Here is a 56,208-nt window from a genome sequence, read left to right on the forward strand (position 1 = left end):
AGATTTCTGGCGATTTGGCAACCCCTTCTTGAGAATGGTGCAAGATCTGAGGTAGCCAACATTGGCGGTAAACCTTCCAAACCAGGCGAAGTGACGATCGTATTTGATCAACCTGTGCAACCTGGCAGCACGGTCACAGTTGCACTCGCAGCACAGCGAAATCCAAGTTGGGCTAATGTTTATCTGTTTGGGGTGACCGCCTATCCAGACGGGGAGAATGGGCTGGGTCAGTTCTTAGGCTATGGACGCATTAACATTTACGGACATTAAAAGTGAGCAGGCGTTGACGTGCAGGTTTATAGGCTAGGAACTATCACCTGCATTTCTTACTTTTTTCTATCCATCAATGCTCCATTTTTACGAGCACTGTTTCAGCGAAAAGTCTTTGACCTATCAGTTTCCATTCATTTCTGAAGACATCAATGTATGTAATGGATGGATAGCCTAAAGGAAAGGGGCTTTGAGTAGATTCATACTCTTATTCAACAATACCGAAAACAACACTAACAAAGGAGAACATAAGCTTATGTCACACCATCTCGATTCCCCAACTGCTAAAGAAGATGGACGAGTAGATATTACAGATGTCTATGTATTTGCAGGCGAATCAGCAAACACCACAGTCTTGATCATGGCAGTGAATCCTTTGGCAGGTGAACTCTCGCCGACAACCTTTCGATCAGGCGCACTCTATGATTTCAAAATCGATACCAATGCTGACATTGTTGAAGACCTGGATTATCGCGTTACCTTTGGAGAACCTGATTCAAATAACATTCAGCAGATCGAGGTGCGTCGCTTAGAGGGCAGTTCTGCGGCAAACTACGATAGTGATGGCAAGCTGATCGCAGCAGGTTACACGAATGAAATCATCCCAATGGGTGACGGTGGACGTATTTGGTCGGGGCTAGTTGCTGACCCTTTCTTTTTTAATCTGGGAGCATTTGGGCAATTTGCCAAACTCATTGAGGAAGACAATCGGTTCGATCCCAGCGTGTTTGATACGGCTGAAAACGCTTTGGCAGGGCATAATGTCACTGCGATCGTTTTAGAACTGCCTAATGCAGCTCTCGGTGCTGAAACGATTCATCTATGGGGCACAACGACCATTCAGCATGAAGGGAAGTGGAAGACGATCAACCGTGCAGCGACTCCTCTGATTCAGCAAGTTTTCATTCAAGACGAACATTTAAAGGATGCTTACAACAAATCTTTACCCCGTAATGATGTTGCTAACTATGGTGAGACGATCGCCGCATTCACAACCAAGGTGACTCAACTTGCGAACACTGCGACTGACCCTCACGCTTACGGACAGCAAGTGGTGCAATTTCTCTTTCCTGATGTTCTTACCTACAATCCACAGTTGCCAGTTTGTTATGGGTTTGCGGGACGAAACGGAAGAGCACTGGCAGACGATGCCCCCGACGTGATTTTGAGCCTACTCGCAAATACCCCGTTTTCAGACCGAGTTGGAAAACCCGATGGATTGCGAACCCATTTTCCCTATTTGGCTATCGCAAACATCAACCAAAAGATTGGAGTCTAAACCCGATCAAACGACGTGAAATCATGGGAGAAAGTTTATGTCACTTAAAGATAAGCAGGTTGTCTTGATTGGGGCAAGTTCCGGCATGGGGCTTGCCACAGCGAAAGCAGCGGCATTGGCAGGTGCAAAGGTTACGTTGGTGGCGCGGAGGCAAAAGACTCTAAACCAAGCCGTCGCAGAAATCGGACAGGGATTACAAGCGATCGTTGCTGATATTGAAGATGAACAGGCAATTCAGTCGCTATTTACCCAACTCGAAACCGTCGATCATCTGATTACGGCTGCTGCCGACTTGACGTTTTCACCGATCGGGCAACTTAGCAGTGAAGCAGCAAAGCACATTGTTACCAGCAAGATTTTGGGACCATTCTATGCTGTTAAACATTCCCTCCCTCATCTCAGCAAAGACGGCTCAATTACTTTCTTTTCGGGCTTTTCAGCCTGGAAGCCCGTTGCCGGAACTGCGCTGATTGCTGCTGTTGATGGAGCACTGGCGGCTTTTTGTCGATCGCTTGCAGTCGAGCTTGCTCCCATTCGAGTCAATGTCATGGCTCCAGGAGTCGTTGAAACCTTGATGTGGCAAGGGGTACCAGAAGAGCAGCGTGAAGCATTTTTTGCAACAGTGCGTGAACAGCTACCTGTTAAGCGCATGGGTTCTTCAGAGGATATGGCAAACGCAGTTCTTTATCTGATGCAGAACAACTTCGTCACGGGAACAGTCCTGCATGTGGATGGGGGACATCGACTCATTTGATTCAACGGATATTTCACTTAGCGAACAACGATTAGCAGGAGTTGTCTCTCTAAATTGACAAATTAGTCCCGCTGATTCTGGAGGAATGCATCACGAAAGTTTTCATTCGATTCATTGTCAGCTTCTTCGTTTTTATTGTAGATGTTGTGTATGGCGATCGCTCCTACGCCCGGTTTTATGTGCTGGAAACGATCGCCCGCGTTCCATACTTCTCTTTTCTGTCGGTGCTGCACCTCTACGAAACGCTTGGTTTCTGGCGCAGAGCCGATCTGTTGAAAGTTCACTTTGCCGAAACCTGGAACGAATTACATCATCTATTGATTATGGAATCACTGGGTGGTAATCGCTACTGGGGCGATCGCTTCATTGCTCAACACATTGCAGTCGCTTACTACTGGATCGTCGTACTGCTCTATATGCTGCTTCCCAAGTACGCCTATTATCTAATGGAGTTGATTGAAGATCACGCCTACCACACCTACGACGACTACTTAAAAACTCATGGGGAGGAACTGAAAACTCAACCCGCTCCTCAAGTGGCGATCGACTCCCAGTTCGCGTTTGAGAATCCGATGAAGCGTATTGAGTGAAAGCCCAGTGCGATCGCTGAGATCTTCCTGTATCAAATGCTTGCCCCAAGTCTCCTCAGACTCTACTTCCTGCTTTGCCATCTAAAACCGCTGCCATCCTTGAGGTAATAGGATGACTCCTCTAACGCGACCAGAAGCCGAGTTGCCTTGCCTAGATTTGTCCGCGTTGAGATCCATCGGCAAAGCAACAGTGATATGGGGTAGGTCGATTCTTCTAGAAGGCATTGCCAACAGAGATCGGCAGTGTACTTCTATGCTTACCAGAAGATTAGCAAATTTTACGAACCCGGCTCGCTTTCCGCCGTGCCTCTGGTCAAAGATCTGTCTTTAGAAATAGAAAGACTAACTTGCTGCCTAACTCAATGAACTTGAGTGTTCTAACTGGAGCGAAAGTTGAACGATGAAGGCAAGGCAAAAGAAAGGTTTTACATTTATTGCAACACAACCTATCCATCCAAGGAGAATGATTCATGGAAACTCTTTTAAAGGGTATCGCTGTTCCATCTGGCGAAGGCAAAGCGCTCCTAGTGCTGCCAGGAGAAACGGTGATTTTGAAAGCGACCAGCGCGGATACAAACGGTGCCTACACCTTAATTGAAGTCATCGACGAGCCGCAAGCGGGGCCGCCTCTGCATCTACATCGGCGCGAAGACGAAGCGTTTTATATTCTGGAGGGCACCTTTGCCTTTCAGGTGGGCGATCGCGCTCTGACGGCAACCGCAGGTTGTTTTATCACCGCGCCCAAAGGCGTTCCGCATTCCTACAAGAATATTGGCACCACACCTGCCAGAATGCTGACCCTCTTCGTCCCGGCAGGCATCGAGAACTTCTTTGAGGATCTGTCAAAGCTCACCCGGGCACATTGGACATCGATAGCATTGTCGCCGTCGCAGCGAAGCAGGAAATAGAAGTGGTGCCCCCACCGCCCGAACATTAATGCTGATCGAGTAACTGTAATAAATCACTCATTCATCGATTAGAGAGAAATAAATGACTTTTACATCCGAGAAGGTTGATCAAAGTTTTACTCACCATACAATTCAGGTGAACGGTGTACGGTTGCACTATGTGATCGGCGGCAAGGGCGATGTCGTAGTGTTGCTACATGGCTATGCTCAAACCTGGTATGAGTGGCGGAAAATCATGCCCGCTTTGGCAGAGCATCATACCGTGATTGCGCCTGACTTGCGGGGTGCGGGTGATTCAGATAAGCCTCTGACAGGCTATGACAAGCGATCGCTAGCAGACGATATCTATCAGTTAGTCAAACAGCTTGGTTTTCAACAGGTTTGTTTGGTGGGGCATGACATTGGGCTGATGGTTGTCTACGCTTATGCCGCCGCTCATCCTGATGATGTGAAGCGGTTAGTAGTCATTGATGCACCGATTCCCGGCGTTGAACCCTGGGAAGAAGTGATCACTAGCCCGATGGTTTGGCACTTTGCCTTTCATGCTGTTCCTAACCTGCCAGAGGCACTGGTGGCTGGACGAGAACGCACCTATCTTTCGACTGGATTTTACAAAGCGTTGTCTTACAACCCGGTTGCTATCACCGAAGCCGATATCGATGAATATGTCCGCTGCTACTCTGCACCCGGTGGAATGCGGGCTGGATTTGAGTATTTTCGCACCTTCGCAGAAGATGTGCAGCACAACAAAGAAAACGCTCAACACAAACTCAAGATGCCTGTGTTGGCACTCGGCGGGGCGCAAAGCTTAGGAGACATTATGGTTAGCCAAATGCAAACGGTGGCAGATGATGTTCAGGGCGGAGCGATCGCCCAGTGGGCAGACATCACCTCTCCTGGTCTTGTCTTCTGGGGCGTGTCGGACCCGGCTTGTCCGGTTGAGTTTGCTGACCGCCTCGGCAAAGATACGAAAGCATCTCGGGTCATCAAGCTTGAGTGTGGACACTGGACACCGATCGAACGTCCAAATGAGATCGCACAGATCTTGCAGGAGCATTGGAAGGGCATCATACCAGCCCCCAGCAGGAAATAATCTCGGCTGGGAAGCGATGTCGGTAGTCGGTGATTGTCATTTCACGGTCATTGCTCATCAATCAATACTGTCGAGACAGCTAACTTGACAGCGCCACTTCAACAGATTGTTCACCATCATCAACGAAAGGAGAACTTATGATTAGTCAAGCAAACTCACAGGCGGTTTTGGAAGTCGCAGATGATCCGCGTCTTTCCAGAGAAGTGAAGGCATTCTTGAAAGTACTGAATTCAGGGGGTATGCCGTTAGAGACATTACCTCCCCTCGCAGCGCGTCAAGTACTTGCAGATGCACAGGCTTCTGTTCAAGTAGACCTTTCAGGAATTGATGAGTCTGAGAAGACGATTACCGCTGACGGTTATTCGATCGCGCTCAATATCGTACGACCTGCGGGTGTCAAAGGCACATTGCCTGTTTTCATGTTTATTCATGGCGGCGGTTGGGTGTTGGGCGATTACCCAACGCATAAGCGTATGGTTCGTGATCTCGTCGTGCTTTCAGGTTTTGCGGCTGTCTTCGTCAACTACACTCCAACTCCAGACGCTCAGTATCCACAAGCGATTAATGAGATCTATGCTGCGACTCAATGGGTTGCTGATCATGGTGAGGAGATTGGGGTTGATGGCAAAAACTTAGCGATCGTTGGCAACAGTGTCGGCGGTAACATGTCTGCTGTCACCACGTTGATGGCGAAAGCAAAAGGTAGTCCGCAGATTAAGTTGCAAATCCTAATGTGGCCGATCGTAGACGCTAATTTTGAAACGAATTCTTATCAACAATTTGGCGAGAAACGTTTCTTGACCACATCTTTGATGAAGTGGATGTATGACATGTATATCCCTGAGACAGAAAGGCGTAAAGACATCTATGCCTCTCCCCTACGGGCTACTGTTGAGCAACTGAAAGGTTTACCTCCAGCGCTAATTCAGATTGCAGAAAGCGATATCTTGCATGATGAAGGCGAAGCATATGGACGCAAGCTAGATGAAGCTGGGGTCAACGTCACAACTGTGCGCTACAACGGTATGATTCATGACTTCGGACTGTTGAATGGTTTAGCTGAGGTTCCGGCAGTTCGTTCTCTTTTTGTCCACGCAGCGGCTGAATTGAAGAAATATCTACAGTAGGCAACGATCGCTTCTTTTACATCCAGTTGCCATTAATTTTCGTTCTTGTCAGGTTTGGCGATCGCGCTTTGTGGACAGCATTAGCGATCGCAAGCTCAAGCACTCTCTGACTTATCCAATTTCTATGGGAGTGGTAGATTCGTTCACCCTAAAAAGGTGAATCAAGTGTTCTCTAGATCAACAAGAGGTTTATGTCATGAAAATTGTTGTTATCGGCGGTAGTGGGCTGATCGGTAAGAAACTCGTAGAAAAGCTGCGTGAGTGCGGACACGAGGTAGTAGCAGCATCCCCTTCATCGGGTGTCAACGCGGTTACTGGTGGGGGACTGGCTGATGTGCTGGTGGGTGCCAAGGTTGTCGTTGATGTGACGAACTCACCGTCCTTTGAAGACGCAGCGGTGTTGGAGTTTTTCGAGAAATCATCCCGAAACCTGCTTGCGGCAGAAGCGATCGCGGGTGTAGGTCATCACGTTGCGCTGTCAGTTGTTAATGCCGATCGCTTGCCCGACAGCGGCTACATGCGGGCAAAGGTTGTCCAGGAGAAGCTAATTAAGGATTCCAAGATTCCCTATACGATCCTCCGCTCAACGCAGTTCTTCGAGTTCCTCAGCGGCATTGCCGAATCGGGCACCGACGGGCAAACAGTTCACTTGTCACCTGCCCTAGTGCAGCCGATCGCGTCGGATGACGTTGCCGCCGCACTGACCGACATCACAGTTGGGGTACCCGTGAACGGCACGATCGAGGTGGCTGGTTCCGAAAAATTCCGTCTTGACGAACTCGTCCAACGATTCTTGAGCGCAAACCAGGACGCACGTAAGGTGATCACAGACATCCACGCCCGCTACTTCGGCGTAGAACTGAACGATCATTCCCTCACCCCCGGTGACAAGCCACGTGTCGGGACAACGAACTTCGATCAGTGGCTCGATCGCCAAGCTAACGCGGCTTAACCGATACTCATTTTCTAACGGCAGGAGAACCCAAATGTTCACTAGATTTCTCTACAGAGTTGCACTCGCGGCTCTCTCCGTCTTTGCAGTTCTCTCTGTATTTGCAGCGCTCCCCGTCTTCGCAGCCTCAGCCGATGACTTGTCTACTGATAAAGTATCGCTGGTCTTTGATCACACCCTTCCCAATGTACCTGGCAAGAGCATGAAAGGCGTGCTGGTCGAATACCAACCGAGTGGCTCATCGCCCGCTCACACCCATCCAGACTCGTCTTTCATCTATGCAACGGTACTAGAGGGCGCAATCCGTAGCAAAGTTAATGACGAGCCGGAAAAGGTGTATCACGCTGGCGAGAGCTTTGCCGAAGTACCTGGCGATCATCATGGTGTCAGCGCAAATGCCAGTGACACTCAACCCGCACGCTTGCTTGCCGTTTTTGTCGTTGATACCGACGAGAAGAATCTGGTTACATCCGACAAGTAAGACGCAAAATCGCATCAAGTTGACTCATTACAGCAGGCATTGACTTGGGTGCAATAACGATCGCCAAGGATTAATAGCCGCGATTCTCTACACGTTCCATTTGGTTTTCACGGGCAGTTTTTTGGAGAGAAATAATCATGTCTAAGAAAAGCGCATTTACAAACCACCCAATTCATGAGTTCCTCGCAGAACGTTGGAGTCCATACGCCTTTCAAGATCGTCTAGTTTCAGAAGCTGATCTCTGTTCATTGTTTGAGGCAGCGCGGTGGTCGGCATCTTCCTACAATGAGCAACCTTGGAGCTATCTCATCGCGACCAAGGATAACCCTGACCAGTTTCAACAACTTCTATCATGCTTAGTCGAAGGGAATCAGATCTGGGCAAAAGATGCTCCAGTACTGGCTCTGGGTATTGTCAGCCTCAAATTCACTCTCAATCATGAAGACAACCGAGCGGCAACTCACGACCTCGGAGCCGCCAGCAGCAATCTTGCAGCAGAAGCGACAGCACGGGGAATTTGTGTCCATCAAATGATCGGCATTCTTCCCGACAAGGCGCGCGATCGCTTTGCCATCCCAGATGGTTTTGAAGCTTTGACAGGGATGGCGATCGGTTATCAGGGTGATCCGATGACGCTCTCTGACGGACTCAAAGAGCGCGATCTAATGCCAAGGCAACGGAAGCCGATCGAGCAATTCGTGTTTAGCGGAAAGTGGGGAAACGCCTCGCCGTTAGTTCTTTAGTTGCAGGGGCAACGGGAGCAATTGTAAAAGCGATGGCATGACACGGGTATGGAGACCGTCTTTTCGACATCCAACGAGATCAACAAACACAAAGGAAACCAAACCATGAACAGGCTGACTCTCAGGAATGGCATCCGCTTGCTTCTAATCGTCATATTTTTTCTAGGAACCACAATCATCACCTCTCTAGAAGGCATCATGAATCCTGCAAGCGCACAAGACAATAAGCCCACCATCGTTCTTATCCACGGCGCATTCGCCGAGTCTTCCAGTTGGAATAACGTGTTGACTCGTCTGATTCCGAAAGGCTATCCGACAATTGCTGTAGCCAATCCCCTACGCGGAGTCAAGAGTGACGCAGATTATGTTGCTAGCATCCTCAAGGGTATCGAGGGTTCTATCGTGCTGGTCGGGCACTCCTACGGAGGCACAGTGATCACCAACGCGGTCAATGACAACAGGAACGTGAAGGCACTGGTCTACATTGCCGGTTTCGCTTCTGATGCAGGCGAAACTGCCGCCGAACTCTCAGGACGTTATCCAGGTAGCACGCTCGGTTCGACACTCGCACCGCCGGTCTTACTGCCCGATGACAGCAAAGACCTCTACATTCAGCAGGACAAGTTTCACGCCCAGTTTGCTGCGGATGTGCCCGTCAACGACGCGCAACTGATGGCTAGCACCCAGCGTCCAATTACGGAAGCCGCGCTGAACGAAGCCTCCGGCGCGCCTGCATGGAAGTCTATCCCGTCCTGGTTCATCTATGGCGATCGCGACTTGAACATTCCGGCAGCGGTGCAATCGTTTATGGCGGAGCGTGCTAACTCAAAGGAGACGATCGTCGTGAAGGGCGCGTCACATGTCGTAATGATTTCTCATCCAGATGCTGTTGCTGAGGTCATTGAGCACGCCGCGATCGCGCAATAGAGCAGTCCCCGTGTCCCTGCATCATTCTCACCCCCGACTGTCGGAGCGAATCACGATCGACGTTTATCCTATCTTTGAGTCATGGCCTTAGTCGATGCTGTAGAACGGTATTGGATTAGAGAACAATTCAAGCCTGATGAACCGCTAGAAACGAAATTGTCACGAGTAGATCTAATCAAGTAGTGTGATTTTGCGTTGTAAAACGGTAGCGTCTAGATTTTCAGTGATCGTCAGTGTTTAAGAGAATACTAACTTAGGAGATTTTGACATGGATAACACATGACTGCAAACAATCCATCTGTTGTAGCACCGCCCGAAGTCACATTGATTCCCAACAATTCACTACTGACTGAGACATCAGAAGAGGGACGGCAACTGGCGGTCAAAGTGGCACGGCTAATTATTAAGTTAACTCAACCAGATGAAGCGAAGCGGTTACAACTGCGAGATGTTTATGGCAATGATGCCATGATGCTGATTGCCGTTGGACAAACAGTAGCGACAGAATTTGCCACGATCGCCGCTGCCAATAACTACTGGCGCAAATAATATGCAGGTTAGGTTTCTGATTTCTCTAAGAAGTCGGAAACCTAACCCCCTGTTTATGAGTTCTGACTTTAAAGGAATGCACCATGAAAGCTTTAATTCGAGTCATTGTCGGTTTTTTCGTATTCGTGGTCGATGTCGTATACGGCAATCGTTCCTATCCCCGCTTTTATGTGCTGGAAACGATCGCCCGTGTGCCTTACTTTTCCTATCTCTCGGTGCTGCATCTCTATGAAACCCTGGGTTTCTGGCGCAGAGCAGATTTGTTAAAAGTTCACTTTGCCGAAACCTGGAACGAATTGCATCATCTGTTAATTATGGAATCACTGGGAGGTAATCGCTATTGGGGCGATCGCTTCATCGCTCAACATATTGCAGTTGCTTACTACTGGATCGTTGTGCTGCTCTATATGCTGTCTCCAAGGTATGCCTACTATTTAATGGAACTGATCGAAGATCATGCCTACCATACCTACGACCACCACTTGAAAACCCATGAAACAGAACTAAAAGCTCAACCTGCTCCCCAGGTTGCCATCAACTACTACCACGACGGCGATCTCTACATGTTTGAAGAAACTCAGTTCACCTCCGATCATCATTTTCGTCGCCCTAAGGTAGACAATCTCTACGACGTGTTTGTGAATATTCGAGATGACGAATGCGAACATGTCAAAACAATGGAAGCACTCCAGAAACCAGAAGCACGACAAACTTTCAAAAGCCCCCACTCCGTGCTTGAACTAATTGCAGATAAGGTCGAGCAAACCAGCGAAGTTTAGGTAATACCGAGACTGCACCTCAAGTAGTGATGATTTCCCATCCAGAAGCCGTTGCCCAGATCATTGAACACGCTGCGATCGCTTGTTACTCGAAAAGATTCCTCTAGCTGGGATTGCCCGTGTCACGCACCTTTCAGAGCGCTGGCTACAGCAGTACATTAACGCCTACTATCAAGCTGTACCTCACCCGGTACAGGTGCAACCGAAGCCAAAGCAGCGTCTGGAGGTGCATCATAGAACCTATAACTGCCTTACAGACGAATTCTAGGTAACTGCCCTCACCGATCACCTTGCGGTATAACGTTCCCATCACCCGCCGCGTTTACTGTCGCGGAAGCAGTTTGCTATCCCAGATGCAATAAGCACGGTTGGAACTGCAACTAATCCGCCACTATTGAATACCCCAGTCACTAAAAATAATGCATCTGCCAAATTAAGGCTTATGTGAGTAAATACACTACTGGACATAATACAAACTGCAATGGATGCTGAAAACAGTCCGTGAATACTGCCTAAATGTCTCATCCAAGCTGCAACGAATCCTGCTACCAACACTTGAATACATACGGATAGAGGAAAGATGAAGACAACGATATTGCCACCTAGTGCAACAAAGATGAACACAAATAAGTAACCAACTAGTCCACCCACCAAACCAACAATTAACGCCAAAGTCGGTTTTAGCTGAACTTGCCGAGATAAGGTTATGGGCTGAGATGGGCCGTCTAAGAAGAGCCATTCTGAAACAGGAAAACGCCCTACCCGCTTGCGCCAGAACCAGGATGACATTGGATATACCCACAAACCAATGAGTGCCAGTGAGATAAACGGATTAAATGCTATGACCAAATGAGCCGAAGATTGAGCATTCCACGATATGAATGTTATAAACATACCGAGGAGCAGGCTAGCGAGTATTCCACCTGCGATCGCAAGCCCCCACCGATAGAAAATGCGGGGTGATTGACTCGTTGCAGCGATTGGTAGCCATGCCATCGCTCCCGCAGCGATCCACTGGAAAAAGATTGTCACACTAATCAGCAGCAACCCACCCCAAAGTAAAAGGACAAGAGGATTAGAGAGGTACTTAGAAGCCCCTACAAACGAAATCTGCTGTCCCACAACCATACCCAACGCTAATCCGATTCCCAGTTTGTTAATCCCATGTACTGGCTTTCCGCAAGCTACGGAAGCAAATGTTGTACGCCAAGTTCCAGCACCGATGACGTAAATGATCAATGTTGCTGAGATCAATGCAGGCACAAAAAAGATGAATAAGCCCAGCATGAAGCCCAATGAAGGTGTGACTGACAGAAGTGTGAAAGCACCAAGGGCAACAAAATTAGCAAATGGAATCATGGTCGCCATGCCTGTGGCAAAGGCATCCCAGAAACCCATCTGTAACAGTGAATTTGGGTTATCTAAAATGCGCTGGCGATCGCCCAAATCTGGATGGGTCAACCATATCCTCTGCCAGAGGCCTAGTTTCTCCGAAGAGCGTTCCGCTGATTCCAAAGCCAGTCGCAGAGCACTCGATTTACTATCCCAGATAGAGGCACGAAGATCGGCATAGAACTCGCGCACCCGTAAAACAGCATTGCGCGTTAGGTAAATCAATAGAAATAAAATTAGGACGCGCCCGCTCATTCCGAGCATCCGTTGCAAGGGGCTGCGTAGTAATGTAATAACAAATGTGGGTAAAGCCGTGATTAAAAAAGCCCACCAAACGGTAAACGACAGGTAAGTTCTATGAACATCGCCGTTATAAATATGTGCAAATTCATGCAAAAGGATTGCCCGAAACTCAGGCAAGCTCTCTTCAAAACAATTGACTAATCCGTCTGGAAGATACACACAAGCGCCCCCATCGTCCAAAGGCATAGCCCTCCTTAGTTTGATCCAACACACCCCAAAAAAAATTGGGTAACCGGGATAAACCAGCTTCTCTATGGAGGTCATCAAGGTAGCGGATCAATTCAGGGCTATTTCTGTCTCTCAGCGATCGCATTCTCTCTTTTTTGAGTTTCCAGTCTGGCAGCCACCAGTAAATCACTACTGCCACAGCTAGAGTCAGAATGCTGCCACCAATCATCCAGAGCGCACAAGTCCCTGGCGAGAAGTCACTTACTTTGTCCCAGATAACTGAATTGTAGAAATCCCCATAAATAAAAAGACTTGCACCTGCTACCGCAACGATCAAAAGGATAAACCGAAACTCCGTATTCCCTGGAAACTCGAAAGGATTAAGACGCGGTGTATCAAGTTTCATAGTCTGTCAAAGTAGTTAATTAGGATTGACAGGCAGATTGGCAACCATTGCATCAACAAGGCTCACGAGCAGAGCATCCGAGAGCTTATATTGGCTAACAAGGGCTTTCACCTCAGGGTCAGCCAGGGTTTCCTGACGCAACTCCTGCTTTTCAGCGATTGTCAGGGGAGGAAGTATAGATAGCTTTGATGGTGTCGATTTCACGGCTCTCCCAAAATCAAGCTTTCTGAAAAGGCTTTTGAGAAAGCGGATGACTGGATTGGCTGGTTCATCTTTTGATAGATCCTCAATCATGAGATTCCACCCACGATCAAGTATCTTATCTGTCACCTTATCGGCGATCTTGCTGCCTAACCACAAAAGAATAGGAATTAGTACAATTTCTCCAATACCCAATCCTGAGCCAGCGGGTCTATCTTTAACCTGCATTCCTTCCAATGCTTTCTGAGGAGATCTAAAATACTCCTCACTGTATATGTCGAACTGCTTCAGTTCCTTTGACTCTGGCTCTATCTGTTCCAGCGTCTTACGTGCTAAATCTTCTACAAGTTGCTTGCGTCCTTCTTCAGTCATGTCACTTTATTCTTGAAAATATCCCGATTGGTTACGTCTGGTCATTAAGCCATCACACGTCGGATTCTATGAAGAGGAGTTTCTTTCCCTACTGGGCTATTTTTTCCCAGAAGCCGCGCTCGTCCTTGATGTTTGGAAAAACGAGCTGTTCTTGGTAGATGGTAAATGGGTGAGATATTATGGTGTTCCCCGCTAGCCGCAGGGTGAGCATCTTGCTTTCTACAGTCCACGTACCGATCGTTGTAGGCGATCGCCCCGAAGCCGTTACTTCCCACGTTGTCGCAGCACCGTCAGTATTTAAGACCAAATGCTCATCCTGCGGATTCTCGAACACAATAGTAGTTTTGCGCCAGTGTCCTACCAAGACGCGTACACTTTCGGCATCAATCGCCGAGGGCGCACTAGCATCTCTACTATCTAATGTTGAAGAAGAGAGAGGCGAAGAGCTTTTGTCTACACCTCTACTGTCTTGTTGACATCCTATCAAGCTGACCAAAGCAAGTACAAGTAATGCACTTTCCTTTGTCATAACCGTATACCTCCACTTATAGCTTCCGAGAATCTAAGTAGGCAGACCTAATTAAATGTAAAACGCCGCAAACCACCCTCACCCTAAATCCCTCTCCCTTGGGAAGAGGGACTTTGACTGAGTACAAACACATATAATACTTAGCTCTTGGATTAGAGCTAAAATACCAGTCCCCAGTAATAGTTCATTAGATAGCGAGATTCGCCTACCTCAGGTTTTGTGTTGGGTTACGCGAGGCTCCACCCAATCTACGATGATGCGATCACACTTTGGTGCCGTGGGCGTGGCTCTATGGTTTTCCTACTCACCGATACCGAATGGCTCGCGTTGGAACCACAGGATGATGTCAGAGATCCGTAATTCTGCATTCGCTTGTGCGGACACAACTCGGAAGAGAAAGTCGTTCTGATTCCCTGCCCGCAGGATGTTTGGATCGATGACCTCGTGGATCGTCTGGACAATGGGAGCGTTAAGCCCGGAGAGGTTTAGTAGTCGTTGAGCGTTCAAATCAATTTCCATATTGACGCTCCCGCCGGGAGTACGAACGAGAAACATCAAAACTGCACTCTGTCGAGTACTCGCAACTGCGATGTCACCGGGGAGAGTAATTGTGAATCTCTGTTCTCCTGGTGTGCCAGTTTGAGGGTTAGGAACGATAGTAACGCTTTCGTCCCGCATTACGAGGTAATCTGCTACGCGTGCCATTGTTCTCACCTTTTCTTATAGTGGGGGTTGCACTTTGCTTCATTAGACCTACCAGCGCACCCCCTGATACCTATAAAGCCTAACTGGGAGACAACCGATCTGTAATGGGTCGTTTAGCGAATCCTTTTGTTAAGTAAAGAGAAGTAAATGCGCTATCCAGAGTTAAAACTGGGAGAATCGCAGTCATCTCCTGAAAGCACTGGTAGTCTCAGCTTCTTTGCGCCCTTCAAGGAGAATTGCGATGACAACACTTTCCGAGCAAGATTATCAGAAAGTTCTGATTTTTTTGCATGAGCTTTATATTCCCGGTAATCTCAAAGACTTTTCGGCTCGTATTTTGGCAGCGATCCCTAAGCTTGTGGCAGCAGATATACCTGGCTATTGTGCGATCGACTTCACACAAGATCAACTTTTAGACGGAACACCGCTTCCCGGAGTTTCTAGTAGTTATGTGAAAGAGGTGGTTAATCAACACTTTCATGAGCATCCGTGGGTAGCGCATTACTTAAAGACTGGTGATCTTGGAGTTTCTAAGTTGTCAGATTTTGTCAGTAAGCAACAACTTTATCGCCTGAAGACGTATCAAACATTTCTCCGCCCTATCAGTATGGAGGAACCAATGGGAGTCATTTTACCTCATGCAAATTCAGTCAATGTTGATGCGGTTGTCCTATTTCGGAGTGAGCGAAGCTTTACGGAACGCGATCGCGCCATCCTCAACTTGTTACAGCCCCATCTAACGCAAGCTCGGCAAACGGCTCACCTGTTTTCTCAAGTGCAGCAAGGGTTTTCTCAAGTGCAGCAAGGGTTTTCTCAAATTCAGCAAGAGAACCAGCAGCTAGAAGATTCCTTGAATGTCGCTGGTGTTGTTGTCCTCTCAAAGGACGGGCACATCCAGTTAATGACTCGCAAAGCGGAGCAGTGGTTACGGCAATATTTCCCATTCATGCAGATGGGACAATCATTACCAGAGAATTTGCAACGATGGGTCAAGTATCAACAGTCCTTGCTTTCACAGAATGGAGCGGTCTCAAAGCCTCGCCTGCCCTTAAAGGTGGAACAGGAGGGTAAACAACTGATTACGAGGTTTGTCACTGACCCTGCCCAAGAGCAATATTTACTACTCCTAGAGGAACAACAACAGCCTAAATTATCAGTTGAGTCTTTTGAGCTATTGGGTTTAAGCAGACGAGAAGCTGAGGTGTTTTACTGGATTGCTAAGGGCAAAGAAAATCTAGAGATCGCTGATATTCTTTGCGTTGGCGTTACAACAGTAAGAAAGCACCTGGAGCATATCTATCAGAAATTAGATGTTAAAACTCGTACATCAGCGGTTGTGGAGGCTTTGAAGCGGCTAGGGATGCTGCACTGTGAGGGGTGACAATCTACGCACTATTAACAACAGCCGTGTTTGATTTCTTGAGTGAGTTGATGAACTACGGTACAAATCATAGGAATTTTGCTTGAAGCAGCGAGGGAGCGATCGTCCAAATTATTTAGGTGAGATTCTCTTATATCGTTTTAGCTAGAAAAGCTTCTGGTTAGCCCTTCAAGCAGGGTCACTTCATTCGTCGATTCAGTTAAATCTCAAACCACAAGGATGCAGCCTAGCTTCTTGTTAGGCTGTCGGCTAACTTATATGTAGCGTGTGCCACTGTGCTGCTTTCTTATCCATTTCTTTGATAAACCCGTCTTTGCCATCCACATACTCATCTACATTCTGTAGGTGCTTTCTTGCTAACTTGTCAGTAGCTCAGAAGGTAAGCCACTGGTTTTACCAGTGCGACTTGAACAGCTTTTAGCGTTTCCGGCGTTCCTGAGCGCGTGTAAAGTAACTCCCACGGTGGCTTGAACCGAACCGTAGGAGGATAAACACATGTCGGAATTGTATCAAAGCCTTTCTCACAGCAAGTGGGATTGCAAGTATCACGTGATTTTCGTGCCCAAGTATCGTCGAAAGACCATGTTTTTGGAGTTGCGGCAATATTTGGGGCCGGTGTTTCATGAGTTGGCGCGTCAAAAAGAATGCCAGATCATCGAAGGACATTTGCTGGTGGATCATGTGCATCTGTGCATTGCGATTCTGCCGAAACATGCCGTGTCGTCCGTGATCGGCTTTCTCAAGGGCAAAAGTGCCATTGCAATTGCCCGTCGATTCAAAGGCAAGCAGCGCAATTTTGAGGGAGAGAATTTCTGGGCACGGGGCTACGCCGTCTCAACCGTTGGATTTGAAGAGGAGGTGGTGCGTCGGTATATCCGAGAGCAAGAAGTGTTTGAGCAAAGTGGACGATTCTAATTGACTCACAGACACCTTCAGCAAGGACACCCGCCCTTGGGGCGGTCACATTCATCAAGCCACCAGCTTTGCTGGGGGTGTCTGACTCGCGCTTTAATTCGCTATATCTCTGTGCGTCTTCAGGATGTGCAACCATGTAATCTCTAAATGCCAAGTGACGCTCTACTTGGTCTGAACCAAGCTTAAAAGTATGAACATGGTGCGTTCTGACACCTTCTTGACTGTTCTTACGGAAGTATCGACGACCAAGAATTCCATACTCACCCATCACTTCGTAACCAAGTGATTCCATTGACGAACTCTGCCCATCCACCTTAACAATGTCTTTGACCTCAACTAACAGATCGATAATGGGCTTGGCATAGATGCCGGGAATAGCTGTGCTGCCAATGTGGTGTATGGCAACAACATTTTCGCCCAGAGCATCAGTGACTCGTTGCGATTCAACCTCAAACGCCTCCCACCAATTAGGGTCATGCGGGACAACTTCTACTTTCTTCATGACTTGAGTATCTCACAGATAACTTATAAGCCACTATCCTCATTGATAACTACTGAAATGCTACTGCTTGGCAGATCCATAGCTCTTCTCAAGATAGTGAACTTCAGGAGCATCTTCACGTTGTCCTAAATCAACCCAGCCGTGCCTGATATAAAATCTCATCGCCACTAGATTCGTAGGACTGACGCTCAAACGTGCTGCCTTATAACCAAGATGCTTGAAAAAGTTGGCTGCGTGTTGATCTAATTGCTTACCAAAACCCTGACCTCGAAACTCTGGAATCAGGTAAAACAAATTTACATAGCCTACGCTTGAATCATGTTTCCAACGTCTCATTTCAATTTGTGCAATTATTTGCTCTCCTTTCCAACCGTGTACGCAACTGTTTGGAATTTCTGTTGTTCGCTGTCTCAGCCACTGCAAATATCCCTTTACCCCACTTCCATCCTGTTTATAGAAGCGATCGGTTGAGCCAAAGCTGCAAATATAGGAGTCTGCCCTAAACTGAACACACAAATCTTGATGCCGCTCCAAGTTGATAGGTTTGAACTCAAGAACAGAAGATTGCAACTGCGCCTCTCCTAACTAAATTTGTGTATTGTTAATCCATTCTCTGGTATTTTCTAGGCAATAATTCGCTGATAGTCATGCTCTCCACCTCCGCAATAATCACTTTGCAACCAGGAGCATAATCGAAAATCAACTCACGACACATACCGCACGGTGGCACAACTCGACCTTTACGATCTACAGCAACTATTGTCTCAAGCTCTGTATCTCCTGCTGCTGCCGCCATTCCGATCGCAATTGCTTCAGCACAAACCGCAATCCGCCCAACATACGCTTCCAAATGGACAGAGGAAAAAACTTTGCCTGACTTTGTTCGCAATGCTGCACCAACATGGTGATAGTCTTCTTTGAAACGCTTAGCGATTATGGAGCGAGCATTTTCAATTAGTTCTTTATCCTTTAACTCCATATGAGACACAGAATTTGGTATATTGTAGTACATCCTTCGATGATGAGCATAGAAAAGTTAACAGAAAGGTGTTGCTGAATGGCACTGAACCCTCTAAAGACTTATTGAAAATTTCAAAGGGTTTAGCGATCGCTCCCTCACTGCTTTAAGCAAATTTCCTACGTTTTGTACCGTAGTCCACCAATTCACTCAGAAATCAAACACGGCTTTAATACAGTTAAAGCCAAGCAGAAGGAAAGCTTCAACATCCCTTCAGTCTTGAAACACTTTTAACAACATGCCGATTTTGGCAGGGAATATGTCTTATGACTCGCCACGGAGCAATGCCTTTGGGAGGCGACAACCCTCCTAGCTCAACCTTTCACGATCAAGGCAAATTTGGACGGCTTTTTCCCACACTGCCTGCCTTTGCTGCCGACAACCCCACCCTACGCGCTGCACTTAAAGAAGTGGGAAAACAAAATGGCATTATGGATGCCAAAGATGATGTGAACGACCCGGTTGGGCTAATCACAAACCCTGCAAAAAGCCTGAACAACCCCAACCATCCCACGCTCACCGCAGGCATGACGTTTCTGGGGCAGTTCATCGATCACGATATGACGTTCGACCCGACTTCTAGCCTGGAACGTCAGCAAGATCCAGAGACGATCGCAAACTTCCGCACTCCGACTTTAGCTTTGGACAATCTGTACGGAGCGGGGCCAACGGCATCACCTCATCTGTACGATCAAAGCGTAGATTTTGGGCTGACGAGCTTTCTAGTCGAGGAGATTCCCGGCTCCGAGATGGTGTCGCGCGATGGCAAACCTCGATTTGATCTGCCGCGCAACAGCCAGAACACCGCCTTGGTGGGCGACCCCCGCAACGATGAAAACCTGATTGTGTCTCAGCTTCATCTAGCGTTTTTGAAGTTCCACAATGCGGTAGTCGCACGGGTCAAGCAAGAAACAGAGTTGACCAGCCCCAACAGCATTTTTGCCGAAGCCCAACGGTTGGTGCGCTGGCACTATCAGTGGATTATTGTGCATGAGTTTTTGCCCAAAACAGTCGGGCAGGAGATGGTGACTAAGATCTTGACTGAAGGGCGGAAGTTCTACAACTGGCGCAATTTGCCCTTCATCCCCGTTGAGTTCTCCGTTGCCGCCTATCGCTTTGGGCATTCCCAAGTGCGTCCGAGCTACCGAGCGAACTTTGGGGCAAAAGCAGACGACAGCGAACAGTTTATTGCGCTGATTTTTGATGACGGTAGACCGACTTCACCCGATCCGGCTGACCCTGACCCGAACGATTTGCGGGGCGGCAAGCGGGCAAAACGACGCTTTATCGACTGGCAAACCTTTTTTGAGTTTGGCGATGGTCGATCGCGCCCCAACAAAGCACTCGACACCACGCTTTCCTCTGCGCTGTTTGATCTGCCCGGAATGCCGGGAGCAGAACCGCAATCGCTCGCGCAGCGAAACCTGCTGCGAAACCTCACTTTTCGTGTGCCTTCAGGTCAAAGTGTTGCCAAAGCGATGGGTGAGAAACTGCTTGAGCCAGCGGATCTAGCCGACCTGAAGCCGTTTGCTTTAGACAAACGCACGCCCCTGTGGTTTTACATTCTGCGGGAAGCGGGCGTGATGGGTCAGGGCAACCATTTAGGGCCAGTCGGTGGTCGCATTGTGGCAGAAGTGCTGATTGGTTTGATGCAAGGCGATTCTTTGTCTTACTTGCAGCAAGATCCAGAATGGGTGCCGACTTTGAGCTTGAATGGCGAATTCAAGATGATTGATTTGCTGCAAATTGCTGGCGTTGTTTCACCACTCTAGCAGGACAATTCTGTTAGGCGATCGCAGCTTTGAAATTGGCTTCAGGCTAGAAGCAAAACCCGATTAAACAAGTTACAAACGTTGACGTTAGCCTGTCAAATACTAACCCCCTTGGGTATTGTAATCGATCAATTGATGGTGCATGATGAATGTATCGAGAAGGCAATCTCAAAGCTAAACTATCTTCAAGCTGCGAGATGCAACACTTCATCAAACTGATATTAAATATTGGGCGCTGTAGCTAATCGCAGTTTGCAACGGTGATTTGCATCGCAACTGTAGTTGGTGTGTTGCAACGGCTTGTAACTCGGAGAAAAACGAGCAGATTGATGAGACGGTGGCGATAGAGAAATTACAGGTCTCTATCTTGGTTGAACTCATACTGTGAAATTGGAGAAACACAATGGAATTTCTACTCATTAAATCACTTACCTGCAACGAGACCGAAGACACCACTGGCGACGATGAATGTATGATGGAGACGTATACTAACGCCGGTCGCAAAACCTACCGACAGAACATGAACAACGGACAGGTCTGGGAGATCAACGACGAACTCCCGTTCACCGTTCGAGCCAAGGTTAAGTTATGGGATCTGGACTTGGGACGCTGGCCCGACCGCCATGACCATCTCGGTACGGTTGTCATTCGTGATACTCCGGTGCAGAACTCCAGCGCCAGCTTCACGCTTGATGGTGCTGACTATGTTCTTACATGTGATGTGAGGGCTTAACACTAGTCTGCGGTTAATCCTGGATTTCTCACTACTATTTTCAAAAGTTGAAAGGCTAGTGAGAAGTCTGGATTAACTGATGCAATGCAACGGATAAACAGAAGTCCTCGTGCTAGGTTCGAGGTTGCTTTTCGTTTCTGATCACAATCATAAGGAGAATAAGTTTATGATTCGTACCAAGCGGATTGGAGCAGGAGATTGGAGCAGGAGATTGGAGAACCGTTGAAAGCTTCTGGAATACCAATGGAACTGCCTTTTTCAAACTTCCTGCCGGTGCCTCTGTCAAAGTTCGTTATGGCGTAGGTTTTGTCGGATTCGATCGCCAGAAACAAACTCTCGACGGCTCAGGCTACAAAAAACTTCCAGTGGGAACTGGCTCGATCTCACGCGCCAGAATGCAAGTCAAAGTGTCTCAAACGACAGACATTACCTATGATATCTACGGCGGCGGTATGGTTTCCCTCAAACTTGGGGGTTAGGAGGGCAGTTCACATCACTATTCAGCAATGCTAAGATTGTTAGTACAAATTTGAGCGATCCTTACAACATTGAAGGTAGGACGATGAAACCTTCAACTGATGAAACGCCCGAACGACAACTGCTCAAACAATACCCAGGTGTTCGTGAATTTGTAGAGTTGCTTCCAGAATACACCCAGTGGCGCTCTAACCTGGCGACCGTTTTTATCGATGCAGAAAAGTTTTTCGTTATGCGTAGCGATCAACTGATGGACGATGACCAAATTCTCGTTGAGTGGATTCGCTTGTTCCGTCCAGAACTTATTGAGGACTGAGTTCATGACAACCCAAAAGATCAGGACTCTGGTTAAGCCACCAGAGGAAGTTGATGATTTTCAGGAAGACCCGCCCAATGAACCGGAGATTAAAACGACGCATAACAGTAGACCCGTCTCTAAGATCCCTGCAAGCAAGGTTCTGATTGATGGTGAAACCTACTCCGCTGTCGAAGGTGATCTCCTATTAGATGACGATGAGCTAGATCTTTACCACCAGCACCAGCAGGCACGAATAGCCCAGCGAGAAGCAGTACGCTTTGCGGAAGCAGTTGGCTTCGGAGAAGCTGCTATCACTACCGGAATCTTAGGAAACAACTCGCTCATTGGGATTGTTCAGGGTGGAAAAATCGTGCGCTGGTCACCTGGTACAGTGCTGACCTACTGCGTTCTCCGTCACACATTTCCGCGTGACGAGTGGTACGAGGAAGTCGTTGACAATATGCGGGCGGCGACGATCGCATGGGAAGAAATCTGCGGAATCACCTTCGCGTACCGCAGTGACCACGACGACAGTGGAATGTTGCGTCCCCCTGGAATCGCCTTTCCTGTTCGCCATATCAGTGCTAACGGCGCATTCATTGCTGCGGCATTCTTCCCTAACGATCCAGTTAACCGCCATCGAGTGTTAATTGATCCATCGTACTTTACGACACGCTTTGACCGAGTTGGGGTGCTCCGTCATGAGTTGGGGCATGTCCTTGGTTTCCGTCATGAGCATATCCGCTCAGGAGCACCCCCTGTCTGTCCTCGTGAAAGTACAACTGGCACGATTGATCTGACTGCTTACGATCCGCAGTCGGTCATGCACTACTTCTGTGGTGGTGTTGGTGGTCGCACCCTCGCTATCACAGATGTTGATCGCGCAGGTGCCCAAAGTGTGTATGGTCCCTCTCTCCGAAGCTTTGAACTTGTAGAACTTTAACTCTAAAGGAGATACTTCAATGATTACGACTGACAAGAACACTGTTGCTTTTTCAGAAAAAGACATTCCGCAAGAGATGGCAACAAGCACTAAAACCAATGGTGCTAGACGCGGGATTACCGATGTTGAGGCTGCTTTACAGGAGCAGATACAGGATGATCGCTATACTGGAATGCGATCTGACATGGGTATGCAGTTCGTAGAGAACCTAGAGATTCCAAACATGGGTGACTTGTGGATTCCTGGATATCGAGTGATCACTGAGAACCTAGCTAAAGAGTATGGACTCCAAGCAGCATTCGAGGATGATCCATTCTCGGATCTTCCCCTCGACGAGCCACAACCTGCATCCGGTGCGATTAACGGTAACATCGTTAACTCTTTCGTGGACGGTGTTACAGGACAACAGAAGAATGATGTTCTTAACTCTTGCTTACTCGCTCAACTTGCTGCTAACGTCAAGTTTGACAAAACACAAGATCCTATCAACTGGACGAAGTTCTACGGTAACGTGCTTGAGAACGTTGGTTGGGTTATTCCCCAGTTTCAATTCCGGGGGTTGAGATCCAACCAAGCACGATTCACGATGGATGCAGTGGTCATTCGGTTGCTCAAGGGTCTTTTGACGCAAGATCAGATGGAAACTGTTCAGGCAACGATCGATGCTGTGAAGGCACTCGAAGAAGGAGATAGGCGACTGCGAATTTTCTCACGGGAGTCAACTAAAAACTCGGCTGGAGACTTCCTAGTCTCAAATGTCGGAGTATCGGCAAACGAAACGCTATCGATGAAGTTGGGAGCATTTGCCTTCAACACCTCCTCAAGCGTAACGAACATCCTCTGGTGGAGCTTTTCCGGAAATGCTACATCAATGCAGGTGATGAGTACCACCTTTGTTCTCAATGAGCAAGTGTATGAACGAGTTCGGGATGCCATCCTAAACAAGCTCGGTAATCGTGCAGTGAATTACATTGGCGGATTGGATATTGGAGATTGAGGAGCCAATTATGAGTGCTTTCTTAAGAGAAACCGTCAGATCCTTAGATGTTGGAAGCTATCCGTCGAGTTCGCTACAGCTTACAGACAGTGCTAGTGGTGCTGTTGTCGCGGGGAGTCTTGTTGCCCTAGATGATACTCTCTCTGAACAACACCAGCGGGATGTTCTGGAGAGTCTTCTACTCGCTCAACTAGCCGCTAGCGCGAAATCTGATCGGCACAAAGATCCGATGAATTGGTACAAGGTGTATCAGCAAACTCTTGAGACGATCGGTTGGGTTATCCAGACGAGTACAACGATGTTGCGGTACCTACCACCAGGAACCCGCTTCACGATCTCTAAGGTCGTCACTGACCTATTCCAGCGCAAGGTTGCAGAGGAAAATCTCTCACTCGTCACAAGAACGCTCAATGCTTTCAAGCGCGATCCCGGGAACTCTGCTCAATTTGTGTTCGAGTGTCCCAGTCATTCTGGTGGTATTGGCAACTTCCAGTTTGGATTGGCGACTGAGGAGGACGGTGCTGCTAGCTTACAACTTGGGTACTTTGCCTTTAGCACTACAGCCCATGTGACCCGACTTGCCTTTGAGGAGTTTCCAACGGATGCGAAGTTCCAGGTCGGATTTGTTGCTCTGACCCTGAATGAGCAGGTATACCAGAGCGTGCGCTCTACGGTCTCTGCAAAGGTAGCCAGCAGATTCGCTGGTTCAACTGCACAGATTGAATTGGCTCCCTAGTGCGACTTCATCAAACCTGCTGTGCAAGTAATGGGAGCAAGTTATCCTTTACTAGACTCTCTTGCAAAAAAGGTCTTCTGAATATGGACTAGGTTCAATTCAAACCGTCGGTTTGGGAGCAAAACGTTTTTCATACCCCGTCCGCTTGCGGCGGGGTTCTTGATCTCAGGGCGATCTCCAGCAATTGTAAATTCAAAGATTTTTCATCTACAGGCTAATCTCTAATCAGCATCGATGTTCTCTTTTAAGAGGTTCTATTCATGCCATGAAGATAGATGTTACTCGTTTTTTGAAGCACTACTCCGCAAACAGAAATTTCTTTGAATGAAATTGCTAACCGACTCATGAATGAGGTAGCGCGATCAATGAAAGACTTTGATCAATTGTTAAATACGATCGAGCAACAGAGAATCAACTGAAAACGCAACCTTCATTCTTAGTTAGCCGCCGAAACTGACGGCATCTGGAGAGTTCAATGTTATTCCCAGACAGTAGAGTACAACGACTCGCTCCGAAAAGGAAGTTTTGGTTTTATGTAAGAGCGTCTTTGCTAGTCGTTTGCGGTGTAGTTGTGTCGGTGGCTGCTGCTGGTACTGCCTTCCAAGCTATCTCCACAGATCGAGACACGCGGCATCTCGGCGCTGCCGATCGCTTGGTAGATATGACAGGCTATAAGTTGCACATACACTGCACTGGCTTTAACCAGCCCGATGGTCTTACTGTTATTCTTGAATCGGGACTTGGCAGCACAACCTCAACCTGGGCGCGAATTCAAGACGAAGTATCCGAAAGTGCCCGCGTATGCTCATACGATCGCGGTGGAATCGGTTGGAGTGACACAAGCCCTCACCCAAAAGACGGCGCTAGCATTGCCCGTGAACTCAACAAGCTGCTGCAACGTGCAGGCGTTTCAGGAAAACTGCTCCTGGTTGGTCACTCGACTGGAGGGCTTTACACGCGTATCTTTCGGGCCCAATATCCTGAACGAGTCGCGGGGCTGGTGTTACTCGATGCCTCCAACGAGAACCAATTTTCTCAAACGCCGGACGGAGAGACACAATATCGAAGACTCAAGGGTGCATACAGTCTCCTCCCGATGGCTGCAAGGGTAGGGTTAATTCGGCTGAGTTCTACGTGCGATTTGCCCAAAGACTTTCCAAGCACAGCCCGTTCAGACTTCCATGCCATGTGTTCGAGAACGAGTACCTGGAAGTCTCAGCAGCACGAAGTGGACGCGATCGCAGCATCTATGGCGCAGGTCAAATCGCAGCAGCCGTTGGGCGACCTGCCATTAGTCGTTGTCACGGCAGGCAGCGATCCACAACCCCTTGAGGGCTGGTTGAACTTGCAGAAGGAACTTGTTGCCTTGTCAACCAACGCAATACACGTCGTGCGACCCAACGCGACCCATATGGGACTGTTGCTGAATGCTGAAGACGCTCACGCTTGCAGCACAGTGATTCGGAACCTACTGAGGTCAATTCACAGCGAACCATCATCTGCGTCGAACCGGGTCATTAGTCCAAAATGAATCATAAAATGAAAGCGATCGTTCAATCTAAGTATGGTTCAGCAGATGTGTTGAGCTTGAAGGATGTTGACAAGCCCGTTGTGCGAGACAACGGCGTGCTGGTGCGGGTTCGTGCCGCGTCTGTCAATGCTGGTGACTGGCATCTCATGCGAGGGAATCCATTCCCCATCCGCCTCATGTTCGGGGGGCTACTCAAGCCAAAAATCAAGATCCTTGGCTTTGATGTAGCAGGACAGATCGAAGCCATTGGTAAAGACGTTACGCAGTTTAAGCCTGGTGATGAGGTTTTTGGAGACCTGTCCGAGTGTGGTTTCGGTGCGTTTGCCGAGTACGTCTGTGCAACCGAATCAGCCTTAGTGCTGAAGCCCGCCAACCTCTCATTTGAGGAAGCTGCAACCGTTCCTGGTGCCGCCCTTGCCGCACTACAAGGACTGCGAGACTATGGGCAGATTCAGTCGGGGCAGAAGGTATTGATCAATGGTGCGTCTGGTGGTGTAGGATCATTCGCGGTGCAGATTGCGAAAGTATTTGGCGCTGAGGTGACTGCTGTATGCAGCACGAAAAAAATGGACATGGTGCGATCGCTTGGCTCAGACCACATCATTGATTACACGCAAACCGATGTTACCCAAAATGGGCAGCGGTATGACCTGATCCTTGATGCGGCAGCCTACCGTTCAGCATTCGATTATTTGCCAATATTGACTCCTGAGGGAGCCTATGTCCTAGTCGGCGGATCGACTGCTCGATTTTTCCAGGTGATGTTTCTCGGCTCTTGGATTTCGCGTATCAGTCACCGTCGGGTGAAATGCCTAGCTTCAAAACCCAATCAAAAGGATCTCATCACGTTGAAGGATTTGCTTAAAGCTGGAAAAATTGCACCCTTCATCGATCAATACTACAATCTGAGCGAAGTTCCTATGGCAATTCGCCACCTCGAACAGCGACAGGTGCAGGGGAAAGTCGCCATCTATGTTTGGTAAGCAGCAGCTTATCAGCCCATGACCTAGAACTCTACGGTGAAGTCTCGCTACTGCCTATGAACTTAATAGATGATCTTGTAAGGGCTGAAGAGATTTTGGCAACCCTATCAATGATGGAAATCTTTTCAGATGAGATTGCCAGCCAACTTGTAAACGAGGAAATAGCGCGATCGTTCAAAGCCTTTAATCAATTGTTAAATGCGATCGGACAAAAGAGAAGCGAGTGAGAACCAAGCGCGATCTTTCTCATTACGGCACTCTCTAAATCGTCAACGATAAATTGCATCATCGATCGTGGCTCGGAAGAACTCGCCCTCCAACTCAAACCGCTCAGTGCCGAAGTACTATCCAATCAGTAGACGGGTTGGAATCGTGTAGCCACAGAATCTAGTCCCTTCCTCTACAATTCCACTTGAGAGAAATTTGTTTAATCATAATTGACTCCAGTATTTTGATATTTCTTGCGATCGCTATCCCTCACGATGCAAACTCATAGTTAATCTCTGTAATTCTTCCTTTAAAGTAGAGCCGAATGCCTTCTGGATACTCCCATCCCACCTCGCCTTCTAAGGGAATCAGCATCCCGTTGCGAACTGAATATTCCCAAAATCTTCCGCTCCAAGGCATTGCAGTCAGCTTGTCACGATAACGAGCTTCAGCCCGCATCGTCGCGATCGCTCCGTCAGCATTAAACTGAAACACAAGGGAAACCGTTGTTGCGCCATCCGTTAAAGTCGCGCGAGCGGAGGTGTCATTGACCGCTTCCCAGCGCACACCCTGACTCGGTAGTAGTGCAGTAGGATACCAAGTAGCTTCAGCAAAGAACCGCAGTAGTTCACCTTGGTCACCTTCGGGAGTACCGCGCACATCCGCAACGGTGAAAAGACCGAGTAATGATGCGTGTAAGCTGCCTTCTCCTAATAGATATGCATCGTGAACAAAGGCATTCAGTCCTGGAGCCATCTGGATACGTGCATCCCAATCAAAACCCAGGCGTTGAGTCATCACAAGTTGAGTGGCAGTAAACGGACTCCACTTATCTTCCGTTTCACTCATGTTGAACTGTCCCTGTTGAGAGAGCTTGACCGCAGCGACGATTGCTTGTCCATCCTCAAGTACTGTCCGAAAAAATCGCTGCACTGGGGCTGGCAAGCCTTCAAGCTCTTTTGGATCATAGATTTCTGGCTCACTGGTTCGCCGTCCATTTGTTAATTTGGTTCGTAGGCGATCGGTATCTGATTGCCAGCGATAGCTACCATAAATGGCAGCAACTCCCAAGCTGACTACGATCAAAAAAACAACAATTGCAATCCATTTAATCCACATGATACTGACCTATATTTGTTGGTTTAGAATTTGATAGAGGGTGATGATGATAACGATCGCAAAAATGGTTGTGTAAATTAACTTCGTATACTTAGCTAACCAACTTGGAAGATAGATATCAAAGTTGTCCTTTGTGGAATTGGTGTATTTTCGAGCAAGTAGATTTAACGGGCAATGAGAGTTAAAGACAAGTAGGATTAGCCCTTCTAGAAATACAAATCCATACCCGATCCAGAGCCAGATATTCAGCTTGTTAGAGACTGCGGCATAAAGCATATAGAAAATCACAACGTTGAAGAATAGCCAGATCAACGTGTGAGTGGTTTTAATCAGTATCAATTTGCTTCCACTTTTCATGTTGTGCCAATTCTAAATACTTCGATCGTCAATGAACTTTCATTAGCTTTAGTGTGCGGCTTGCTTTGACAGAAGCTATCGTTTCTTGACAGTCCCCAAGCCTAGCCCAGATCTCCGGACTTGGGGAGAACCCACATATTCTATTGACCCCACACCAGATAGATCAGCGTTCAACTGCTCACTCACATTAACCACAGCGCTCCCCACGCCACTATTTCGGACTGTCGCCTGTTTAGTCTGAAACGCCTCGCCTTGGTAGCTTCCGACCCCGGAGAGGCTGAGATCCAGCGTATCGGCGCTTCCTGAGATCGTGACTTCCCCCACACCATCCATCACAACTGCCAATCGTTTGCCCTGGATACCCTGTGCCTCAATAATGCCAACCCCGTCAGTGTTCAAGCTCTCTAGACTCTTGACCTCTACAACAAACTTGATGGGCTTGCTCGGATTCATATCGCCATCTTTCGCGATGGTGAGATACAAAGTGTTGTCAGCGACACGGCTTTCTAGGAGAGGCAGGATGTTATCGTCGGCAGTGATCGTGAGGGATTCTTTCCCGGTCTGCTGCACCGTGACTTTGCCCACGGATTTAAAGGAAATCGATGAAAATCCACTCACCGATCGGGACTCAGTTTTAACAATGCCTGATCCCCTAACACCGCTGCTTAGATTGACAACACAGCCTGTGAATAAAACCAGAAAGACCGCCATCAAACCATATAACAGCGATCGGCGGCGGGATGGACGTTGACGAAGGAAGAATATTTTACGCATCGGATGACCTCTATTAAAAACAAATTTTCAGGTGTCTACAGATTCCATAAACCAACTTGTTCTAAATTGCGCTGGGTCAGCGTGTAACAACAGTAGCAATGCCCAAAAGTGAAGTAATCAAACACAGAACTGAGTAAGCCAAACACCAACATAAAGTTGCGGATGAAGCGCATGTCCCAACGGTGGGGTTGGCTGACCTGCTCTTTGTCTACCCGATCTGTAGCGATCGTCAATTCTGGAAAATCTGTCAGGAGGTTCGTCAGCAAAATCTGGCTGGGCAGCAGCGGCAAAAAGGGCAGAACTAGAGAGATTCCCGCCATGCTAAACATATTGCCAAAATTAGCGCTCGTTGCCATAAAAACATACTTCAGCGTATTGGCAAAGGTAATCCGTCCTTCTTTTACGCCTTCGATGAGAACATTCAAATCCTTCTGCATCAACACAATGTCAGCAGCTTCTTTAGCGACATCAACCGCGCTCTCGCCGGAGATGCCCACATCGGCAGCATGAAGCGCGGAGGCATCGTTAATGCCGTCTCCCAGATATCCCACGACGGTTAAAGTATTTCGGTTCCTACTGACTGCTAACTCCGTCAGTCGTGCGTCCGCTCATTTCGCTCGGATGAACGCGGTAGATCGCGATCGCTTCTGACCGTCCTTGAGCATCAATCCAGGTTCGATTGATCGCAGGAGATAGCGTTGGATTACGGTCTTTGATCAAGTGCATGGCTCGATCGATCTCCGGTTGTTCGGTAAGGCGATCGGCTCGACCATTCACAATCACGCTGCGCCAATGTGGTGGATTGTGGATATCCTCAACCTGTAGGCAAACTTCTGGATTCGCATCAATGTCATGCGTCTTCATGCCTTCGGTTGTAAACAGGTAGATGTCCGCATCTTCGAGATAATACTGCATGGGCATCACGTAAGGTTTGCCTTCATGGATGCAGCCCAGATGCCCGTACCCTACTTGGTGTAGCAGTTCGTGTATTTCTTTTGAACTCATTTCGTCAATATCTAACATTGCTATCCTCCTAAAATCAGTAGTACTTGAGTGAACCTGCCAAATTTGTTTTTACTAAGCGCGATTTTTTGTTAATTCAATTGATACGGTATGATTGTGCCAAATTCGTGTTTGATTTGTTGAGTGAGTTGATGCACTACGTTACAAAACGTGGGAATTTTGCTCGAATCCTTGAATCTGGGAAGTTTCATCAAATATTTTCAGCGTGACCAGCGTTTGATTTCGCTATCAGTGACGCGACCCCTTGCGGGTAACTCGAAGAGATCGCAAGATTTATTTTCAAACTTTGTATAACTTCAACCCTAGAGAGAGACATTAGCAAAGGAAAAGCTCTATTGTTTCGATCTGTAGTAATGTTTGATTTCCTGAATTTTAGATCTGGAGATCTGTTTTATGGTCAAGAGATCGCTTCAAGCATCACCTCCTGGGATTCAACAGGCGAAACGAGCGTTTGCTCTCAAGGGATGGACTCAGGACAATCTAGCAGGCGAAGTGAACCTCAAGACACGCCAACCGATTTGGCGGTTTTTCACTGGGCAATCCGTTGACCGCCAGATCTTTTTAGGAATTTGTTCTGTGCTGGACTTAGATTGGCGTGAGATCGCGGTTGATCCGCCAACAGACTTTCCTGAATTGGGCGGCGTAAGTCGCGTTCTCCTCCCCAAGCTTGATGATCTAGTCGGTCAAATGCGATCGCAGCGCCGAGACAAAATTCAAGACCAGTGTGGCACCCTGCAATTGTTAGACGTTGGGCATCCCGTTAGCCTTGACGATATGTATATTGATATCAACGTTTTACAGTCCATTGTCAGCCTTCAATGGTCAGAAGTTTCTGACCCACAGACGCTCGAACCCGAAGCATTTGAGCGCTTTGGCTTAGGGGAGGTCGATCAGAAGCAGGTATTGGGTGTAACCGCTGTGGAGGATTACTCTAAGGTCAGGATGCTGGGCAGACCAGGGTCAGGAAAAACGACGTTCTTGCAGTATCTCGCTGTTCAGTGTAATCAGGGACAGTGGGAATCAGAGCGGATACCCATCTTCATCACGCTGCGGCATTTTGTCGAAGAGTCGAAAGCCACGGGTAAGGTTAGTTTGCTTGACTACATTCGCCAAGAGTTTCTCGCTTCTGGCGTGATGGATCAATCTGCGATCGAAACCGTGCTTCAGGCAGGCAGAGGATTATTGTTGCTGGACGGCATGGATGAAGTGCTGAATCATGAGAATGCAGCAGTGTTGAAGGAAATTCGGCGCTTTTCGGACAAATATCACAAAAATCTGTTTGTCGTCACCTGTCGGACAGCCGCTCAAAAATTTAGCTTGCGAGGCTTTACTGATGTAGAGGTTGCTCCATTTACACAAGCGCAAATTACTGCATTCGCTCAAAAATGGTTTGTCGCTTTTACCAAAACGACGGCTCAAGCAGGAGAGGCACAATCGTCTCAGTTTATGCAAAGGCTGGACGAGCCGACAAACTGGCAATTTCGCCAAATGGTCGTTACGCCGCTGTTTTTGCACATGGCTTGCTGGGTGTTTCAGGGGCAAGGAAGATTTCCGACCAAGCGGACGGAGTTTTATAAAGAAGGACTGGATTTGCTGCTGGGCAAATGGGATGAAGCCAGAGGAATCGAACGAGATGAGGTGTATCAAGGGTTTCGCTTGCCCCAAAAGCTAAAGTTGCTGAGTCAACTCGCAGCAGCGACGTTTGAGCAGGGTCAGTATTTCTTTGAACAACGAGTGGTCGAACAGCACATCGAAGAGTATCTGCGCCATTTGCCTAATGCTTCAACCGATGCCGAAGAACTGCAACTCGAAAGTGGAGCGGTACTCAATGCGATCGGGGCGCAGCATGGATTATTAACGGAGCGATCGCGGGGGATTTTTTCTTTCTCTTATCTGGCGTTTCAAGAATACTTTACGGCGCGAAATATTGTTGCGAGTCACAACCTCCAGGGGCTAGAACAATCGCTAAACGGTCTGGTAAGCCACATCAGCGATCCCTACTGGCGCGAAATCTTTTTGTTAACGGCGACGATGCTGCGGAGTGCAGATTCACTGGTGCAGTTGATGAAGCAACAGATTGATGCGCTAGTTGCCAAAGATCCGTATTTGCAAGAGTTTTTGCTATGGGCAAGCCAAAAGTCGCAAGCTGTCCCAGCCGAAACAGAAGATGCAATGGTTCGAGCTTTTTACTTAGCGATCGCTCGCACGCCTCACATTGCCTCTGATTTCGCGCTGGCTTGCACACTCGATCAGGGAATGTTTTTTGATGTGGCGCTGGATGATTTGATGCAATCTTGTGTGATCGATCAAAGCTCAGACTTCGCCCATGCTCATCTTTGCAGCAATGCCCTGAGTAATATTTTGAGCATTGCTTTAGATGTTGGCTTCCAAAAATCGCTGCATCAACTTCAGAGTGAATTCCCAAATTCTAATCAGACTCAGGAACGGTTTCAAACTTGGTGGCAAGCAAATCATACTGCCTGGTCGAAACAGTTAAGGCAGGCGATCGACGATTATCGCCAGATTCATCACCACTGGCAATTTAGCCCAGCGCAAGAACAAACGCTACAACGCTACTACACAGCGAATCAACTGCTGCTCGATTGCCTGCGGAGCAACTGCACGGTGACGGCGGCAATTCGGCAAGAGATTGAAGCGACTCTATTACTGCCTCAGCAAGAACTGGAAGCGAGAGAATGGCAATAAATCCAATATGACAAGCAGCTTTGTAACGAATTCTAAAAAACTCATTCAAATCAAACAATTCAAACAGTCAGACAGACACGATCTCAATCCTCTCTATGTCATGTTTAAGGAGTGTAAAGGACAATTTCATCTTTGAGATAACTCTATTTTAGCCGCGAACCTCTTCTAACTCTTATCTCCCTCAATTGAGAGATTTCAAGATCGCTTCATCTTATTAGTGTAATCGAGTGATTCGGTCGCTCTCTTCATGATTTCGCTCACAATCAATATAGCCTGGTCAGTAAAGTCGATTGCTCGTCAAAGCCTATTCAACATTTATTCTTTGACGATTCGCTCTGATCACCATCCCTACATTTTTTGATCAATCTAATTCAAGAGCAGGAAGCCTCAATCTTTTTAGCTCAATCTGACTAACCGCACCTACTCAACCTCATTTCTTATAAAACAATGGTTTCACAGCAATCGTGGCAGATGATCGACATCTTTCAGCCCCTGTTCCGCCTATTTCATGACTTGAAGCAGACTGCCTACATATCTACCCTCTGGGTCTGCGATCAGGGACTTTCTCAACCTTTCAGCCTTGAATTGCAAGAGACAAAAACGCTGCTGATTTTGCAGATCCAATTTCAGCATTCTAGAGATGTCCTTGATCTGCAAATTACGCCCGAAACGGTCTTGGTCACAGGCGATCGACTTGATCCCCTCGACTCACAAAATTACTCAGTGCCAGACTTTCCCCTGTCTCATTTTCAGAGTCTCATCCCATTACCTCGCTCGATTCAACCTCAAACTGCGATCGCCCAACTCACCGGGACAATGCTGACATTAACCCTGATGAAGTCACATGAATCTCAGCGAACCGCTAAAATCTCGGTCGGCGATCGAGGGCAACCCCTGCCCTATGTCATGGCAACCAGTGCAGCACTAGTCCCCACCCTCGCTGAACTGAATTAAATAGAGTAGAAGCTTATGTCACAGTGTCCTTGTTGCTCCGATGTCCTTCTGCGCCACGTTAATGGTGCCTCTCTCTATTGGTTCTGTCGAAGTTGCTGGCAAGAAATGCCCGTCTTTGAATCAAAAGCAGAACCCTCAGAGAGCGCTTTTAGACTCCTCAAATCACAAAATACCTTTAACTCCAGACACTATCCAAAACACAGTCACTTGAGAACACATCTATGAAATTTGCAATTAATTCGCAGTCTGCTCACACGCAGATGCCTCTAGAGAGAGACGTAACTGCCTCATATTCAACTCGTTCTATTTTTGCCCACGCTGCGATCGCTTTCAATCGCTGGCTCACCACGACAGGTGCAGAAGCCTACATCAACGGTCTAGAGATTCCTGATGCCGCTCTAGAATTATTGCTGAATGCCTCTGCTCGAACAAATTACCGATACTTTCCTGAGCTACTAGCACCCTATGAATGGCTATCGCAAGAAAGCGATCGTCTCGCTGAAGACCCGCAGCACCTGATGCAGATTCAGTACAATTTGCCCAAACCGTTATTTCAACTCATGCTGGGAGAAACAGCACTGATGTACCCTAAATACACAATGGCATTGTGGAATAAAGGAGCCATCACTCTAGAGCAAGCTCAAATCCATATGCTGGAGGATGTGATTGAAAAACTTGGCATCGAAGATGGTGACGAGGTATTGGATCTAGGCTGTGGTTGGGGTGCCGCCGCAAATTACATTCTGGCCCGATTTCCCCATGTTAGAGTGACGGCTGTAAATTTGAGCCATGAGCAATGTCGATATATTCGTCAGAAAATGCAGGTTGATAAAAGCGATTTGAGTTCTGAGCGCTTCAGCGTCTACGAAGCAGATTTTAATGAAGTCCAGTTTGAGACAAAATTCGACAAAATTATTGCGATCGGGCTATTTGAGCATATCGGCAACTTGACGAGATCTTGCCAGAAACTGGCAGCTTATCTCAACCCTCGCGGGAAGGTATTCATTCATATCATTAGCACCCAACTGCCCTGCAACATTACTCATCCGTTCATCAATCAATACATCTTTCCAAATATGCGGGTGTGGAATTGTGATGTGCTGCCACAGACCCATCAAGACCTCAGAACCATTCACCAGTGGTATATCAATGGCAACAACTATGCGAGGACGCTCAAGGTCTGGCTCAAAAACTTTGATGATCATCAAACTCAACTTCAAAGCCTAGATTACGGCATGAGCTACAGTAAGTTCCGACGAATGTGGAGGTTGTACTTGCTATTGTGTATCCAACATTTTGAAAGTGGTGCAGGTGAAGTGCTGGGCAATGCTCAATATTTATTAGTTCACGCTTAAATTTTGCGATCTCTTCGAGTTACCCGCAAGGGGTCGCACTTTGAGCCGCTCTAAACCAGGTTTAACTCGCAACAGGTACTTTAATGAATTCATATTTACTACATCTTCCAGACTTGTCTTGGTGGGTAGAAGTCTACACTTCTGCTCCTCCACAAACTTATCATCTCGGCCCTTTTGAAAGTCGAGAAGCGGCGAAAGTCTCTAGAGGCGTTCATGTTGAAGCGTTGTATCTTACCGAAGCGAGAGACATTGTTGCTTTGATCAAGCAGCGCTAACCCCCATCCTTTTAATTAGAGAATCGTCATGGTGAACTCAAAGAAACGCGACATCACACCCATCAATAGCTGTCCGATCTCTTCGAGTTACCCGCTAGGGGTCGCGTTCTTGCAGCAAGGCTCGATCGGAGCAGAGGTCAGCAACTTACAGGATAGTTTGCAGCAGCGGGGATTTGACCCAGGAGCCATCGATGGCAGCTTTGGTGTCCGCACTCATACCGCAGTGTACAGATTCCAGTCTTCCCAAGAACTATCGCTCACGGGCAGCGTTGATTTAGAAACTTGGCTTGCTTTAGGAAATAGCAGCTAATTCGATAATCTCTCCATTTAGGAATATCTACTTCAGACCAGAACAATCCCCTCATGACACTTCTCATGGATCTATTTCAAACTGCTCCCCTCGATCGTACAGCCCAACTCACGCTAATCGTCAATGCCCAGCCGCTCGGTTTGATTGAGTCACACCCCAATAATCAATGGGTCTTGAGTTTTTCGACAGAACCCGCGCTTGCCTTTCATGCTCCCGAAAAACTGCTCACATTTCTCGATCAGGTCTATGACACAGGTGGGTGGCAGATCGGCATTGACTTTACCACTGCTCAAGAAACTGAGTTCGGTCTTCAGCACGATCGCGGCGCGGAGAGCTAAAGCGATCACATTTCCGATTTTTGTCAGAATCATGTATGTCTGCGCTTGGCGATGCTCACGTAACTTAACGATCGCTTGACACTTCTAGCGATAAGATTAGATTAACCAAAAAGACGTGACAAATAAATAATATTTATCTTTTGTGTAAGAGAAGCTTTACAACAGGAGCCTAAATGATTATCAGTGGTGACTATAATCTCGGTGTTGATGTTGGCACTCGCAACCACAAAGGCACGTTTGTCCGACATACGGCTTACAAGCTAGTGAGAATTGAGCCATCTGGATGGGCTTTCATTTGTCAAGACAACTCCACTTGCCACTATGTTGATCCAGATTCTTTACGGGAAATGCGTCATCCTGCCAGTCAGCAAAGCTAGCAGCAATCAAGGAGCTTGAGCGGAACCAAAGCCTTGTATCCAAACGCTAATCCTAATCTTTCCTAGAGAAAAGTCAGATTGCTGTGGAGATTTCATAGCAATCTGTTTATTAAAGCATTGTTTTGCTACGGGTGAACTATGTTTAATCAACCAGTAGACAGTCTGCGTGAGCTGCTCGTGAGCTATCACGCAGGCATACGCGAGTTTAAAGGAGCTTCTCTGGAGGGCGCGAATTTACAGGGAGTTTGCTTGCAAAGCGCAAATTTAAGCAAAGCCAGCTTAGTCAGGGCAAACCTCAAAAACGCGGATCTTCAACAAGCGAATTTGACTGAAGCTAACTTGAGTTATGCAAATCTGCAAGGCACTCATCTGGAGGGTGCTAATCTGCGCGGAGCCGATTTAAAGGGCACAAGCTTGAAGCAAGCCATTTTTAGCGGAACAGTTCTGCCGGATGGACGCATCTGCTGGTCTGGACTGACCCGCTGTTAGAGAAGTTCTCTTAGCAGATTCTCACAAATTGTATCGTATTTAACCAAATCAACCCCGAAATCAACCTTCGCTCCGTCATGTTGATAAGTGTCTCTTCAGATTAAGGAGTCTTGAATTATGCCTATCTCATTGCTCAATCAGTTCGATCGCCTTTCCTCGGATCGCCTTTCTCTCGATCGCTTTCCCATTGAACTTTTAAAACCGACTGCTACAGATACTTTTGGAGCAACGGAACCCGACAATAGTGAAATTCGGAAGATTGCCAACGATGTGCTTCAAGCCGTGCAATATTCCTTTGCTTCGGTTGCTGCCAATCCGGATCAAGCCGTCCGTGCCGACACGCTAGAAGAAACCTTTCAGCAGACATTCAAACGGATGGATGCAACTAAGCTAGAGCGAGTGCAGACAAAAGCGGCGCAGTTCGTGAATGCTACGCCAGAATTGCGAACAACGCTATTCGGACGGTATGGACAGCTTGAGAGTAAAGAGTTTGTCGGCATTGGCTTTGACCGCGCCCATGAAGGGCTTACTCCGCTCGCCATTGATCAAAAGCTACTTGGCATCAGAACGTCTCAACTTTCGATTCCTCAAGGCGTTGGGCGAATCGTACCCGAAGGGCTTCTGATTCCGACAGCAAACCTACCTCAAGGGTTTGAAGATTTTGAAGATGCAATGGATATGTCCGCCCACCACGCAGCAGAATCTCAAGTCCATAATGCAGAAAAGCTGCAAGAAATTTGGGGATCAGTCTACTCGTCAGACCCGTTTGCAGGGGCAGGCGGAGATGAGTTTGAGGAGCAAGCTGTTACCGATCGACTAGGATTCTACATCACCCGCATCAAGTGTGTGGATGAGACTAATCCTGAGTTTTGGGGCAGTGACGAAATTGCGATCGCGGGGGTGTCGGTCGATGAAGACGGGGATAGCAAAAAAATTGCTGAAAACTATGTAGGAGGCGGTTTTGATGACGGGGATGAAAGAAACTATTCTCCGAATTGGAACTATCACTGGTTTAGTATGCAGGAAGGCAAATATTGGCCCAAAGCTTACAAAGTTGCGCTGATACTCGCTGAGAAAGACAACGGTGGACTCTCGACTGCCCTCAACACCATCTGGGAAAAAGTTAGCGAAAAAGTGAAAGAAGCGATCGCTAAGGCAGTCTCAGGCGCTCTCGCTCAATATGTTGGTGCTGCCATTTCTAAAGCGATTGGTGAAGCGGTTGCCTGGATCATTGACAAGCTTGTTGGCTGGATCATCAGTGCGTTTCAAGATGACATTTTCCCAGTCTTTACCGCAAGCTGCACTGTACCTAGCTTTAATGCCCGTTGGAACTATCCTAACGGCACTTGGGGAAGTCCAACCTCTAATGTGCGGACTGCTCACTTTTATGGACATGGTGGGCACTACATTGCCGACTACTACTGGAAGCTGTATGCCTAGTCAACCAGCTTGAGCCTGATTAGAAATAGAAAGGGGGAGCAATCTTGCAAACTTTCTTTCTATTTCTGATTTCTCAATCTAAATTCTGGCTAAGTTTAAGCAACAAAGAACTGCCCTTTTATGAGCATTACCCGACTCGCTGTGCCTCAGCTATTGCCAGAGGGCGTTAGTGACCTTCGCAAACTGCTGCGTGACTTTACTGCCGCGACTGAGGGTTCTCAATTGCTTCATTGGGATGTGGCTCTAGACCAAGAGGATGGCTCTGGTGTTCGAGTTGCTCTACTCGACTCTGGCATTTGTTTACGTCATCCTTTGCTGCAAGGTGCCCAGATCTACGCACTTGACTTTATAGGTAGCGGCAGCGTGTCCGATCGCGGCGGACATGGAACCAAAAGTGCTGCATTACTCGTAGGGCAAACCCACTTGCAAGGGCTGGCACCTGCCTGCACCTTACTGTTTGGCAAAGTTCTGGGCGGCGATTCAGGAACTAGCGCCTTTGCGATCGCTCAAGGCATTCGGTGGGCGCTCAGTCAGGGCGCACAAGTGATTGCGCTTCCTTTGGGTCGGCGGCAGAGTTCACGGCTTATCCAGCAAGCCGTACATCAAGCTCTAGCAAAAGGCTGCAAGATCTTTGCGGCGGCTGGTAATTATGGTGCGGATATCTGCTTATTTCCAGCCTGTTTGCCCGGTGTCGTTGCTGTCTCAGCGACCGATTTGGCGGGTGTCCCTCTGGCTTGGTGCTGCCAAACTCAAGTGGATTGCTATGCACCTGGGCAGAATGTTTTTCCTAGCCATCTAGCAGGCGGTACCAGCATTAATGGTTCATCAGCCGCAACAGTTCTAGCAGCAGGAGTCGCAGCGCTACAGATAGCTAAAACGCTCGTCAACCTTGAAACTGAACTTTAACTATGAACAGCACTCCGCCATTCCAACGCATATCACTACAAGAAATTTTATGCTTTGCCTTCAGCCTGAGTCCAGCAGAAGCCCAAGCAGTGATTGAAAAACGAACCGTTGTTTCAGCCAAAACGATCTGCGATCGCACCCATTTTGACCGTGGCACAGTCGATCGTGTGTTGCAAAACCCCTCTACCGTCCGGCAACTCCGCTTAAACCCTAACCGCATCATCTCGACTCAAATTGCTCGGATTCCTCACCTCAAATCCGAACGAGCGAAAATTGTGGCACAAGGGCAACCCTATTACGCGATCGCAGAACTGGAAGCAGCGACTAGACTATCACGCGCACTATTAGACCAGCTATTTGTGATTGCTCCGTTAAGCTATCAGGACAAGCAAGCACACAAAGAAATTACGTTAATACCCGTTCTGGGACGCTACCTAATTCCGGCGAAAACTGATTTAGAGGCAACTGATCCCCTAGAATCAACAGGCTATGTTGAAGTGTTGCCATCTGCCTCAGAGTTTGACTTTCGGATTGTGCAGCCCAGTGAATTTGAAGCCGACCCCGCTCCTCATGAGCTTAAAGCTGCGTTTGCTGGCAATGTTCATCCCGTCCTGCGAGACGCTGAAGGCTTTGAGCGATATCTCGTGCCCGGATCACTCGATTTGTGGTTTCGATCCGACATTGCTGAAGCTCAGTGTCGATCGATTATTCAAACCTTGGGATTTCAAGTCACCAATGCGACTCCTAAAGTGGGATATTACCGGGTCAGGTTGGGTATCTTGCCAGACGATCGAGATGTCGTTCGGGCAGTACTAGCAGCGATTGATCGTGCCCAACAGCGAGACGACATTCTCTTTGCCGAAATCGATCAGGTTGGGTTTGAGGATTTTGGTCTGGATCAATCAGTGATCGCGAACGATGAAGAATTTGAAGACTTCGATCGCTTTTGGAACTACAACGCGATTCATCTTTCGGATGCACACCTCATTACAAAAGGATCACCCAACGTCACGATTATCATTATCGATAGTGGCGCTCGTACTGATCATGAAGCACTACAAACTGCATTTCGTTCCGATTGGCAAACTCTAGATCTCAACTTTGATATAGGCGTTTTAGACAGTGAGCGATCGCCCAATGAATCAGTGATTGCACACGGCACAAAAGTTGCGGGGGTGATTGGTCAGCAAAATGCAGCAGCGTCTGCCGTCGCGCCTAATTGCCGCATTCTCCCGATTAAAATTCCGGGTCAGTTTGCGTCTCCGGCTTACGGGTTACGAGCCGCTGCGATTCGTCAGGCACTTACCTATCTTCAGCCTGGAGAGCGGGCAGTCATCAATCTAAGCTGGCGAACGAATGGTGAACACATTGGGATTCGTGAAGCATTAATCGAGGCACAAAACCGTGGGGTTGCCATCGTTGCTTCGGCGGGTAACTATGCCCTAGGCGCTGCCCAACGACCGGATGAACTTCACTATCCATCGGCTCATACCTACCGATATCCGCAGTTAACCAACCTCTGCACAGTGGCAGCCGTTGGAGTCGGCGATCGCAAAGCCAGCTATTCTTACTATGGACAGCAAAGCATTACCGTCGCCGCACCAGGTGGCGAAAAAGGCAGTGCTGGAGCCGGAATTTACACAACCTCAACGCCAGAAAAATACGCCTACACCTGCGGCACATCGTTTGCCGCTCCTCATGTTGCAGGTCTGATTGCGCTGTTATTTTCGGTTAAACCTGACTTAAGTGCCGCCGAAGCGATCGCACTGCTCAAAGACACCGCAGATCCGATCGATACCCTCAACCCACCGTATGCAGGAATGTTAGGTGCAGGTCGGATCAATGCGCGATCGGCGCTAGAGCGGATCACTCCTTTGCAAAATCAAACTCATACGATCGCAGCAACCGCCGGATCACACGGTCAAATGACTCCAATCGGTTCCGTTGTCGTTCAGCATGGCTTTGATCAAACTTTTGCGATCGTGCCTGACCCCGACTATCAAATCATAGAATTGTTAGTAGACGGTAATTCAGTCACCATTGCTCCATCTTATGTCTTCAAAAACATCACAATGACCCACACGATCGCTGTTCAGTTTTCGCTTCAGCAGACCGAACCTAGCCACTATGACACCGCAGGACGACTCAATATTAATCTAGCTACGCTGGCAGAACTGACGACCTTACCCTCGATCGGGAGTTGGTTAGCCGATCGTATTGTGAAATATCGCACGACTCACGGATCTTTTAGCAGTATTTGGGGACTTTCTTTAGCAGGGGTGAGCGCTTGGAGTATTGGACAGATTAAAACCAAGATTACGGCTTGAAGCTCTATGCTTGTGCCCACGAGATACGCAGCCAGTGCAAAGGTAAATGCTAGAAACAAGACACAGAGGGGATTCTAAAGTTCGCGTTCTGCGCTAGGAAAAGGCATTAAGCCGTACTGCATAGAGGCAGTTCCCGATGTCAGAAAACAACGTTAGCTTTACTGTAGCAGGTTTGTTCCTAGCAAGGCAATTTCCGCCACACACAGGGCTTCAATCTCTTCTTGTCTATCCAGTTGCAACGATTGAATAAATGCTGCGCTGCGATCGTGGCAGGAGCTTTGCTGAGTGTCATACAAGGCGATCCTCTATCTTACTTGCAGCAGGGGTGCAATTCTGCTGAACATTTAAGGGTGAATTCAAAATAGATAATTGATTTGCTCCAAGTTGCTGGAGTTGTACTGCCCCTCTAGAACATTGCGTCCATTTGCAAGGGACAAAGTGAAGCGCTGCTCGAAGGTGTATAAATGAAATACGCCCTAGCCTATTTCTGCTCCAACAGTTCCTCTCCTAACGAAAGCGCTCGGTGTGGCTTATTCATCTTCAGCAGTCCCGTGCCACTACCATCAATTGAGACTTCAATAACTAGCCTTGCCTAATCCAAAGGGTTTCTACTTGATAAAACGCTCCCCGCTGCTCCAGAATGTATTCACCCAGTAACAGCGCCAACCAAGTTTGCACGGAGATCGTTCCTAGTTCCTCCTCTTTCTCCTGACTCCTCTCCTGAATCGCCCTCGCCAGTTCCAGAAACCGCATCGACTGCTCTGGCTGGGAAGCAAAACACTGCTGAATCGCCTCATCCCACGCCTGAACATTCTCACTGTGTGCCAAGGAGATTGCTTGCTCAAAGGTCTGCGGCAAATCAAACTCAACTTCTGCCTCCAACGCTTCCAGAAGTGCAGCTTGATCCAGTTCCACCACCACAGAGCGCCCATCATCAGGAAACTCAGCCTGAGTCACTTCCTGAACCATTCTCGGCGGCACAGACGGGGCTTCGATAAATCGCTCAAAGTTCACCTGCATTGACTGCCGCACAAAGCGATCGAACGCCCCAATCGGCATCACCGGGCCTTCTACATTACCAAGTTGCTCTAGTTCTGAAATAGTCAACCAGGCGCGGTCTTGAACGATTTGAGCCAGACGGGAGATTGCCTCTCCTGCCAGTTTCAGTTGAGCGCGCACACTCAGCACTTCGAGCGCACTGTCCAACGATGTCCAAATCTGCGCCAAATCTGCCTCCTCTGGCACCGCTTCCGCAACGTCGAGAACCTCCCAGAGATCCAGTTGCACGATCGACGCATCACCCTGCCGCTTACGAGTCATCCAACTGCCTCATCAAAGTTTCAACAAACAAGATTGAGGGGACAGTTCCTCCAGCGCAGCAAATTTGCGAACACCATAAAGCTCCGTCAACTTCTGCAACAATCGCTCCACATAGACTTCGACCTGCCGGGGAGTCAGTGTTGCACAAGCAATGGGTGCGATGTCCGCTTCCTTCTGCCTGCCGCGCCAGACTTCTCCCGCGATCGCCACCAAAGGTGCATCCACGGCACGACGATACACTTGCAGCACAGCAGAATAGCCCACATCCGGCAACTGAGTCTCAAACTGAAGCTGCTTGATGCCAGGATGTTCTCGAATCTGGGCGATCGTCCCTTCCTCCAACGGCTGATCCGTTAACTGAACGGTGATGCGTCCTTGTTGTGCCCAGCGTTTCTGATTGCGTTGTTGATTGCGTCTGTCGCGATGTCGGGCATACGATCGCCGATTAGGACAAACTCGTGAATCCCAACAGCGATCTCCTGCCTCGCCGTGTAGCTGCTTTGCCTCGATCGCGGGCAACTTAGCGCACAGACGACACTTTTCCGGCAACGCTTTCGGCATTATGGACTCCGCAGCGGGGCTAACAATTCATCCACCCATTGTTGGTTCTCAACTGAGAGTTTTGGTGGCGGTAACGGCTGACGATAATCGATTCGCAAGTCATAACTGGCTCGGTTATAGACTCCGCTAAACACGTCCTGCAAATTCACCCCTAACTCGTCGTCGCCTAATTTGAGGGGAAGTAGAAAACTTGGAATGGGTTCTTGCAAGGTGAAACCATACAAATCTGCAACAGGGCGACGGGATTCCCGACTGACTAGAACTCGATAATCCAGCTTTCTGTCTACCTCACTCATCAGCATCGGGGGGTGACCGCGTAGTAAGTCAATTTCGACCAGATTCGATAAGCTTCTCAGCACCTTTTGTCGCTTCTTCTCGTACAGTGTTCGTCCTGTTCCGCTTCGTTTGTTCTTGGGAGACAATAGTTCAATTACAGTAATCACGACATCCGTCCCTACTTCCCGGACTTCCAGGTATCGCTCTCTAATTTCTTCAGGCATCGGTAAGCGCACTTGCAGGGGACGAGTTTGAACTGCGCCGGGAGCGAGTTTGAGGGGACTGGTCAAGGGTGTCGTTTGAGTGGGAGAAAGGACTAGAGCATCTGGAATTCCAACGAGTAATTCTTCATCGGTTTCATCGACATACGTGCGCGTTTCGACATCCACATAGTAGTTAGGGCGCAGATTGGGCGTAATCGCATCTGCCATCGCCACCATGAAGCAGGTATGAAAGGATGGCCAGAACACAGGCTGTTCCAGATAGGGATTCATTCCAGGAAACGGCGAGGGCATAAACGGCTCCCAAACATTGAAGTTGCCTTGATTTTACCGTACTTTCCATTTTGTCGATTCTGCATGTCGTATGCTATTTATATTCCAGCTAATGAATCTTATCTGTAATCAAAACAGGAGGGAAATTTGAAACGCCCAACTGAACAACAGCGATCGCAAGGCGCGATACAATCAGATCTTGCCCTTCGCAGTTACGGTCTAAATTCTCACGAGATGGGGAAACGTCAGCTTTATGCCGTCTCCACCGAAAGTAGAGGCACTTCCACCGAAGCCAGATTCCGTTCAATCTTGTCCAACTTAGAAGCCAGATGAGGCTCAGAGCCATGACACAAGCTATCAAACCGCCATTCACCCTTGAGGAATATCTCGACTATGACGACGGCAGCGACCAACGGTATGAATTGGTGGATGGGGAGTTAATTGAATTGCCTAATGAAGATCCGCACAATTTATTAATTGCAAGATTTCTGCTTGTCTACTTTATCCAGATGGGGCTTGCGATCGAGCGGGTTGGAGACAAACAGCAAATTACCGTGGTGTCTTCCGAGGCAACCGTACGAGATCCTGATCTAATGGTTCACTCTGAAGCGTCGGCTGCGGCAATCTTAACCCAGAAACAGGCCTTGCTCGATCTGAATATGCCGAACCCTCTGCTCGTGATCGAAGTTGTCTCACCAGGCAATCCTGGGAGCAAAAACTACGACCGTGATTATGTTCATAAGCCGAAGGAGTATGCAGCACGAGGCATTCCTGAGTTTTGGCAGGTTGATCCAGGTCGAGGGGTCGTAGTTGTGTTGTCCCTTCAAAATGGCGCTTATCGATCCAGCGAGTTTCGAGGCGGCGATGGGGTCATTTCTCCGACATTCCCAGACTTTCAACTGACCGCAGAGCAAATCCTGAAGGGAGGACGCTGATGATATTTCCGAGGTATATCGGTGAAGTTGAATGGCGTAGCCTGACGTTCTGGATACTCAAGGACGAGCCTGTCCATACAGCTTTTATCTGTCGTTCAGAAAGGAGAGAGATTTGAACCCTAGAACTAGCGCTATCCCAGATATCCAGATTATTCCGATCGATCGGGCACTTCCTAAACCAGAACCAGCAAGCCCTACAGATTTAAGGGAAGCGCGGGTGGAGGAGTTTTTGCAGGCACGATCGCTCGCGCCCAGAACTCAGAAAGCTTACCGTCAAGACCTTCAGCAGTTCCTCGATTGGACGGAGCGGAGCTGGGCTGACGTGACACCGCGTCAGGTTGCTCAGTTCAAAACACATCTGCTGCGGGTGGATCTGGAAACCGATCGACGGGTGTTATCGGATGCGACAGTGCGGCGGGTGTTGGGCACGCTGAAAAACTTCCTCGGCTGGATGACTCGCGTTCGTTATCTGACTTTTGATCCCACAATCCAGGTCGATCTGCCCAAGCTGGTGGAACCGGAAGCCCAAAACCTCACGGATGCGGAGGTGGGACTGATTCTTCAGGCGACCCGGCAGCTATCCCTGCCTGAACGCAATCTGGCACTGATGGCCGCCCTGATGCATGGACTGCGGGCGAATGAGGTCTCGAACCTGAATCGAGCGGATTTTGATGGGCGACGACTTTGGGTGCGGGTGGCGAAAGCGGATAGCAAGGGGGCAGTGCCGTTGACATCGGAAGCGATTGAGCAGGTGGAGGCGTATTTGTGCTGGCGACAGGCGCAGGGAGAGCGGGTGCTGCCGACGAGTCCTCTGTTTGTCTCGCATTCTCGACGCAATGCGGGAGAGCGGCTCAGTTATGACGGCATTCGCAAGGTGATGGATGCGATTTCTGCGAAGGCGGGGATTGAATTTCATGCTCATCGCTGTCGCCATACGTTTGCGACGAATCTGGTGCTGAAGGGGATGAATCCCTATCATGTGATGACGCTGACTCGCCATCGCTCTGTTCAGAGTTTTCGGCGCTACACCAAGGCGGCAGACCAGGCGGCGGCGGAAGCGGCCTTCTATGAAACTACCGGAACTTCGCAGATAAAAGAATCTCCTGGGTCGGAGCCTTCACCCTCTATCTGACTTCAGGCTATCCATCCGATGAGATTGATACTTGTGAGCAGAGCGATCGACCGTTGCCATCACCCAACTGGCTAAAAAGCTGATTCAAGAAGGGATACAGCCGTTTGAAAACTTTGTACCTTATCCCGATCGTCATTTGGTTGGTCATAGCGATGAGAAGGCGAAGACGATACCGGAGGAGCTGCAAGCTGAGTTGAGGGAGAGGTTTGACCTGCGAACGACATCCAAGGAAGAACTGTACGAAATTAATGAGGCGATCAGGCAGGAGTTGATTGTGATAGATCTGGGAGAGAAAGGATAAATGGTTGGAGTGACGATCGTTGAACACTTTTGCAATGAGTAAGCAATATCAAACATCCCGCTTCAACTGTTGGCAGTCTCTAGATGTTTAGGGAAAATGAGATCTACACCCTCCTACAAATTGGAAAATCAGCGATCGTTCTAGGGCGATATGCATTAACTAGCGATACTCTGAAGCTTTTGAAGGAAAATTTAGGGATTGGGCGAGATCGGGTTGAAGACGTGAAGGGAAGTCCTAGGGGTAAGGGAGAGACCGTGGCGAATCAAGAACTGTTAAATTCACTGAAGGATCTTAGTTTACTAGAAGGGGGAGTGGAGGCTTGGAATCAGTGTTGGAATCAGTGGCGGCAAGAAAATCTCAGTGTAAAATTTGACTTCAGCAATGTAGACCTTAGCGGTACTGATCTGAGTGGTACAGACCTTAGCAATACAAATCTTAGCGGCGCAAATCTCAGTAACGCAGACCTCAGCGATGTAGACCTTAGCGGTACTGATCTGAGTGGTGCAGACCTTAGCAATACAAATCTTAGCGGCGCAAATCTTAGTAACGCAGACCTTAGCGATGTAGACCTTAGCGGTACTGATCTGAGTGGTGCGAACCTTAATGGAATAGATCTTAGCGGAGACAAACTCAGCAGGATAACTCTCAATATTGACGATCTTCTAGGGGTCAGCCTCAAGGGTGTTAATCTCAGCGGGCTAAACCTCAGATGGATATACTTTGATGGCATAAACCCTGGAGAGATAGACCTCAGTGGCATAGATTTCAGAGGCGTTAATCTTAGCAGAATAGACCTTAACGATGTAGACAATCTAAGAGATATAGACCTCACATCGCTTGACCTTAGTGACGCTAATCTGCGTAATGCAAATCTAAGTGGCATCAACCTAAATGGTCTAAACTTCAGCAACGCTGATCTGAGTGCCGTAGATTTTACTAAAACTCAAGCGCTTGCAACTAATTTTACGGGTGCAATCTTGACTGGAGCCTGTCTAGAAGACTGGAACACCAACAGTAAAACCAATCTAGATGGCGTTATTTGTGATTATGTCTATCTGAAACAGAAGCAGCAAGAACGTCGTCCCAGTAGCGGTACTTTCAAGCCTGGAGAGTTCACCGCTCTATTTCAAAAAGCACTTGAAACCGTTGACCTCATCTTTGCCGATGGCATAGACTGGCAAGCTTTCTTTCAATCTTTTCAAGAATTGCGATCGCAATACAACGATCTCTCCATCCAGGCGATCGAAAAGAAAAGCGGTGGTGCCTTTGTCATTCGGTTAGAGGTGCCACCCGAAGCGAATAAGGCAGCAATTGAAAACAGTGTTTATGAAAAGCAAATTCGACAGCTAGAAGGACGAATTTCAGAGTATCGAGAGGAGGTAGTTTTCTTACGTCAAAATGTGCTGCAAAGTAATACCAATATGGAGAGGATTGCTAAAATAATGGCTGATAATCAACCTAAAAACAACACAACAATTTATGGGGATGTTGGATTTGTCAATAGTGGGGATGGAACTGTTAGCAACTTCTCCCAAAACATCGGTAACAATATCAACGATATTACTAAATTGATTAGTGTTCTTCGTCATACAGCACAAACCTTTCCACAGGCGCAACGTGAAGAGGCTCTCGTGCATTTGGATGATTTGCAGGAAGATCTCAGCCAGCCTGAGAAGCAGAAGCCTCAGAGAATCAAGACTCGCCTTGTTGCTTTATTTGCGATCGCAACCACCGTTTCAGGTCTTGTTGCCGGGGCCGCAGACTTCAGCAACAACGTTCTGGAACTCTCTGAGAAACTGGACATTGAATTGATCCAACCTCACTCGAAATAGTAATCACCATCCTTAAAGTAACCCAGCCAAGACGTATCCGTGTAAGTGTTCCCGCAGCAATTAGACCAAGGACTCACAACAAGACTTGAAGCGTTGCATGAATCGTTTGTAGTCGTTCTTTCTGGGATTGCTCCAGGTTTAATCCGCTGACCTCTTTTACAAGGCGCTCGATTTGAGCTAACTTCTTATCGACAGTACTTTCGAGCGACCCTACTTCAGGCGGCTTTTCATACTGGCTAATCGCTTTTCGCAATTGACTAAACGAGGTTTCATAAACGGGTAGGTAAGCTTCTGACGATAAAGGCAACTGGCCCGCCAATAAACCAGAAAACGCGATCGGTCTTGGAAGACGACAAACCTGCTCTAACTTACTCACTCCTAACTCTAAAACTCCAGCAATGCCATCGACATAAGAAGCCAAAAAGCTTTCTACAACATCATGTTGCAGGCGTTCTCCCATTTGCTTTACTTGGATTTGAATCTCTTCAGAAATCTCGCTGCCGTTTCTCAACTCCTCCACAAGCTCAAGAAACTCGTCTAATCCTTTAGTGACCCGTCGGTATGACCAAACCTGCCGAGCCGTGATTGAGTCCCCATTCGATCGCTTGATCTCACCCCCATTAATAAAGTCAGTTAAATTGCGATAGCCCAACTTTTCATAAAGCTGATGCTGATCGATGAAGTTTAGCCGAGTGCCGATCGCGTAAGCATAAATCGTACTTTGCGCTTGAGCAGTTTGAATGGCTCGGTCAATTTGTCCTTGATAAGAAGCAATCTGACCCAAAAGCTCATCCAGGGATTGTGCTGCTTGGGGACGGCAAACTTCTAAGGCTCTTAACCAATTCCCTCGATCTTCTAAATTGATGCGATCGAGATTAAGAATTGGCTCCAGACGGACAACAGGTTTAGCTTCAGTCGGAATCGGAGATCCCAAAGGACTGCGCTGCATTCGGGCGCGAGCAGATTTAGCGGGCATGACTCACCTCCAGTCCTGCACATCGTTGCTGTTCCAAATAGTCTGCAAGCTTTTGAAATGGCTCAATGTGCTTATTTTCGACTCCAGGATATTCATAGATTGGTACGCCTGCTTCCGACAATTCAGCATAGAGCGTCAGGTCATTTACAGGCGGAGCAACCCAGATAGGAGCCTGTTGGAAGGGCAAATGAGGGGTTGCGTCCCAATTGCACAGATCTTGATAACTTCGCTTTGAAAACGAGGTGCGTCTTAGTTGAAAAGGCACAAACGTTGAGACAACCACATCAGGATTGAGCCGATCGGCAATTTCAGAGATTTTTTGCAGCAGTCTGGGCAAGTTCTTCACCGCCAACCATTCCATCTGCACTGGAACAACAACCTGATCACAAGCAACTAATGCATTTCGAGTGAGCAACCCATCGCCTTTGGGTGTGTCTAGCAGAATGAAGTCATACTCAGATGAGATCGCGTCAAGCGCATCTCGCAATCGCTGATCCGAACCAATCCCTTTCTCGACTTCTTTTTCGTAGTGATCTAATTGAGACCCAGGGGTAATGAGATCTGCCCAGCCCTCGATCGACACCACCGCTTTCTTCATTAGCGATCGCTGTTCTCGGCGAGAGGAGTTGAGAACCTCACCAATATTAGGATTTGACGCATCACATTCACATCGGAATGCGGCTGATAAGTCGGCTTGTGAATCCAGGTCTATGCACAAAACTCGTTTTCCCATTCGGGTCAAGACTGCCGCGAGACAGAACGTAGAAGTCGTTTTGCCAACGCCACCTTTGACCGCAGCTACAGCAATTTTCACGATTCAGTACCTCGTAACATAAGGAGATCGATGACACAATTTCCCAGCTATTTTACTGCACAACCTTACAGTTGAATCGTTTTCTTACTGAAGATGTCTTCAGTTACTTTAATTGTTCGTGTTTCTGCTTGTAAAACTCTGGAACGTCGAGTCAATTCCAGCCTCAGATTGGAGAGAGCAACGAGTGGTGTTTTAGAAATTTGCTGACTGAAGACATCTTCAGTAGACGAGAAGCGAGGTTAAGCGATCGCATTTCACGACTCAATCAAGATTTAAACCGACATATGTTTCAAATCAAATACCCTTGCTGCTCGATAACTTATCGATCCGATCAATTGAAAAGAAGCTGTCAGATCACGTAAAAGGAATTCTTGGCGGTTGCTCAGATAATATTGTGAACCTGTTCAAGCGTCTGTGTCTTCTTCAGAAACAACTGCTGCCGCGATCGTGTCCAGTTCCATTTCTAACTGCTCGATACTGGGCAAACTCTGCTGAAACGGTTCTGGTAAAGAGCCTTTGAGTTGATAGGTTGAAATGCCGATCGGCTTATTCACATCACGAAGCGCATATTCAGCAGCCGTCTTCTTTCTACCCTTGCAAAGGATGATCCCGATCGTTGGCTTGTCATCAGCATGTCGCAACAAATCGTCTACGGCTGAAATATAGAAGTTCATTAAATATCTAGCTTAAATAACAACAACAACAACGTTTACAACGAAACGTATCGACTGTGTTTCAACATCGACGTTAACAACTATACTGCGGCGAATTAACTTCGTTAACAGCATAATCATCGTCACTATGAAAGTTCAGCGCATTCGACTCCCTGAGAGCAGTCAAATGAGTTGGCTGTTGCTTGGAGATGACTGGATGCCCGTGGAGCCTGTCAGTCGTTACATCCGCTATCTAGAAAATCTACAACGCTCACCCAATACCATTCGTAGCTACCTGGGACACCTCAAACTGTACTGGGAATTCCTCAGTGATAGCCATCGGGATTGGCAATCTGTTCAGTTGGATGACCTGGCAGAGTTTATTCACTGGCTGCGTTATCCCCTGCCCAAAATCATGCCGTTGCAGCCACAAACCGCTGTTAGAACTGAAAGTACTGTCAACCAAGCCTTAAGCGTGGTTTATCAGTTTTATGAGTTTTATCGCCGCTTGGGAGTCGCTGTTGCCCTCGGTACAGATCGCAAAGCACTTGGCTCTGGTGCCTATAAACCATTCTTGTTTGGCATTGCTGCACAACCACGGATGCGAGCCAAACTGATTAAGCTTAAGGAGCCAAGACACTTGCCCTGCTGCCTCACGGCTCAACAAGTACGTCAGCTTACAGAGGCTTGCCAACGATTGCGAGATCAATTTTTAATTTGCCTGCTTTATGAAACGGGGATGCGGATTGGCGAGGCATTGGGGTTGCGGCACTCAGACTTAATTAGCGAAGGAAGAAACGAGATTCATGTCATTCCCAGAACTGACAATGGCAATGGCGCTCGAGGGAAAAGCAAGCAAGAACGAATCATTCATGTTTCGCAAGACTTGCTGCGGCTGTATTCCTGCTACCTGATTGAAGAATACCCTGAAACGGATTGCGACTATGTCTTCGTCAATATTTGGGAAGGTAAAGTTGGCCATCCCCTATCGATGAGTACGGTCAATAGCTTGTTTCAGCGACTGTCTCAGAAAACAGCTTTCAAAGTTCATCCTCACCTGCTGCGTCATACCCACGCGACTGAGTTAATTCGCGCAGGTTGGAATCTGGCATATGTGCAGAAACGGCTGGGTCATGCCAGCATTCAGACCACCCTCGATACCTATGTGCATTTGCTCGATGAAGACCTCAGAGCAGCCTTTACAACGTTTCACCAAGAGGCTCACCCTCATGATATCCCACCCCCTCCAACGTCCTAACCCTCCTGCACTGGCATCAGTAACAGCCCTTGAGGAGAATCCAGTGACATGTCCTCGCTGCGGGAGTCAGTACTCCAAGAAGGCAGGCAAGAGCCGTAACGGACAACAGCAATATCTTTGCTGCAATTCTGCCTGCGGGCGATACTTTCAACAGGTGTATAAAGCCCGTGTGCCAGAAGACCCTGATTTATCTTGCCCTCATTGTGGCAGTCGCCATTACATCAAAGGAGGCAAAGACGATGCAGGTAAGCAGGTATACGTTTGCAAAGATGCTGCCTGTGGACGTTGGTTTCGTAAGGAATATGCTCGCTTAGCCCGAGAGTTATCCGAAGACATTTGGGCAGTTGAAGCATTGGGAATCAAAATCCTGCCGCACGAGCGAGTGGTCACAATTTCATTTGAGTCCATTCCTCAGCCCTGGTTCAAAGCCGTGCTCAAGCAGTACATCCGATATTTAGCGACCACTCGCACCTGGGGCACCCTTCGGAGTACACTTTATGACTTGTCGAGCTTTGCTAGATTTCTGAGCCGTCGCTTTCCCTATCTCACTGGGTTTGAGCAGCTAGAGCGAGAAATTATCCTGGCGTACATCGCTGATCTGCAACAGCGTCAATTCGCCTCATCAACGAGAATCCACAGGTTGTGTACGCTGGGTGGCTTTTTCAGAACGGGGGTGATCAATCGCTGGTTTGCCGTGCCAGATTATCTCATTCGTCCTGAAGACTATCCGAGAAAAGATAGACCACTGCCGCGTTACATTCCCGAAGCAGTTTTAGTGCAGTTGAATCAGCACCTGGATAAGTTGCCAGAACCCGTCATGCGAGGGGTTGTGGTGCTGCAATGTTTGGGATTGCGAATTGGGGAGTTGCTCAACCTCAAGCTCGATTGTTTGCAGCAAAACAGCAAGGGAGAATGGAGTTTGCGGTTAATGACCGAAAAGACCCGGCAGGAAGATCTGCTGCCCCTGGTAGACCTGACAGTGGTGGAAATCATTCAAGCGCAGCAGGAGTACATCCGGAGCCATTTTGACCAGCAGTTTGAGTATTTGTTCTGTGCTAGGGCAAGAGGAACCAGTGGAACTAAATTTATTCCTACGCCCCAGGTGATGTTAATCAACTCGTTTACGCATTACCTCAAAACTCTGGCACAGGACTATCAAATCCGAGACCATTCGGGTCAAATTTGGAACTTCCAAACACATCAGTTTCGGCACACGATAGCAACGCAGTGGATCAACTTGGGCATTCCGCAGCATATTGTGCAGCGACTGTTACGGCACAAATCGCCCGAAATGACGGCTGTGTATGCTCATATCCATGACGACACGCTGCGAAAATCGTTTGATTTTGCCCTGGAAAAGATTGTTAATGTGGCAGGGGAAGTAGTGCAGTCCACGAATCCACACCTGGATAACGATGAGCATCTAGGGTGGCTCCGCAAGAATATGAATGCTCAAGCTTTGCCGAATGGCTACTGCGCTCGACCGATAGTTAAAGGGGCTTGTCCACATGCCAATGCTTGTTTGACCTGTAGCGATTTCCGCACCACTCAAGAATTCCTTAATGTGCATCGTGCTGAACTGGAGCGCACTGAAGCAATCATGCAGAAGGCAATGGATAACGGCTGGCAGCGACAAGTAGAAACGAATCAACAAGTTGCTATAAACCTGCGTCAGATTATCACCCGTTTGGAGACAAATTCATGAGGAATCCCAAACAAGTCGAAGCCCTACGAACGGCGACTGAACAGAAAAAGCATCAGTGCCGTCAGAAAACGGTCGATGCTTTATCTAAATTGATTCAACAAGGTAAACCCATTAGCATGGCTGCGGTCGCTCGTGAAGCTGGGGTGAGTACGGTCTATCTCTATCAACATCCAGACTTACGACAACAGATCCAAACGCTTCAAGCGCAACAGCAACAGGAGCCGAAGCGAACGCAACCTCAAGCAGCGTCCGTACAATCTCAAGGAGCCATCATTTCCACATTACGACAAGAAATTCACCGCCTGCGACAGGAGAACCAAGAACTCAAAACTCAAGTGGAACTGGTTTATGGGCGTTTAGCTTTGTTCAGCCAGCTTCAGGAGGACAATCAACGGTTGCAGACGTTGTTATCTCACTGTCAGCAACAACAGCACCTTCAGTTAGCACCCCTAGATTCGGCTCAACGGGTGCCAGTCACCACTTCGCCCACTTCTAGCCAATTGCAACCAAGGCAAACGACCGCCGCAATATCTGAGGCAATTCAAACTGAGTTAGCTGCCATTGGCATTTGTCGCCCAACCCCATCCCTGCTCCGTAAGATCAATGCGGTGCCCGAACAGCAAACGTTGAATGCGCTTGCAGTAGTACGGGAAGCATTGGCATCTGGCGATGTCAGAAATCCTGCTCGCTATTTCATTAGTGCCCTGGAACACGCCTGGATTCCAAACTTGATCGAGCTACCGGAGTCAACTGAAGCCTCTTTGGAACAATTTCAGCAGTGGTTTAAGTTGGCGCAAGCTCAAGGATTGGTGCTTGGCAGTATGAAGCAGGGGGATGAGATTGTTGTCTTTGACAAAGAGGGTATCCCTCAACCCTTTTCAGTCTGGTTAGCTCAATATCCAGTGGAGAAGTTGGAATCAGACAGGCAATAAGATTCTGTGCCCCGGCGCTGATGCTTATTGCCTCTCTAGGGCAACGATGTTTACGCCATTAACACGGTGAATCTCCTTCTGTGCTTGGTTTTTAGGCAACTTGCTGCATATAATTCATTTTACCCGAGAACTCTGGTTCAAACTCGACCATCTTTAGGTCAATGACCACGTAGCAGTGCAGTTTAACGTGGTAGTTAGCCTAAGTAGGGTGATCACTCACCCTACTCGGCTCCAGAACCGTACATGACCCTTTCGACTCATACGGCTCCTCAGTGATGTGGTGTTTGTCACACATACCTCTACCGTGAACGGCATCGTGGCAATGCCCATGTAAGAGCGCCAAATTTGAGGCGCGATTATTCTGATGATTTCCATCGAGATGATGAATTTCCAGAATGTCCTCTAGCCTGAAATAGCGCTCACAGTGATGGCATCGTCCTTGCTGCTGTTTCAGCAACTTTGCGACTTTGCGGGGCAGCATCGGATGCCGCCCCAGTCGAGTACTCCAATAAATCTGATCTCCATCAAACGGACTGCGACAGCCTTGCACTTTGATGTGACGCTGAATCGGATGATCCGTATGTCGAATCAAAAAGGAACCTTCTGGAGTCATGAATCGCCAGTTATCCAGTCCATTGCGGCGGAAATACTTGCGGATGACCCAGACGTTACTCTTGTGGGGGTGTCGCCGTTTTGCCCATCGCCAAAGCTTCAGAAACAATAGATGACCCAGTGCCTCAAAGGTCTTCCGCGAAACTGCCGTTTGATAGTACTGTGCCCACCCGCGAATCAGGGGGGACAAGTCCCAAATCACGATGTCTTGCGGAGCATGTCTGAGGTTTCTGAGTCGAATCTTTAACTCATGCAAATGCCTGAGAACAGCTTCTTTGCTCGGTTTGATGAGCGTAACGTGCCCAAGGTGCTTACCGGAACGAGGAGATCTCATGCAGTGGTGTTTTCCGACTCGGTATTGCCGAATGTGGAAGCCCAGAAAATTAAATCCGGGCGGTTGCCCCGCATGAGATTCCAAGGTGTGTCCGATGCGCGTTTTGCTGGGCTTGAGTTTCAGTCCAATTTGACTCAGCCATGTTTCAATCAATTCCTGGCATCGTTGCACGACGCTCAAATCCTGATGAAAAACCACAAAGTCATCGCAGTATCGAATGATCTGGAGATTTTTATAGAAGACGAGCTTCTGCCCCCGAACTTCAGGATACGCGAGTGCTTTGATGTCGGTTTCTAATCCGT

General features: G+C 48.1%; 65 protein-coding genes and 2 pseudogenes (1 of these 67 only partly in view). 44 read left to right on the top strand and 23 right to left on the bottom strand.

What is annotated here, in order from left to right; all coding sequences use genetic code 11:
• From ACJ2PR_RS12695 to ACJ2PR_RS12760, 14 genes and pseudogenes are all read left to right on the top strand, one after another.
• Positions 1-270: DUF2808 domain-containing protein (locus tag ACJ2PR_RS12695; protein WP_446877258.1), on the top strand; the 270-nt coding region annotated here is incomplete at its 5' end.
• 256 nt (positions 271-526) lie between these two features.
• Positions 527-1,549, top strand: a complete 1,023-nt coding sequence (locus ACJ2PR_RS12700; protein ID WP_446877259.1) for a DUF4331 family protein — start codon at positions 527-529, stop codon at positions 1,547-1,549.
• Positions 1,550-1,586: 37 nt separating this feature from the next.
• Positions 1,587-2,303: an SDR family oxidoreductase gene (locus ACJ2PR_RS12705; protein ID WP_446877260.1), complete on the top strand. Its 717-nt coding sequence runs from the start codon at positions 1,587-1,589 to the stop codon at positions 2,301-2,303.
• A gap of 113 nt (positions 2,304-2,416) precedes the next feature.
• Positions 2,417-2,893, top strand: a complete 477-nt coding sequence (locus tag ACJ2PR_RS12710) for an alternative oxidase (RefSeq protein ID WP_446877325.1) — start codon at positions 2,417-2,419, stop codon at positions 2,891-2,893.
• A 470-nt stretch (positions 2,894-3,363) separates the two neighbouring features.
• Positions 3,364-3,801, top strand: coding sequence for a cupin domain-containing protein (locus tag ACJ2PR_RS12715; RefSeq protein ID WP_446877261.1), 438 nt, complete (start codon positions 3,364-3,366; stop codon positions 3,799-3,801).
• 82 nt (positions 3,802-3,883) lie between these two features.
• Entirely contained in the window at positions 3,884-4,894 is a 1,011-nt protein-coding gene (locus tag ACJ2PR_RS12720; protein ID WP_446877262.1) for an alpha/beta fold hydrolase, read from the top strand.
• Positions 4,895-5,031: 137 nt separating this feature from the next.
• Positions 5,032-6,021 (top strand): alpha/beta hydrolase, encoded by a 990-nt coding sequence (locus ACJ2PR_RS12725; protein ID WP_446877263.1) that lies wholly within the window; start codon positions 5,032-5,034, stop codon positions 6,019-6,021.
• A 196-nt stretch (positions 6,022-6,217) separates the two neighbouring features.
• Positions 6,218-6,973: an SDR family oxidoreductase gene (locus ACJ2PR_RS12730; RefSeq protein WP_446877264.1), complete on the top strand. Its 756-nt coding sequence runs from the start codon at positions 6,218-6,220 to the stop codon at positions 6,971-6,973.
• A 34-nt stretch (positions 6,974-7,007) separates the two neighbouring features.
• The gene (locus ACJ2PR_RS12735) at positions 7,008-7,454 is read left to right on the top strand and encodes a cupin domain-containing protein (protein ID WP_446877265.1); all 447 of its coding nucleotides are present in this window, start codon (positions 7,008-7,010) and stop codon (positions 7,452-7,454) included.
• A 137-nt stretch (positions 7,455-7,591) separates the two neighbouring features.
• Positions 7,592-8,197, top strand: coding sequence for a nitroreductase family protein (locus tag ACJ2PR_RS12740; protein WP_446877266.1), 606 nt, complete (start codon positions 7,592-7,594; stop codon positions 8,195-8,197).
• Between the two features lie 48 nt (positions 8,198-8,245).
• Positions 8,246-9,124 (top strand): alpha/beta fold hydrolase, encoded by an 879-nt coding sequence (locus ACJ2PR_RS12745; RefSeq protein WP_446877267.1) that lies wholly within the window; start codon positions 8,246-8,248, stop codon positions 9,122-9,124.
• 279 nt (positions 9,125-9,403) lie between these two features.
• A complete protein-coding gene (locus ACJ2PR_RS12750; RefSeq protein ID WP_446877268.1) occupies positions 9,404-9,673 on the top strand; it encodes a hexameric tyrosine-coordinated heme protein in 270 nt (89 codons plus the stop codon).
• Between the two features lie 83 nt (positions 9,674-9,756).
• The gene (locus ACJ2PR_RS12755) at positions 9,757-10,452 is read left to right on the top strand and encodes an alternative oxidase (protein ID WP_446877269.1); all 696 of its coding nucleotides are present in this window, start codon (positions 9,757-9,759) and stop codon (positions 10,450-10,452) included.
• Positions 10,453-10,528: 76 nt separating this feature from the next.
• Positions 10,529-10,628: pseudogene (locus ACJ2PR_RS12760) on the top strand (IS1 family transposase); the annotation flags it as partial.
• A 133-nt stretch (positions 10,629-10,761) separates the two neighbouring features.
• On the opposite strand, the gene ACJ2PR_RS12765 reads toward ACJ2PR_RS12760, so the two are convergent.
• The 5 genes from ACJ2PR_RS12765 to ACJ2PR_RS12785 all read right to left on the bottom strand — a co-directional run bounded on the left by ACJ2PR_RS12765 (position 10,762) and on the right by ACJ2PR_RS12785 (position 14,342).
• Positions 10,762-12,333: a M48 family metalloprotease gene (locus ACJ2PR_RS12765; protein ID WP_446877270.1), complete on the bottom strand. Its 1,572-nt coding sequence runs from the start codon at positions 12,331-12,333 to the stop codon at positions 10,762-10,764.
• On the bottom strand, positions 12,272-12,721 hold the full coding sequence (locus tag ACJ2PR_RS12770) for a hypothetical protein (RefSeq protein WP_446877271.1): 450 nt from the start codon (positions 12,719-12,721) through the stop codon (positions 12,272-12,274). Before ACJ2PR_RS12770 ends, ACJ2PR_RS12765 begins: the two co-directional genes overlap by 62 nt.
• A gap of 15 nt (positions 12,722-12,736) precedes the next feature.
• The gene (locus tag ACJ2PR_RS12775) at positions 12,737-13,294 is read right to left on the bottom strand and encodes a hypothetical protein (RefSeq protein WP_446877272.1); all 558 of its coding nucleotides are present in this window, start codon (positions 13,292-13,294) and stop codon (positions 12,737-12,739) included.
• A gap of 88 nt (positions 13,295-13,382) precedes the next feature.
• A complete protein-coding gene (locus ACJ2PR_RS12780; RefSeq protein WP_446877273.1) occupies positions 13,383-13,823 on the bottom strand; it encodes a hypothetical protein in 441 nt (146 codons plus the stop codon).
• 300 nt (positions 13,824-14,123) lie between these two features.
• Entirely contained in the window at positions 14,124-14,342 is a 219-nt protein-coding gene (locus ACJ2PR_RS12785; protein WP_446877274.1) for a hypothetical protein, read from the bottom strand.
• A gap of 427 nt (positions 14,343-14,769) precedes the next feature.
• On the opposite strand from ACJ2PR_RS12785, the gene ACJ2PR_RS12790 reads away from it, so the two are divergent.
• The gene (locus ACJ2PR_RS12790; RefSeq protein WP_446877275.1) at positions 14,770-15,909 is read left to right on the top strand and encodes a response regulator transcription factor; all 1,140 of its coding nucleotides are present in this window, start codon (positions 14,770-14,772) and stop codon (positions 15,907-15,909) included.
• 495 nt (positions 15,910-16,404) lie between these two features.
• A complete protein-coding gene (tnpA, locus tag ACJ2PR_RS12795) occupies positions 16,405-16,824 on the top strand; it encodes an IS200/IS605 family transposase (RefSeq protein ID WP_446875475.1) in 420 nt (139 codons plus the stop codon).
• A 94-nt stretch (positions 16,825-16,918) separates the two neighbouring features.
• Here the strand turns inward: tnpA and ACJ2PR_RS12800 are convergent.
• The 3 genes and pseudogenes from ACJ2PR_RS12800 to ACJ2PR_RS12810 all read right to left on the bottom strand — a co-directional run.
• A pseudogene (locus tag ACJ2PR_RS12800) lies at positions 16,919-17,326 on the bottom strand (GrpB family protein); the annotation flags it as partial.
• 60 nt (positions 17,327-17,386) lie between these two features.
• Entirely contained in the window at positions 17,387-17,896 is a 510-nt protein-coding gene (locus tag ACJ2PR_RS12805) for a GNAT family N-acetyltransferase (RefSeq protein ID WP_446870735.1), read from the bottom strand.
• 31 nt (positions 17,897-17,927) lie between these two features.
• On the bottom strand, positions 17,928-18,305 hold the full coding sequence (locus ACJ2PR_RS12810) for a cytidine deaminase (RefSeq protein WP_446877276.1): 378 nt from the start codon (positions 18,303-18,305) through the stop codon (positions 17,928-17,930).
• Positions 18,306-18,610: 305 nt separating this feature from the next.
• Here ACJ2PR_RS12810 and ACJ2PR_RS12815 point away from each other — a divergent pair, with 305 nt between their 5' ends.
• From ACJ2PR_RS12815 to ACJ2PR_RS12860, 10 genes are all read left to right on the top strand, one after another.
• Positions 18,611-20,116 (top strand): peroxidase family protein, encoded by a 1,506-nt coding sequence (locus ACJ2PR_RS12815; protein ID WP_446877277.1) that lies wholly within the window; start codon positions 18,611-18,613, stop codon positions 20,114-20,116.
• Positions 20,117-20,519: 403 nt separating this feature from the next.
• Positions 20,520-20,849 carry a hypothetical protein gene (locus ACJ2PR_RS12820; RefSeq protein ID WP_446877278.1) on the top strand — a complete coding sequence of 110 codons (330 nt, stop codon included), beginning with the start codon at positions 20,520-20,522 and terminating at the stop codon, positions 20,847-20,849.
• A gap of 185 nt (positions 20,850-21,034) precedes the next feature.
• Positions 21,035-21,328 (top strand): hypothetical protein, encoded by a 294-nt coding sequence (locus tag ACJ2PR_RS12825; protein WP_446870739.1) that lies wholly within the window; start codon positions 21,035-21,037, stop codon positions 21,326-21,328.
• Between the two features lie 83 nt (positions 21,329-21,411).
• The gene (locus ACJ2PR_RS12830; RefSeq protein ID WP_446870740.1) at positions 21,412-21,642 is read left to right on the top strand and encodes a hypothetical protein; all 231 of its coding nucleotides are present in this window, start codon (positions 21,412-21,414) and stop codon (positions 21,640-21,642) included.
• 4 nt (positions 21,643-21,646) lie between these two features.
• Positions 21,647-22,567 carry a hypothetical protein gene (locus ACJ2PR_RS12835; protein ID WP_446870741.1) on the top strand — a complete coding sequence of 307 codons (921 nt, stop codon included), beginning with the start codon at positions 21,647-21,649 and terminating at the stop codon, positions 22,565-22,567.
• A 19-nt stretch (positions 22,568-22,586) separates the two neighbouring features.
• Positions 22,587-23,564 carry a hypothetical protein gene (locus tag ACJ2PR_RS12840; RefSeq protein ID WP_446877279.1) on the top strand — a complete coding sequence of 326 codons (978 nt, stop codon included), beginning with the start codon at positions 22,587-22,589 and terminating at the stop codon, positions 23,562-23,564.
• Positions 23,565-23,574: 10 nt separating this feature from the next.
• Entirely contained in the window at positions 23,575-24,300 is a 726-nt protein-coding gene (locus tag ACJ2PR_RS12845; protein ID WP_446870744.1) for a hypothetical protein, read from the top strand.
• A gap of 547 nt (positions 24,301-24,847) precedes the next feature.
• On the top strand, positions 24,848-25,831 hold the full coding sequence (locus tag ACJ2PR_RS12850; protein WP_446877280.1) for an alpha/beta hydrolase: 984 nt from the start codon (positions 24,848-24,850) through the stop codon (positions 25,829-25,831).
• Between the two features lie 8 nt (positions 25,832-25,839).
• Positions 25,840-26,814 (top strand): NAD(P)-dependent alcohol dehydrogenase, encoded by a 975-nt coding sequence (locus ACJ2PR_RS12855; protein WP_446877281.1) that lies wholly within the window; start codon positions 25,840-25,842, stop codon positions 26,812-26,814.
• Positions 26,815-26,870: 56 nt separating this feature from the next.
• Positions 26,871-27,041, top strand: a complete 171-nt coding sequence (locus tag ACJ2PR_RS12860) for a hypothetical protein (protein WP_446870747.1) — start codon at positions 26,871-26,873, stop codon at positions 27,039-27,041.
• A gap of 250 nt (positions 27,042-27,291) precedes the next feature.
• Here ACJ2PR_RS12860 and ACJ2PR_RS12865 read toward each other — a convergent pair whose 3' ends face one another.
• From ACJ2PR_RS12865 to ACJ2PR_RS12885, 5 genes are all read right to left on the bottom strand, one after another.
• A complete protein-coding gene (locus ACJ2PR_RS12865; RefSeq protein ID WP_446877282.1) occupies positions 27,292-28,140 on the bottom strand; it encodes a DUF6920 family protein in 849 nt (282 codons plus the stop codon).
• 9 nt (positions 28,141-28,149) lie between these two features.
• Positions 28,150-28,479 (bottom strand): hypothetical protein, encoded by a 330-nt coding sequence (locus ACJ2PR_RS12870; RefSeq protein WP_446870749.1) that lies wholly within the window; start codon positions 28,477-28,479, stop codon positions 28,150-28,152.
• Between the two features lie 93 nt (positions 28,480-28,572).
• A complete protein-coding gene (locus ACJ2PR_RS12875) occupies positions 28,573-29,271 on the bottom strand; it encodes a GIN domain-containing protein (RefSeq protein ID WP_446877283.1) in 699 nt (232 codons plus the stop codon).
• Between the two features lie 35 nt (positions 29,272-29,306).
• A complete protein-coding gene (locus ACJ2PR_RS12880) occupies positions 29,307-29,867 on the bottom strand; it encodes an HAD-IC family P-type ATPase (protein ID WP_446877326.1) in 561 nt (186 codons plus the stop codon).
• The gene (locus ACJ2PR_RS12885; RefSeq protein ID WP_446877284.1) at positions 29,845-30,294 is read right to left on the bottom strand and encodes a pyridoxamine 5'-phosphate oxidase family protein; all 450 of its coding nucleotides are present in this window, start codon (positions 30,292-30,294) and stop codon (positions 29,845-29,847) included. The genes ACJ2PR_RS12880 and ACJ2PR_RS12885 overlap by 23 nt, the downstream gene beginning before the upstream one ends.
• 393 nt (positions 30,295-30,687) lie before the next feature.
• Between ACJ2PR_RS12885 and ACJ2PR_RS12890 the strand changes: the two genes are divergently transcribed.
• From ACJ2PR_RS12890 to ACJ2PR_RS12940, 11 genes are all read left to right on the top strand, one after another.
• The gene (locus ACJ2PR_RS12890; protein ID WP_446877285.1) at positions 30,688-33,000 is read left to right on the top strand and encodes an NACHT domain-containing protein; all 2,313 of its coding nucleotides are present in this window, start codon (positions 30,688-30,690) and stop codon (positions 32,998-33,000) included.
• 447 nt (positions 33,001-33,447) lie between these two features.
• The gene (locus ACJ2PR_RS12895) at positions 33,448-33,954 is read left to right on the top strand and encodes a hypothetical protein (protein WP_446877286.1); all 507 of its coding nucleotides are present in this window, start codon (positions 33,448-33,450) and stop codon (positions 33,952-33,954) included.
• Positions 33,955-34,175: 221 nt separating this feature from the next.
• Positions 34,176-35,309, top strand: a complete 1,134-nt coding sequence (locus ACJ2PR_RS12900) for a class I SAM-dependent methyltransferase (RefSeq protein ID WP_446877287.1) — start codon at positions 34,176-34,178, stop codon at positions 35,307-35,309.
• A gap of 83 nt (positions 35,310-35,392) precedes the next feature.
• Positions 35,393-35,584: a DUF1816 domain-containing protein gene (locus tag ACJ2PR_RS12905; RefSeq protein ID WP_446877288.1), complete on the top strand. Its 192-nt coding sequence runs from the start codon at positions 35,393-35,395 to the stop codon at positions 35,582-35,584.
• Between the two features lie 28 nt (positions 35,585-35,612).
• Complete coding sequence (locus ACJ2PR_RS12910; protein ID WP_446877289.1) at positions 35,613-35,894, top strand: peptidoglycan-binding domain-containing protein; 282 nt, start codon at positions 35,613-35,615, stop codon at positions 35,892-35,894.
• A gap of 65 nt (positions 35,895-35,959) precedes the next feature.
• On the top strand, positions 35,960-36,232 hold the full coding sequence (locus ACJ2PR_RS12915; protein ID WP_446877290.1) for a hypothetical protein: 273 nt from the start codon (positions 35,960-35,962) through the stop codon (positions 36,230-36,232).
• A gap of 173 nt (positions 36,233-36,405) precedes the next feature.
• A complete protein-coding gene (locus ACJ2PR_RS12920) occupies positions 36,406-36,609 on the top strand; it encodes a hypothetical protein (RefSeq protein WP_446871686.1) in 204 nt (67 codons plus the stop codon).
• A 138-nt stretch (positions 36,610-36,747) separates the two neighbouring features.
• Positions 36,748-37,098: a pentapeptide repeat-containing protein gene (locus ACJ2PR_RS12925; RefSeq protein ID WP_446877291.1), complete on the top strand. Its 351-nt coding sequence runs from the start codon at positions 36,748-36,750 to the stop codon at positions 37,096-37,098.
• A gap of 117 nt (positions 37,099-37,215) precedes the next feature.
• Positions 37,216-38,538 (top strand): hypothetical protein, encoded by a 1,323-nt coding sequence (locus ACJ2PR_RS12930; RefSeq protein ID WP_446877292.1) that lies wholly within the window; start codon positions 37,216-37,218, stop codon positions 38,536-38,538.
• 120 nt (positions 38,539-38,658) lie between these two features.
• Positions 38,659-39,444 carry a S8 family serine peptidase gene (locus ACJ2PR_RS12935; RefSeq protein WP_446877293.1) on the top strand — a complete coding sequence of 262 codons (786 nt, stop codon included), beginning with the start codon at positions 38,659-38,661 and terminating at the stop codon, positions 39,442-39,444.
• A 2-nt stretch (positions 39,445-39,446) separates the two neighbouring features.
• The gene (locus ACJ2PR_RS12940; RefSeq protein WP_446877294.1) at positions 39,447-41,771 is read left to right on the top strand and encodes a S8 family serine peptidase; all 2,325 of its coding nucleotides are present in this window, start codon (positions 39,447-39,449) and stop codon (positions 41,769-41,771) included.
• 158 nt (positions 41,772-41,929) lie between these two features.
• On the opposite strand, the gene ACJ2PR_RS12945 is transcribed toward ACJ2PR_RS12940, so the two are convergent.
• The 4 genes from ACJ2PR_RS12945 to ACJ2PR_RS12960 all read right to left on the bottom strand — a co-directional run bounded on the left by ACJ2PR_RS12945 (position 41,930) and on the right by ACJ2PR_RS12960 (position 44,443).
• Positions 41,930-42,067: a hypothetical protein gene (locus tag ACJ2PR_RS12945; RefSeq protein ID WP_446877295.1), complete on the bottom strand. Its 138-nt coding sequence runs from the start codon at positions 42,065-42,067 to the stop codon at positions 41,930-41,932.
• A 286-nt stretch (positions 42,068-42,353) separates the two neighbouring features.
• Complete coding sequence (locus tag ACJ2PR_RS12950; protein WP_446877296.1) at positions 42,354-43,091, bottom strand: hypothetical protein; 738 nt, start codon at positions 43,089-43,091, stop codon at positions 42,354-42,356.
• A gap of 12 nt (positions 43,092-43,103) precedes the next feature.
• Complete coding sequence (locus ACJ2PR_RS12955; RefSeq protein WP_446877297.1) at positions 43,104-43,652, bottom strand: hypothetical protein; 549 nt, start codon at positions 43,650-43,652, stop codon at positions 43,104-43,106.
• Positions 43,652-44,443: a DUF4058 family protein gene (locus ACJ2PR_RS12960; RefSeq protein WP_446877298.1), complete on the bottom strand. Its 792-nt coding sequence runs from the start codon at positions 44,441-44,443 to the stop codon at positions 43,652-43,654. Before ACJ2PR_RS12960 ends, ACJ2PR_RS12955 begins: the two co-directional genes overlap by 1 nt.
• A 126-nt stretch (positions 44,444-44,569) precedes the next feature.
• Here ACJ2PR_RS12960 and ACJ2PR_RS12965 point away from each other — a divergent pair, with 126 nt between their 5' ends.
• The 3 genes from ACJ2PR_RS12965 (at position 44,570) to ACJ2PR_RS12975 (ending at position 46,489) form a co-directional block, all read left to right on the top strand.
• Positions 44,570-44,755, top strand: coding sequence for a hypothetical protein (locus tag ACJ2PR_RS12965; protein ID WP_446877299.1), 186 nt, complete (start codon positions 44,570-44,572; stop codon positions 44,753-44,755).
• 11 nt (positions 44,756-44,766) lie between these two features.
• Positions 44,767-45,357 (top strand): Uma2 family endonuclease, encoded by a 591-nt coding sequence (locus ACJ2PR_RS12970; RefSeq protein ID WP_446877300.1) that lies wholly within the window; start codon positions 44,767-44,769, stop codon positions 45,355-45,357.
• 112 nt (positions 45,358-45,469) lie between these two features.
• A complete protein-coding gene (locus tag ACJ2PR_RS12975; RefSeq protein ID WP_446877301.1) occupies positions 45,470-46,489 on the top strand; it encodes a tyrosine-type recombinase/integrase in 1,020 nt (339 codons plus the stop codon).
• 7 nt (positions 46,490-46,496) lie between these two features.
• On the opposite strand, the gene ACJ2PR_RS12980 is transcribed toward ACJ2PR_RS12975, so the two are convergent.
• Positions 46,497-46,637 carry a hypothetical protein gene (locus ACJ2PR_RS12980; RefSeq protein ID WP_446877302.1) on the bottom strand — a complete coding sequence of 47 codons (141 nt, stop codon included), beginning with the start codon at positions 46,635-46,637 and terminating at the stop codon, positions 46,497-46,499.
• 236 nt (positions 46,638-46,873) lie between these two features.
• On the opposite strand from ACJ2PR_RS12980, the gene ACJ2PR_RS12985 reads away from it, so the two are divergent.
• Complete coding sequence (locus tag ACJ2PR_RS12985; RefSeq protein WP_446877303.1) at positions 46,874-48,622, top strand: pentapeptide repeat-containing protein; 1,749 nt, start codon at positions 46,874-46,876, stop codon at positions 48,620-48,622.
• Between the two features lie 73 nt (positions 48,623-48,695).
• On the opposite strand, the gene ACJ2PR_RS12990 is transcribed toward ACJ2PR_RS12985, so the two are convergent.
• The 3 genes from ACJ2PR_RS12990 to ACJ2PR_RS13000 form a co-directional block, all read right to left on the bottom strand.
• The gene (locus ACJ2PR_RS12990) at positions 48,696-49,598 is read right to left on the bottom strand and encodes a hypothetical protein (RefSeq protein ID WP_446877304.1); all 903 of its coding nucleotides are present in this window, start codon (positions 49,596-49,598) and stop codon (positions 48,696-48,698) included.
• The gene (locus ACJ2PR_RS12995) at positions 49,588-50,412 is read right to left on the bottom strand and encodes a ParA family protein (protein WP_446871784.1); all 825 of its coding nucleotides are present in this window, start codon (positions 50,410-50,412) and stop codon (positions 49,588-49,590) included. The genes ACJ2PR_RS12990 and ACJ2PR_RS12995 overlap by 11 nt, the downstream gene beginning before the upstream one ends.
• A 404-nt stretch (positions 50,413-50,816) precedes the next feature.
• A complete protein-coding gene (locus tag ACJ2PR_RS13000) occupies positions 50,817-51,086 on the bottom strand; it encodes a PDDEXK nuclease domain-containing protein (RefSeq protein WP_446877305.1) in 270 nt (89 codons plus the stop codon).
• A gap of 127 nt (positions 51,087-51,213) precedes the next feature.
• Between ACJ2PR_RS13000 and ACJ2PR_RS13005 the strand changes: the two genes are divergently transcribed.
• The 3 genes from ACJ2PR_RS13005 to ACJ2PR_RS13015 are packed head-to-tail and all read left to right on the top strand — an operon-like array spanning position 51,214 to position 54,960.
• Positions 51,214-52,323 (top strand): tyrosine-type recombinase/integrase, encoded by a 1,110-nt coding sequence (locus tag ACJ2PR_RS13005; RefSeq protein WP_446877306.1) that lies wholly within the window; start codon positions 51,214-51,216, stop codon positions 52,321-52,323.
• A gap of 43 nt (positions 52,324-52,366) precedes the next feature.
• Positions 52,367-54,028: a tyrosine-type recombinase/integrase gene (locus ACJ2PR_RS13010; RefSeq protein WP_446877307.1), complete on the top strand. Its 1,662-nt coding sequence runs from the start codon at positions 52,367-52,369 to the stop codon at positions 54,026-54,028.
• Positions 54,025-54,960 carry a DUF6262 family protein gene (locus tag ACJ2PR_RS13015; RefSeq protein WP_446877308.1) on the top strand — a complete coding sequence of 312 codons (936 nt, stop codon included), beginning with the start codon at positions 54,025-54,027 and terminating at the stop codon, positions 54,958-54,960. Before ACJ2PR_RS13010 ends, ACJ2PR_RS13015 begins: the two co-directional genes overlap by 4 nt.
• Before the next feature lie 91 nt (positions 54,961-55,051).
• Here the strand turns inward: ACJ2PR_RS13015 and ACJ2PR_RS13020 are convergent, their stop codons facing one another.
• Both ACJ2PR_RS13020 and ltrA read right to left on the bottom strand, forming a co-directional pair.
• On the bottom strand, positions 55,052-55,141 hold the full coding sequence (locus ACJ2PR_RS13020; RefSeq protein ID WP_446877327.1) for a hypothetical protein: 90 nt from the start codon (positions 55,139-55,141) through the stop codon (positions 55,052-55,054).
• 18 nt (positions 55,142-55,159) lie between these two features.
• Positions 55,160-56,208: the 3' portion of a group II intron reverse transcriptase/maturase gene (gene ltrA / locus ACJ2PR_RS13025; protein WP_446877309.1), read on the bottom strand. Its footprint extends 724 nt past the window's final position; the window shows 1,049 of its 1,773 coding nt (coding positions 725-1,773); its start codon lies beyond the right edge, outside the window; it ends in the stop codon at positions 55,160-55,162.

The sequence above is a fragment of the Phormidesmis sp. 146-33 genome, assembly GCF_052939515.1.

Coding starts and splice junctions, on each gene's coding strand:
- ACJ2PR_RS12700 (WP_446877259.1), top strand. CDS start 527: ATGTCACACCATCTCGATTCCCCAACTGCTAAAGAAGATGGACGAGTA.
- ACJ2PR_RS12705 (WP_446877260.1), top strand. CDS start 1,587: ATGTCACTTAAAGATAAGCAGGTTGTCTTGATTGGGGCAAGTTCCGGC.
- ACJ2PR_RS12715 (WP_446877261.1), top strand. CDS start 3,364: ATGGAAACTCTTTTAAAGGGTATCGCTGTTCCATCTGGCGAAGGCAAA.
- ACJ2PR_RS12720 (WP_446877262.1), top strand. CDS start 3,884: ATGACTTTTACATCCGAGAAGGTTGATCAAAGTTTTACTCACCATACA.
- ACJ2PR_RS12725 (WP_446877263.1), top strand. CDS start 5,032: ATGATTAGTCAAGCAAACTCACAGGCGGTTTTGGAAGTCGCAGATGAT.
- ACJ2PR_RS12730 (WP_446877264.1), top strand. CDS start 6,218: ATGAAAATTGTTGTTATCGGCGGTAGTGGGCTGATCGGTAAGAAACTC.
- ACJ2PR_RS12735 (WP_446877265.1), top strand. CDS start 7,008: ATGTTCACTAGATTTCTCTACAGAGTTGCACTCGCGGCTCTCTCCGTC.
- ACJ2PR_RS12740 (WP_446877266.1), top strand. CDS start 7,592: ATGTCTAAGAAAAGCGCATTTACAAACCACCCAATTCATGAGTTCCTC.
- ACJ2PR_RS12745 (WP_446877267.1), top strand. CDS start 8,246: ATGGAGACCGTCTTTTCGACATCCAACGAGATCAACAAACACAAAGGA.
- ACJ2PR_RS12750 (WP_446877268.1), top strand. CDS start 9,404: ATGACTGCAAACAATCCATCTGTTGTAGCACCGCCCGAAGTCACATTG.
- ACJ2PR_RS12755 (WP_446877269.1), top strand. CDS start 9,757: ATGAAAGCTTTAATTCGAGTCATTGTCGGTTTTTTCGTATTCGTGGTC.
- ACJ2PR_RS12765 (WP_446877270.1), bottom strand. CDS start 12,333: ATGCCTTTGGACGATGGGGGCGCTTGTGTGTATCTTCCAGACGGATTA.
- ACJ2PR_RS12770 (WP_446877271.1), bottom strand. CDS start 12,721: ATGAAACTTGATACACCGCGTCTTAATCCTTTCGAGTTTCCAGGGAAT.
- ACJ2PR_RS12775 (WP_446877272.1), bottom strand. CDS start 13,294: ATGACTGAAGAAGGACGCAAGCAACTTGTAGAAGATTTAGCACGTAAG.
- ACJ2PR_RS12780 (WP_446877273.1), bottom strand. CDS start 13,823: ATGACAAAGGAAAGTGCATTACTTGTACTTGCTTTGGTCAGCTTGATA.
- ACJ2PR_RS12785 (WP_446877274.1), bottom strand. CDS start 14,342: ATGGAAATTGATTTGAACGCTCAACGACTACTAAACCTCTCCGGGCTT.
- ACJ2PR_RS12790 (WP_446877275.1), top strand. CDS start 14,770: ATGACAACACTTTCCGAGCAAGATTATCAGAAAGTTCTGATTTTTTTG.
- tnpA (WP_446875475.1), top strand. CDS start 16,405: ATGTCGGAATTGTATCAAAGCCTTTCTCACAGCAAGTGGGATTGCAAG.
- ACJ2PR_RS12810 (WP_446877276.1), bottom strand. CDS start 18,305: ATGGAGTTAAAGGATAAAGAACTAATTGAAAATGCTCGCTCCATAATC.
- ACJ2PR_RS12815 (WP_446877277.1), top strand. CDS start 18,611: ATGACTCGCCACGGAGCAATGCCTTTGGGAGGCGACAACCCTCCTAGC.
- ACJ2PR_RS12820 (WP_446877278.1), top strand. CDS start 20,520: ATGGAATTTCTACTCATTAAATCACTTACCTGCAACGAGACCGAAGAC.
- ACJ2PR_RS12830 (WP_446870740.1), top strand. CDS start 21,412: ATGAAACCTTCAACTGATGAAACGCCCGAACGACAACTGCTCAAACAA.
- ACJ2PR_RS12835 (WP_446870741.1), top strand. CDS start 21,647: ATGACAACCCAAAAGATCAGGACTCTGGTTAAGCCACCAGAGGAAGTT.
- ACJ2PR_RS12840 (WP_446877279.1), top strand. CDS start 22,587: ATGATTACGACTGACAAGAACACTGTTGCTTTTTCAGAAAAAGACATT.
- ACJ2PR_RS12845 (WP_446870744.1), top strand. CDS start 23,575: ATGAGTGCTTTCTTAAGAGAAACCGTCAGATCCTTAGATGTTGGAAGC.
- ACJ2PR_RS12855 (WP_446877281.1), top strand. CDS start 25,840: ATGAAAGCGATCGTTCAATCTAAGTATGGTTCAGCAGATGTGTTGAGC.
- ACJ2PR_RS12860 (WP_446870747.1), top strand. CDS start 26,871: ATGAACTTAATAGATGATCTTGTAAGGGCTGAAGAGATTTTGGCAACC.
- ACJ2PR_RS12865 (WP_446877282.1), bottom strand. CDS start 28,140: ATGTGGATTAAATGGATTGCAATTGTTGTTTTTTTGATCGTAGTCAGC.
- ACJ2PR_RS12875 (WP_446877283.1), bottom strand. CDS start 29,271: ATGCGTAAAATATTCTTCCTTCGTCAACGTCCATCCCGCCGCCGATCG.
- ACJ2PR_RS12885 (WP_446877284.1), bottom strand. CDS start 30,294: ATGTTAGATATTGACGAAATGAGTTCAAAAGAAATACACGAACTGCTA.
- ACJ2PR_RS12890 (WP_446877285.1), top strand. CDS start 30,688: ATGGTCAAGAGATCGCTTCAAGCATCACCTCCTGGGATTCAACAGGCG.
- ACJ2PR_RS12895 (WP_446877286.1), top strand. CDS start 33,448: ATGGTTTCACAGCAATCGTGGCAGATGATCGACATCTTTCAGCCCCTG.
- ACJ2PR_RS12900 (WP_446877287.1), top strand. CDS start 34,176: ATGAAATTTGCAATTAATTCGCAGTCTGCTCACACGCAGATGCCTCTA.
- ACJ2PR_RS12905 (WP_446877288.1), top strand. CDS start 35,393: ATGAATTCATATTTACTACATCTTCCAGACTTGTCTTGGTGGGTAGAA.
- ACJ2PR_RS12910 (WP_446877289.1), top strand. CDS start 35,613: ATGGTGAACTCAAAGAAACGCGACATCACACCCATCAATAGCTGTCCG.
- ACJ2PR_RS12915 (WP_446877290.1), top strand. CDS start 35,960: ATGGATCTATTTCAAACTGCTCCCCTCGATCGTACAGCCCAACTCACG.
- ACJ2PR_RS12920 (WP_446871686.1), top strand. CDS start 36,406: ATGATTATCAGTGGTGACTATAATCTCGGTGTTGATGTTGGCACTCGC.
- ACJ2PR_RS12925 (WP_446877291.1), top strand. CDS start 36,748: ATGTTTAATCAACCAGTAGACAGTCTGCGTGAGCTGCTCGTGAGCTAT.
- ACJ2PR_RS12930 (WP_446877292.1), top strand. CDS start 37,216: ATGCCTATCTCATTGCTCAATCAGTTCGATCGCCTTTCCTCGGATCGC.
- ACJ2PR_RS12935 (WP_446877293.1), top strand. CDS start 38,659: ATGAGCATTACCCGACTCGCTGTGCCTCAGCTATTGCCAGAGGGCGTT.
- ACJ2PR_RS12940 (WP_446877294.1), top strand. CDS start 39,447: ATGAACAGCACTCCGCCATTCCAACGCATATCACTACAAGAAATTTTA.
- ACJ2PR_RS12950 (WP_446877296.1), bottom strand. CDS start 43,091: ATGACTCGTAAGCGGCAGGGTGATGCGTCGATCGTGCAACTGGATCTC.
- ACJ2PR_RS12955 (WP_446877297.1), bottom strand. CDS start 43,652: ATGCCGAAAGCGTTGCCGGAAAAGTGTCGTCTGTGCGCTAAGTTGCCC.
- ACJ2PR_RS12960 (WP_446877298.1), bottom strand. CDS start 44,443: ATGCCCTCGCCGTTTCCTGGAATGAATCCCTATCTGGAACAGCCTGTG.
- ACJ2PR_RS12970 (WP_446877300.1), top strand. CDS start 44,767: ATGACACAAGCTATCAAACCGCCATTCACCCTTGAGGAATATCTCGAC.
- ACJ2PR_RS12980 (WP_446877302.1), bottom strand. CDS start 46,637: ATGACCAACCAAATGACGATCGGGATAAGGTACAAAGTTTTCAAACGG.
- ACJ2PR_RS12985 (WP_446877303.1), top strand. CDS start 46,874: ATGTTTAGGGAAAATGAGATCTACACCCTCCTACAAATTGGAAAATCA.
- ACJ2PR_RS12990 (WP_446877304.1), bottom strand. CDS start 49,598: ATGCCCGCTAAATCTGCTCGCGCCCGAATGCAGCGCAGTCCTTTGGGA.
- ACJ2PR_RS13000 (WP_446877305.1), bottom strand. CDS start 51,086: ATGAACTTCTATATTTCAGCCGTAGACGATTTGTTGCGACATGCTGAT.
- ACJ2PR_RS13005 (WP_446877306.1), top strand. CDS start 51,214: ATGAAAGTTCAGCGCATTCGACTCCCTGAGAGCAGTCAAATGAGTTGG.
- ACJ2PR_RS13015 (WP_446877308.1), top strand. CDS start 54,025: ATGAGGAATCCCAAACAAGTCGAAGCCCTACGAACGGCGACTGAACAG.